This is a genomic window from Vibrio neptunius (assembly GCF_000967495.1).
In the GTDB taxonomy this organism is placed as follows: domain Bacteria; phylum Pseudomonadota; class Gammaproteobacteria; order Enterobacterales; family Vibrionaceae; genus Vibrio; species Vibrio neptunius.
This window is the reverse complement of sequence record NZ_JXXU01000048.1, coordinates 115,344-173,014: the sequence shown is the minus strand read 5'-3', so window position 1 is coordinate 173,014 and position 57,671 is coordinate 115,344. Positions and strand designations below refer to the sequence as shown.

At 43.4% G+C, this 57,671-nt stretch carries 54 protein-coding genes (3 of these 54 running past the window's edge); 24 read left to right on the top strand and 30 right to left on the bottom strand.

The window, feature by feature from the left end:
* A protein-coding gene (locus TW84_RS17815; protein ID WP_045976962.1) for a DUF3319 domain-containing protein crosses the window boundary here: on the bottom strand, positions 1 to 218 show its 5' portion. 154 nt of this gene lie to the left of the window's left edge; the window shows 218 of its 372 coding nt (coding positions 1-218); its start codon is at positions 216 to 218; its stop codon lies beyond the left edge, outside the window.
* Positions 219 to 316: 98 nt separating this feature from the next.
* Between TW84_RS17815 and TW84_RS17810 the strand changes: the two genes are divergently transcribed.
* Positions 317 to 1,273 carry a tyrosine-type recombinase/integrase gene (locus tag TW84_RS17810; RefSeq protein ID WP_045976961.1) on the top strand — a complete coding sequence of 319 codons (957 nt, stop codon included), beginning with the start codon at positions 317 to 319 and terminating at the stop codon, positions 1,271 to 1,273.
* Here the strand turns inward: TW84_RS17810 and TW84_RS17805 are convergent.
* Both TW84_RS17805 and TW84_RS17800 read right to left on the bottom strand, forming a co-directional pair.
* Positions 1,270 to 2,259 (bottom strand): D-alanine--D-alanine ligase, encoded by a 990-nt coding sequence (locus tag TW84_RS17805; RefSeq protein ID WP_045976960.1) that lies wholly within the window; start codon positions 2,257 to 2,259, stop codon positions 1,270 to 1,272. The genes TW84_RS17810 and TW84_RS17805 overlap by 4 nt on opposite strands.
* A gap of 157 nt (positions 2,260 to 2,416) precedes the next feature.
* Positions 2,417 to 2,986, bottom strand: a complete 570-nt coding sequence (locus tag TW84_RS17800; RefSeq protein WP_045976959.1) for an SPOR domain-containing protein — start codon at positions 2,984 to 2,986, stop codon at positions 2,417 to 2,419.
* Between the two features lie 219 nt (positions 2,987 to 3,205).
* Here TW84_RS17800 and TW84_RS17795 point away from each other — a divergent pair, with 219 nt between their 5' ends.
* Positions 3,206 to 5,887 (top strand): bifunctional acetate--CoA ligase family protein/GNAT family N-acetyltransferase, encoded by a 2,682-nt coding sequence (locus tag TW84_RS17795; RefSeq protein WP_045976958.1) that lies wholly within the window; start codon positions 3,206 to 3,208, stop codon positions 5,885 to 5,887.
* Positions 5,888 to 5,925: 38 nt separating this feature from the next.
* Here the strand turns inward: TW84_RS17795 and TW84_RS17790 are convergent, their stop codons facing one another.
* Positions 5,926 to 6,816 (bottom strand): LysR family transcriptional regulator, encoded by an 891-nt coding sequence (locus TW84_RS17790; protein ID WP_045976957.1) that lies wholly within the window; start codon positions 6,814 to 6,816, stop codon positions 5,926 to 5,928.
* Between the two features lie 257 nt (positions 6,817 to 7,073).
* Here TW84_RS17790 and TW84_RS17785 point away from each other — a divergent pair, with 257 nt between their 5' ends.
* Positions 7,074 to 9,206, top strand: a complete 2,133-nt coding sequence (locus tag TW84_RS17785; protein WP_045976956.1) for a TonB-dependent hemoglobin/transferrin/lactoferrin family receptor — start codon at positions 7,074 to 7,076, stop codon at positions 9,204 to 9,206.
* Positions 9,207 to 9,658: 452 nt separating this feature from the next.
* On the opposite strand, the gene TW84_RS17780 is transcribed toward TW84_RS17785, so the two are convergent.
* From TW84_RS17780 to TW84_RS17765, 4 genes are all read right to left on the bottom strand, one after another.
* Positions 9,659 to 9,910: a hypothetical protein gene (locus TW84_RS17780; protein ID WP_045976955.1), complete on the bottom strand. Its 252-nt coding sequence runs from the start codon at positions 9,908 to 9,910 to the stop codon at positions 9,659 to 9,661.
* Positions 9,894 to 11,621 (bottom strand): SgrR family transcriptional regulator, encoded by a 1,728-nt coding sequence (locus TW84_RS17775; RefSeq protein ID WP_045976954.1) that lies wholly within the window; start codon positions 11,619 to 11,621, stop codon positions 9,894 to 9,896. The genes TW84_RS17780 and TW84_RS17775 overlap by 17 nt, the downstream gene beginning before the upstream one ends.
* 75 nt (positions 11,622 to 11,696) lie before the next feature.
* A complete protein-coding gene (locus tag TW84_RS17770; RefSeq protein ID WP_045976953.1) occupies positions 11,697 to 11,930 on the bottom strand; it encodes a DUF3389 domain-containing protein in 234 nt (77 codons plus the stop codon).
* Positions 11,931 to 11,932: 2 nt separating this feature from the next.
* On the bottom strand, positions 11,933 to 12,382 hold the full coding sequence (locus tag TW84_RS17765; RefSeq protein WP_045976952.1) for a hotdog fold thioesterase: 450 nt from the start codon (positions 12,380 to 12,382) through the stop codon (positions 11,933 to 11,935).
* An 85-nt stretch (positions 12,383 to 12,467) separates the two neighbouring features.
* On the opposite strand from TW84_RS17765, the gene TW84_RS17760 reads away from it, so the two are divergent.
* On the top strand, positions 12,468 to 13,256 hold the full coding sequence (locus TW84_RS17760) for a M48 family metallopeptidase (RefSeq protein WP_045976951.1): 789 nt from the start codon (positions 12,468 to 12,470) through the stop codon (positions 13,254 to 13,256).
* A gap of 35 nt (positions 13,257 to 13,291) precedes the next feature.
* Here the strand turns inward: TW84_RS17760 and TW84_RS17755 are convergent, their stop codons facing one another.
* On the bottom strand, positions 13,292 to 14,374 hold the full coding sequence (locus tag TW84_RS17755; protein WP_045976950.1) for a site-2 protease family protein: 1,083 nt from the start codon (positions 14,372 to 14,374) through the stop codon (positions 13,292 to 13,294).
* 234 nt (positions 14,375 to 14,608) lie between these two features.
* Here TW84_RS17755 and TW84_RS17750 point away from each other — a divergent pair, with 234 nt between their 5' ends.
* The gene (locus tag TW84_RS17750) at positions 14,609 to 15,166 is read left to right on the top strand and encodes a PhnA domain-containing protein (protein WP_043010325.1); all 558 of its coding nucleotides are present in this window, start codon (positions 14,609 to 14,611) and stop codon (positions 15,164 to 15,166) included.
* A gap of 301 nt (positions 15,167 to 15,467) precedes the next feature.
* Here the strand turns inward: TW84_RS17750 and TW84_RS17745 are convergent, their stop codons facing one another.
* The 6 genes from TW84_RS17745 to TW84_RS17720 form a co-directional block, all read right to left on the bottom strand.
* Positions 15,468 to 17,945 (bottom strand): bifunctional diguanylate cyclase/phosphodiesterase, encoded by a 2,478-nt coding sequence (locus TW84_RS17745; RefSeq protein WP_045976949.1) that lies wholly within the window; start codon positions 17,943 to 17,945, stop codon positions 15,468 to 15,470.
* A 75-nt stretch (positions 17,946 to 18,020) separates the two neighbouring features.
* The gene (locus tag TW84_RS17740; RefSeq protein WP_084720257.1) at positions 18,021 to 18,815 is read right to left on the bottom strand and encodes a substrate-binding periplasmic protein; all 795 of its coding nucleotides are present in this window, start codon (positions 18,813 to 18,815) and stop codon (positions 18,021 to 18,023) included.
* A gap of 90 nt (positions 18,816 to 18,905) precedes the next feature.
* Entirely contained in the window at positions 18,906 to 19,604 is a 699-nt protein-coding gene (locus TW84_RS17735; RefSeq protein WP_045976948.1) for a DUF1223 domain-containing protein, read from the bottom strand.
* 124 nt (positions 19,605 to 19,728) lie between these two features.
* Positions 19,729 to 19,917 (bottom strand): hypothetical protein, encoded by a 189-nt coding sequence (locus TW84_RS17730; protein WP_006961027.1) that lies wholly within the window; start codon positions 19,915 to 19,917, stop codon positions 19,729 to 19,731.
* A 286-nt stretch (positions 19,918 to 20,203) separates the two neighbouring features.
* Positions 20,204 to 21,163 (bottom strand): TerC/Alx family metal homeostasis membrane protein, encoded by a 960-nt coding sequence (locus TW84_RS17725; protein ID WP_045976947.1) that lies wholly within the window; start codon positions 21,161 to 21,163, stop codon positions 20,204 to 20,206.
* A gap of 451 nt (positions 21,164 to 21,614) precedes the next feature.
* On the bottom strand, positions 21,615 to 23,360 hold the full coding sequence (locus TW84_RS17720) for a bifunctional metallophosphatase/5'-nucleotidase (RefSeq protein WP_045977046.1): 1,746 nt from the start codon (positions 23,358 to 23,360) through the stop codon (positions 21,615 to 21,617).
* Between the two features lie 233 nt (positions 23,361 to 23,593).
* On the opposite strand from TW84_RS17720, the gene TW84_RS17715 reads away from it, so the two are divergent.
* Positions 23,594 to 25,225, top strand: a complete 1,632-nt coding sequence (locus TW84_RS17715) for an ATP-dependent endonuclease (RefSeq protein ID WP_045976946.1) — start codon at positions 23,594 to 23,596, stop codon at positions 25,223 to 25,225.
* A gap of 79 nt (positions 25,226 to 25,304) precedes the next feature.
* Here TW84_RS17715 and TW84_RS17710 read toward each other — a convergent pair whose 3' ends face one another.
* Both TW84_RS17710 and TW84_RS17705 read right to left on the bottom strand, forming a co-directional pair.
* Positions 25,305 to 25,790, bottom strand: a complete 486-nt coding sequence (locus tag TW84_RS17710) for a DUF1097 domain-containing protein (RefSeq protein WP_045976945.1) — start codon at positions 25,788 to 25,790, stop codon at positions 25,305 to 25,307.
* Positions 25,791 to 25,954: 164 nt separating this feature from the next.
* On the bottom strand, positions 25,955 to 26,860 hold the full coding sequence (locus TW84_RS17705; RefSeq protein ID WP_045976944.1) for a LysR substrate-binding domain-containing protein: 906 nt from the start codon (positions 26,858 to 26,860) through the stop codon (positions 25,955 to 25,957).
* Between the two features lie 225 nt (positions 26,861 to 27,085).
* Here TW84_RS17705 and focA point away from each other — a divergent pair, with 225 nt between their 5' ends.
* The gene (gene focA / locus TW84_RS17700) at positions 27,086 to 28,540 is read left to right on the top strand and encodes a formate transporter FocA (protein WP_045976943.1); all 1,455 of its coding nucleotides are present in this window, start codon (positions 27,086 to 27,088) and stop codon (positions 28,538 to 28,540) included.
* An 85-nt stretch (positions 28,541 to 28,625) separates the two neighbouring features.
* On the opposite strand, the gene TW84_RS17695 is transcribed toward focA, so the two are convergent.
* From TW84_RS17695 to TW84_RS17685, 3 genes are all read right to left on the bottom strand, one after another.
* A complete protein-coding gene (locus TW84_RS17695; protein ID WP_045976942.1) occupies positions 28,626 to 29,195 on the bottom strand; it encodes a YceI family protein in 570 nt (189 codons plus the stop codon).
* Positions 29,192 to 29,731, bottom strand: a complete 540-nt coding sequence (locus TW84_RS17690) for a cytochrome b (protein ID WP_045976941.1) — start codon at positions 29,729 to 29,731, stop codon at positions 29,192 to 29,194. Before TW84_RS17690 ends, TW84_RS17695 begins: the two co-directional genes overlap by 4 nt.
* A 163-nt stretch (positions 29,732 to 29,894) precedes the next feature.
* Positions 29,895 to 30,143, bottom strand: a complete 249-nt coding sequence (locus tag TW84_RS17685; protein WP_045976940.1) for a DUF2164 domain-containing protein — start codon at positions 30,141 to 30,143, stop codon at positions 29,895 to 29,897.
* 102 nt (positions 30,144 to 30,245) lie between these two features.
* Between TW84_RS17685 and TW84_RS17680 the strand changes: the two genes are divergently transcribed.
* The gene (locus TW84_RS17680; protein ID WP_045976939.1) at positions 30,246 to 30,881 is read left to right on the top strand and encodes a hypothetical protein; all 636 of its coding nucleotides are present in this window, start codon (positions 30,246 to 30,248) and stop codon (positions 30,879 to 30,881) included.
* Here TW84_RS17680 and TW84_RS24610 read toward each other — a convergent pair.
* Positions 30,878 to 31,030, bottom strand: coding sequence for a hypothetical protein (locus TW84_RS24610; protein WP_162197127.1), 153 nt, complete (start codon positions 31,028 to 31,030; stop codon positions 30,878 to 30,880). The two genes, TW84_RS17680 and TW84_RS24610, sit on opposite strands and share 4 nt — an antisense overlap.
* On the opposite strand from TW84_RS24610, the gene TW84_RS17675 reads away from it, so the two are divergent.
* A complete protein-coding gene (locus tag TW84_RS17675) occupies positions 30,973 to 31,761 on the top strand; it encodes a lipase family protein (protein WP_045976938.1) in 789 nt (262 codons plus the stop codon). The genes TW84_RS24610 and TW84_RS17675 overlap by 58 nt on opposite strands.
* A gap of 481 nt (positions 31,762 to 32,242) precedes the next feature.
* Entirely contained in the window at positions 32,243 to 33,610 is a 1,368-nt protein-coding gene (gene dcuC / locus TW84_RS17670; RefSeq protein ID WP_045976937.1) for an anaerobic C4-dicarboxylate transporter DcuC, read from the top strand.
* A 60-nt stretch (positions 33,611 to 33,670) separates the two neighbouring features.
* On the opposite strand, the gene TW84_RS17665 is transcribed toward dcuC, so the two are convergent.
* Together TW84_RS17665 and narQ are read right to left on the bottom strand one after the other, a co-directional pair.
* Positions 33,671 to 34,303, bottom strand: a complete 633-nt coding sequence (locus tag TW84_RS17665; RefSeq protein ID WP_045976936.1) for a response regulator — start codon at positions 34,301 to 34,303, stop codon at positions 33,671 to 33,673.
* Positions 34,290 to 36,023: a nitrate/nitrite two-component system sensor histidine kinase NarQ gene (gene narQ, locus TW84_RS17660; RefSeq protein ID WP_045976935.1), complete on the bottom strand. Its 1,734-nt coding sequence runs from the start codon at positions 36,021 to 36,023 to the stop codon at positions 34,290 to 34,292. Before narQ ends, TW84_RS17665 begins: the two co-directional genes overlap by 14 nt.
* A 246-nt stretch (positions 36,024 to 36,269) precedes the next feature.
* On the opposite strand from narQ, the gene napF reads away from it, so the two are divergent.
* The 6 genes from napF (at position 36,270) to TW84_RS23880 (ending at position 40,852) form a co-directional block, all read left to right on the top strand.
* Positions 36,270 to 36,749, top strand: coding sequence for a ferredoxin-type protein NapF (gene napF / locus TW84_RS17655; RefSeq protein ID WP_006961043.1), 480 nt, complete (start codon positions 36,270 to 36,272; stop codon positions 36,747 to 36,749).
* An 18-nt stretch (positions 36,750 to 36,767) separates the two neighbouring features.
* Complete coding sequence (locus TW84_RS17650) at positions 36,768 to 37,082, top strand: chaperone NapD (protein WP_045976934.1); 315 nt, start codon at positions 36,768 to 36,770, stop codon at positions 37,080 to 37,082.
* Positions 37,079 to 39,568, top strand: a complete 2,490-nt coding sequence (gene napA / locus TW84_RS17645; protein ID WP_006961045.1) for a periplasmic nitrate reductase subunit alpha — start codon at positions 37,079 to 37,081, stop codon at positions 39,566 to 39,568. Before TW84_RS17650 ends, napA begins: the two co-directional genes overlap by 4 nt.
* 70 nt (positions 39,569 to 39,638) lie before the next feature.
* Positions 39,639 to 40,094 carry a nitrate reductase cytochrome c-type subunit gene (locus TW84_RS17640; protein WP_019276633.1) on the top strand — a complete coding sequence of 152 codons (456 nt, stop codon included), beginning with the start codon at positions 39,639 to 39,641 and terminating at the stop codon, positions 40,092 to 40,094.
* A 29-nt stretch (positions 40,095 to 40,123) separates the two neighbouring features.
* Positions 40,124 to 40,702 (top strand): NapC/NirT family cytochrome c, encoded by a 579-nt coding sequence (locus tag TW84_RS17635; protein ID WP_045976933.1) that lies wholly within the window; start codon positions 40,124 to 40,126, stop codon positions 40,700 to 40,702.
* A gap of 12 nt (positions 40,703 to 40,714) precedes the next feature.
* Positions 40,715 to 40,852, top strand: coding sequence for a TIGR02808 family protein (locus tag TW84_RS23880; RefSeq protein WP_006961048.1), 138 nt, complete (start codon positions 40,715 to 40,717; stop codon positions 40,850 to 40,852).
* A gap of 87 nt (positions 40,853 to 40,939) precedes the next feature.
* On the opposite strand, the gene galE is transcribed toward TW84_RS23880, so the two are convergent.
* Complete coding sequence (gene galE, locus TW84_RS17630) at positions 40,940 to 41,956, bottom strand: UDP-glucose 4-epimerase GalE (protein WP_045976932.1); 1,017 nt, start codon at positions 41,954 to 41,956, stop codon at positions 40,940 to 40,942.
* A gap of 243 nt (positions 41,957 to 42,199) precedes the next feature.
* On the opposite strand from galE, the gene TW84_RS17625 reads away from it, so the two are divergent.
* Genes TW84_RS17625 through TW84_RS17615 form a run of 3 tightly spaced genes read left to right on the top strand, consistent with a single transcriptional unit; the run spans position 42,200 to position 44,587 of the window.
* Positions 42,200 to 42,934, top strand: a complete 735-nt coding sequence (locus tag TW84_RS17625; RefSeq protein ID WP_045976931.1) for a 5-oxoprolinase subunit PxpA — start codon at positions 42,200 to 42,202, stop codon at positions 42,932 to 42,934.
* A 16-nt stretch (positions 42,935 to 42,950) separates the two neighbouring features.
* Positions 42,951 to 43,658, top strand: a complete 708-nt coding sequence (locus tag TW84_RS17620) for a 5-oxoprolinase subunit B family protein (RefSeq protein WP_045976930.1) — start codon at positions 42,951 to 42,953, stop codon at positions 43,656 to 43,658.
* Positions 43,658 to 44,587: a 5-oxoprolinase subunit C family protein gene (locus TW84_RS17615; protein ID WP_084720262.1), complete on the top strand. Its 930-nt coding sequence runs from the start codon at positions 43,658 to 43,660 to the stop codon at positions 44,585 to 44,587. The genes TW84_RS17620 and TW84_RS17615 overlap by 1 nt, the downstream gene beginning before the upstream one ends.
* Before the next feature lie 40 nt (positions 44,588 to 44,627).
* On the opposite strand, the gene TW84_RS17610 is transcribed toward TW84_RS17615, so the two are convergent.
* From TW84_RS17610 to TW84_RS17600, 3 genes are all read right to left on the bottom strand, one after another.
* A complete protein-coding gene (locus TW84_RS17610; RefSeq protein WP_045976928.1) occupies positions 44,628 to 46,067 on the bottom strand; it encodes an FAD-dependent oxidoreductase in 1,440 nt (479 codons plus the stop codon).
* 289 nt (positions 46,068 to 46,356) lie between these two features.
* Positions 46,357 to 48,798 (bottom strand): ABC transporter permease, encoded by a 2,442-nt coding sequence (locus TW84_RS17605; RefSeq protein WP_045976927.1) that lies wholly within the window; start codon positions 48,796 to 48,798, stop codon positions 46,357 to 46,359.
* Entirely contained in the window at positions 48,798 to 49,472 is a 675-nt protein-coding gene (locus TW84_RS17600) for an ABC transporter ATP-binding protein (protein WP_045976926.1), read from the bottom strand. The genes TW84_RS17605 and TW84_RS17600 overlap by 1 nt, the downstream gene beginning before the upstream one ends.
* Here TW84_RS17600 and tesA point away from each other — a divergent pair.
* The 4 genes from tesA to TW84_RS17580 all read left to right on the top strand — a co-directional run bounded on the left by tesA (position 49,471) and on the right by TW84_RS17580 (position 55,205).
* Positions 49,471 to 50,070: a multifunctional acyl-CoA thioesterase I/protease I/lysophospholipase L1 gene (gene tesA / locus TW84_RS17595; RefSeq protein ID WP_045976925.1), complete on the top strand. Its 600-nt coding sequence runs from the start codon at positions 49,471 to 49,473 to the stop codon at positions 50,068 to 50,070. The two genes, TW84_RS17600 and tesA, sit on opposite strands and share 2 nt — an antisense overlap.
* A gap of 73 nt (positions 50,071 to 50,143) precedes the next feature.
* Entirely contained in the window at positions 50,144 to 51,334 is a 1,191-nt protein-coding gene (gene fabV, locus TW84_RS17590; protein ID WP_045976924.1) for an enoyl-ACP reductase FabV, read from the top strand.
* A gap of 230 nt (positions 51,335 to 51,564) precedes the next feature.
* Entirely contained in the window at positions 51,565 to 53,478 is a 1,914-nt protein-coding gene (locus TW84_RS17585) for a sensor domain-containing phosphodiesterase (RefSeq protein WP_045976923.1), read from the top strand.
* 71 nt (positions 53,479 to 53,549) lie between these two features.
* A complete protein-coding gene (locus TW84_RS17580) occupies positions 53,550 to 55,205 on the top strand; it encodes an ABC-ATPase domain-containing protein (protein ID WP_045976922.1) in 1,656 nt (551 codons plus the stop codon).
* 34 nt (positions 55,206 to 55,239) lie between these two features.
* Here the strand turns inward: TW84_RS17580 and TW84_RS17575 are convergent, their stop codons facing one another.
* Both TW84_RS17575 and TW84_RS17570 read right to left on the bottom strand, forming a co-directional pair.
* A complete protein-coding gene (locus TW84_RS17575) occupies positions 55,240 to 55,857 on the bottom strand; it encodes a DNA-J related domain-containing protein (protein WP_045976921.1) in 618 nt (205 codons plus the stop codon).
* A 133-nt stretch (positions 55,858 to 55,990) separates the two neighbouring features.
* The gene (locus TW84_RS17570; RefSeq protein ID WP_045976920.1) at positions 55,991 to 56,830 is read right to left on the bottom strand and encodes an isopenicillin N synthase family dioxygenase; all 840 of its coding nucleotides are present in this window, start codon (positions 56,828 to 56,830) and stop codon (positions 55,991 to 55,993) included.
* Between the two features lie 231 nt (positions 56,831 to 57,061).
* On the opposite strand from TW84_RS17570, the gene TW84_RS17565 reads away from it, so the two are divergent.
* Positions 57,062 to 57,671 carry the 5' portion of a DUF2238 domain-containing protein gene (locus TW84_RS17565; protein WP_045976919.1) on the top strand. The gene runs 11 nt beyond the window's last position, so only the first 610 of its 621 coding nucleotides appear in the window; its start codon is at positions 57,062 to 57,064; its stop codon lies beyond the right edge, outside the window.
* Positions 57,646 to 57,671, bottom strand: the end of a protein-coding gene (gene cutA / locus TW84_RS17560; protein WP_045976918.1) for a divalent-cation tolerance protein CutA. The gene runs 295 nt beyond the window's last position; the window shows 26 of its 321 coding nt (coding positions 296-321); its start codon lies off the right edge, out of view; its stop codon occupies positions 57,646 to 57,648. The genes TW84_RS17565 and cutA overlap by 37 nt on opposite strands.

Sequence of the window (57,671 nt, the reverse complement as noted above, 5' to 3'; positions counted from 1 at the left end):
TTCTCTTGAGATGGATTGTTTTCTGCCTGCTTTTTATTTCCCAGCGAGCCAAACTCCTTGGGGTCTATTATTGTGGCAGTATCACAAAACCAATCAATACTCTTTTTTACTGCTGGCATGCTTCCAGATAAAACATGGTTTTTTATCTGTACTTGCCATACATCGGTAGAACTTCCAGCAGTCTTGAGGGTGAAACCTCGATATGTCGCAGCAGCCATAGTCATATTTATTTAGTAATGAGTTAAATTAATAATAATTGTATATCGCCCTTAATCAAGTATATTGGACAAGGATAATATTGTTATAGTGCGCTTAAATGAGAAAAAACATTAGGACAATCACAGATTTAGATACAAAAAATCGATTCATTCAACAGCTTACTCAAGCCGTAAACGTTGACAATATGAACTCACTCACAGATGGTCAGTATGCAGATAACTCACTGTTAGCATTAACAAAAGATTGGAATCTCTTTACCAGCTATTGCCACAAGAAATCGGTCACTGCTCTACCCGCTTCAGCGACCGCAGTCCGATTGTTTATAGAAAGAGAGTCTATACAAAGAAAGTATTCAACATTAAGGCGTTACATTGTAACAATATCTCTTATCCATAGAATATTGGCAATGAAAGACCCTACAAGCCACTCTAGTGTACAGCAATCATTATCTAAGTTACGAATTGACAAATCTGGTGATGCTCGCTCTGCTGTTCCCTTTGAAAGAAAGCATCTTGAGCAGCTGACACAGAAACTCGACAACAAATCCTCGATTAGAGTGGTACGTGATATAGCGATTTATCATCTCATGTTCGAGTGTATGCTAAAACGTTCCGAGTTAAAGAAATTGACCCGAAATGACCTTAAGCTAGATATGGCTGAGTGTACTGTTTTTGTGGCTGATTCTCATTATGTGCTTTCCGATCATGCTTACCAGTATTTAACCAGATGGCTGAGACACCTCCCACGACAAAACACGTATTTGTTCAGCGCGATTGATAAGCACAATAATATTAGTCTTGAGCCATTGAATGATTCGTCTATTTATAGAATTCTAAGAGCTGCAAGTGACAAACTTAAACTGAATGTGAAGTTTTCAGGACAATCATTGAGAGTTGGCGCGGTGAAAGAAATGTCCCGTAAAGGGGTGAAAACTATCGATATACAACATTATGGTCGATGGTTAAGTCCTGCGATGCCCTATCAGTACTTAGGAAGCAAGGTCACCGCAGAAGCAGAGATGATGATATTTAAACGTTTTAAACCCTGGGCTTAAAGCGAGCTTTTTACGCAATCAGCCAAGAATTCTGAGAACTTTAAGCCATGATTCTCAACCATTTTCGGAAACATTGAAATAGGTGTCATTCCAGGGAAGGTATTGATCTCATTTAAGTAAACGTCCCCTTCAGGAGTCAGGAAAAAGTCGATACGTGACAAGTGACGAAGTTTCATTTGTTTGAACACTTTTTCAGCCGCTTGTTGTATAACGATAAGTTGGTCCTTGGTTAAATCAGTTGCTTCCACGTCTGTTGTTGAATGGCTATCTGCACTGTATTTTTCCTCATACGAGTAAAATGAATCTTCAGGTGCTTTTATTTCACCTGGTGGCGTAACATGCAGTACACCTTGATATTCATATGCTGCGACTTCTAGTTCACGAGGCTTGACCGCTTTTTCAACCAACACTTGATCTGAATAACCAAAGGCATCGTCTATCGCTTGACTAAGTTGCTCTTTTTGCGTCACTTTGTAACAACCAACAGATGACCCCTGCCTTGCCGCTTTGACAAATACACTTCCCCATTCTTCGAATGCCGCTATGCTCTGATCATACGCTTGTTGGTTGTTTTCAGACAAAAAGATGTATGGCGTATTAGGTATATTGAGCGCATCATACCAAAGCTTTGACGTAATTTTATTGAAGCTGTTTGTGCTCGCTTCAGAACCGCAGCCCAGATAAGGAATGCCAGATAATTCAAGCATCGACTGGATATCCCCCGTTTCTCCCGGAAAACCGTGAATACAAGGCACCACAAAGTCGAGATTGGTTGCTTCCATTTCTGAGTTGAGTGTTCCGGCATTGGTATCCAAGTACACTAATTGGTCACCGTGATACCAACCTTCGGGTTTCATTTCCACTCGAATAACCTCAAATTCTGGGGTAAGTTCAAGTTGAGACTGAACGAAATCTGCTGATACGAGTGACACTTCATGCTCAGCAGCACCGCCACCACAAAGAAGTAAAATTGTTGTAATCGCCATTAAAGATCTTTCCGTGAAATAACAGAGGGATTGGTAAAGCAATCATAATCAAATCTCGGCTCGGATTCATCGTTTTAACCGAATTATGACTGTTTGACGGTTTGATTGGTCGTTAAATATGCATTAAAAAAGGGGCTAATGCCCCTTTTGAGTAGAATTAGTTAAGTTTGTTTAATGATGGGAACTCAGAGTTTTTAATCGCATCGATACTTTTAACAAAAGGTTTCATATCCTGTAGCTCACTAGGAAGCTTCGAAATCGCTTTTTTCGCATCAGCTCGAGTGGCGTAGTCTCCATAGAGAACAGTATACCACTTAGTGCCATTTACGACTTTATAGTTCTCCCAAACAGGTTCACCGTCACGCGGTAATTTGCGCGCAAATTGGTCAACCTTAGTTTGACTTCCCACAGCAACCACTTGGATTGTGAAGCCATAACGTGGGTTCGACGCTTTCTGTTTAGCGGTGGGTGGAATAATCGCCACTGCTGGCTTGGCATTCGTGTGAGATTGCATCTTAGTCATTTGCTTCTCAGCCATCGGCCTAACCGTCTTAACCGCTTCTTCCGTGACGCCGTTGGTAACGCCTTGCTCCGAAACAATCGGCTTTTCTATTGCCGCTGTTTTGTAATCTTCACGATAACTTTCAGACGATACGTCGGTGACGTAATCACTCGATACACAAGCTGAAAGCACCACTGATAAGCCAACTATTGCGATTTTTTTCATGAATTCTTCAAATGCCTTTTGTAGAAATTACTGTAAATCATGCCGTTAGATAGCGAGAGAATCAAGCCAACATTTTAATTATATATAAATACACTGTGACCCATGACACAAAGTCGAAGTCATGGCAGGTGATCTGATTAAAACAACACCTAATTATCTCTGAATTCGTTCAAGTGCTTGGTTAATATTAGTCTGAACGCTGAATATCGGAGTTTAAAAATGAACAGTCTGAGCCACTTATTTAAACCAACGTCAGTCGCTGTTGTTGGCGCTTCGATCAGAACGATGCAAGCCGGTAATATCGTGATGAAAAACCTTCTTCAAGGGGGATTTGAAGGCGCAATTATGCCAGTTACGCCTCGCTATAGTTCGGTATGCGGTGTGCTCGCCTACAAGACTATCGAATCACTGCCAATTACACCCGATGTCGCTATTTTATGTACCAACGCCAGCAGAAATCTAGACCTATTCAGACAACTAGCGAAGAAAAAGGTCAAAGCCGTCATTGTTCTTTCTGCCGATATGCATCGGGAAACCAGCGAAGGCTATAGTATCCAAGACGCTTGTCTCGACATTGCACAAAAGTCCAACATACGAATATTGGGGCCAAACAGCCTTGGAATCATGTTACCGTGGGTAAATTTCAACGCCTCATTCTCCCCAATCACGGCACAAAAAGGCAAAATTGCTTTTATTTCCCAGTCAGCGGCTATGTGTACCACCATCCTCGATTGGGCGAACGACAAAAATATTGGTTTTTCAGCCTTTATATCAATTGGAAATGCACATGATATAGATTTTGCAGATTTACTTGATCACTTAAGTAGGGACTCTCACACTGAAGCCATATTGCTTTACGTAGATACCATCAAAGAGGCAAGACGATTTATGTCGGCGGCGAGGGCGGCCTCTCGTAATCGTCGCATTCTCGTTTTGAAAGGTGGAAAAACGTCAGCGGGTAGACGGGCGGCTCAAGCTCATACGGGCGGAGATAACACTCTCGATATTATTTATGATTCCGCCATTCGCCGCACTGGGATGCTACGAGTAAACAACTCGCATGAACTCTTTGCCGCTGTAGAAACACTCACGCATTCGGTTCCACTTCGTGGCGAACGACTTGCCATCATCACCAACGGCGGTGGCCCGGCCATCATGGCGGTGGATACCTTATTGACTCGTGGCGGTAAACTTGCGGTTCTTCCAGATGACGTCATTGATAAAATAAGTCACATCTTGCCTTCTAGTTGGAGCTACAACAACCCCATTGATCTAGTGGGTGATGCAGGGCATCAGCGCTACATAGATACACTTAACATTTTAATGGATAGTGATTGTGCTGATGCCATTCTGATTATGTACAGCCCCTCCGCCATCGCCCACTCTGAACAAACGGCGCTCGCGATCGTCGAGGCAATCAAAGCCCACCCCAGACACAAACACTTCAACATATTGACTAACTGGTCTGGTGAAATGACAGCCAGACCCGCGCGACACATATTTACTCATGCAGGCATACCGACGTATAGAACTCCGGAAAGCGCTGTTGTCGCTTTCATGCATCTAGTGGAATACCGAAGAAACCAAAAGCAATTGATGGAAACACCAACGACAGCTGAACCCGTTCACGTTGGAGAATTGAAGGAAGCCAAGAAATGGATTGACAGCAAGCTACTGGATATAAATACAGTATCATTGGATACCCATCAAATTGGTCATTTTCTTAAATGTTTTAATTTTAATGTCTTACCAACTTGGATCGCTTCAGATGCCAGTGAGGCCGTTCATGTTGCCGAACAGATAGGGTATCCGGTTGCGGTTAAACTTCGCTCTCCCGATATTGTGCACAAGTCAGACGTACAGGGTGTCATGCTTAACTTACGCAATAGTCAGGAAGTCGCTAGTGCTGCGCAGGCAATACTTGATAGAACCAAATTTTCTTATCCTTCTGCACACGTACACGGCCTCTTGGTTCAAGGCATGGCAAAACTTGCCGGTGGTGAAGAGATCCGCATAAAAGTAAAAACGGATGAAATCTTTGGCCCTGTTATATTGGTCGGCCAAGGAGGCTCAGAATGGGATGAGTCAATCGATGCCGCTGCCGCTCTTCCCCCACTTAATATGACGCTCGCTCGCTATTTGATCGTTAGAGCAATTAAGAGTGGTAAAATACGTCCTCAAAAACTGCCGATGCCGATGGATATTAATGGGCTATCTGAACTATTAGTAAGGATTTCTCAGATGATTGTGGATTGCCCTCAGGTTCATGAGCTGGATATTCATCCAGTACTCGCGATTGGGGATAGTTTTACGATTCTCGACGCAGATTTGGTGCTTAAGACATATCAAGGAGATGCTCAGAAACGCTTAGCAATTCGCCCTTACCCCGTTGAATATGAGCAAAAAATAAAGTTAAGAGATGGTGATTCTATTTTATTACGCCCTATTCTTCCCGAAGATGAGCCTGGCCATGCAGACTTTATAAATAATGTATCGAAAGAAGATCTATATAAGCGCTTCTTTAGTGATGTCGGAGAGTTTAATCATGAGGCGTTGGCTAACCTGACACAAATTGATTACGACCGTGAAATGGCGTTTGTCGCGGTGGCTAATTATGATTCAAACCCCACTATTATCGGTGTATCGCGCGCCTTGATCAATTCAGAAAATACGGATGCTGAATTCGCTATATTGATTCGCTCTGATTTGAAAGGGAAAGGATTAGGTAAGATTTTGATGGATAAAATCATAGAATATTGTCGCCAGAAAGGAACCAAGCAAATATCTGGGATGACAATGCCCACCAACAGGGGAATGTTAATGCTCGCACAGAAGCTCGGCTTTAAGCTGGATGTCAATTTTGAAGATGGCATCGCCGATATGGTGTTACCACTTGGTTAGACGGGCGGATCGTGTTTGATCCACCCGAACAAACTCGATCACTCTTTTAGTGTCCAGTTTTTCTTGAGGTACTTAATGCACCAAGATTTGGCTTCGCCCATCTGGTTTCTTTTCCAAGCCATAATGATGTCCATCTCAAAAGTTTCACTGTCTGAGATTTTGGCTAGTGTTCCTTTATCAATAAGAGGCTGCGCCACGGATAATGGCATGGTGCCTATACCTAAACCGGATTGCAACGCATCAATTTTTGCAGACAAGTTACTAACTGTTAGTCTAGGTTGTTTTTGCAATATGTTGACACTGATAGCAGGTTGCTCTCTTGCGGTATCCGAAATCGCAATAACGCGATATTTAGCTCTAGCTTCTTCGTTAAATGGGCCATTTCGTTGGTGGACATAGTGGTTGGGGGCAGCAACCCAGATCATTTTCAAGGCCCCGATCGTCTCGGACTTTACGTCTAATGGTAAGGTGTCAGGTTTAGCACAAACTAGCAGATCTGCCCTGCCCTCATCGAGTGATTCCCAACAACCCGCTAGGATCTCTTCTTGCAATCGAATACGTGTGGAGCTCACATTCCCAAGGGCATCTACCAGAGAGAAAAAATTCTGAATAGACACAATACCATCATAAGCAAGTGTCATATCGAGTTCCCAACCGTTAGCAAGAACACTGGCATCGTTAACTAGTTTTTCGGTCGCAGACAAGATCACTCGCCCTCTTTCAAGAATAAGCTTCCCTGCTTGTGTAAAACTGGCTTTGTGACCTGAACGGTCAAAGATCATGATATCTAAATCCTGTTCAAGCTTTTGAATCTGATAGCTTAACGATGAAGGTGCACGATCAAGTTCATTAGCCGCTGCCGCGAAGCTTCCTCTGCGATCAATCGCATCTAGGATATGCATCGCTTCTAGTGTTATTGGACTTTGCAATATTATTATTCCTATTAATAAACACCATAAATAAAGTGATTTATATCACATTACAACCAGATAAATGGAACCTTTACAATTGTTAACTTACTGTTCATCTATCTGTATTTTAACGATTTTTTTATAATTAGAATGAAAATCGGTATAAAATCAAACAAACATCAATAATACGAACGATAGTAATTATCATTTAGATCCTATAGAGTGCTTGCCGTTCAAGCATAAGCCCGATTATGGATTTAAAGGTAATTACAACAATGTATAAAAAATCATTATTGTCAGCTTCTATTATACTCGCTCTACTACCAAGTGCGCATGCAGAAGAGTATGCATTATTTGATGAAGTCGTGGTATCCGCAACTCGTACAGAGCAAAATAAAAATGATGTATCTTCTTCCGTTGCGACAATTTCGGAAGACCAAATTGACAACTTGCTGGCCAAAGATGTTAAAGATGCACTTAAGTATGAACCTGGTGTTCAGGCTCAAGGGACTGGGCGATTTGGTATCTCCGGCTTTAACATCCGAGGCATGGAAGAGAGTCGAGTAAAGGTCATGGTTGACGATGTTCAGCAGCCCGTCCCTTATAACTCCGGTGGCGGCACTCAAGCTAAGCATCAAAATACATTTGAAGTCGATACGCTTAAAGCTATCGAAGTGAATAAAGGAGCTTCATCGTCGCTTTATGGTTCTGATGCATTAGGCGGTACCGTACTACTTAGAACGAAGAACCCAAATGATATTCTTACAACAGATGGCAATGAACATCGCTTTGGTATCAAGACTGGTTATACGTCAGCAGATGAGACATTCAAAACAACGGGTACTTGGGCCATGCGCAAAGATCAGTTGGAAACCCTTTTAATGCTTACCTATGCCGATGGAAAAGAAACTAAAAAGCATGGTGATGGTTCAGAAGTCGAAGGTGATGACCGAGGCGCAGCAAACCCTGCTGACAAAGAAATTCAGAACCTACTTGCTAAAGTATATTATCAATTAAGCGAAGAACATCGCGTAGGTTTGGCTCTTGAACACTATGATTTCACTTACAGAGAAACCGATCTAGAAAAGTTATCTTCTACTCCTCCATTCAACTACAGTAATGCATTTAACGACGACAATAATACACGTACACGTGTAACGTTTGAGCATAAGTGGTTGATGAATCATGCCATTGCTGATGAACTTGACTGGTCGGTCTCTTACCAAGATTCTCAGTCAGTTAATGACAATGGGGATACAACTGACAGATATAACCGACGCGTACGTAAACGTGACACACAAGATACGTCTATCCAGTTCAACAGCCAATTTGACAAAGTATTGTCTAGTGAGTCAGCAATTCATCAGCTAACTTACGGCCTAAGTTATATCCATAACGATTTTGAACTAGCTAACACCGACTTTTTCTTGGATTCTGGCACCTCATCTCCAAGTACTAGAGGTACGAGTCCAAACGCTAAATTGACTCAATGGGGAGCATTTCTGCAAGATCACGCCTTTTTCCTTGATGAAAAGTTAGTGATCACTGGCGGTGTTCGATTCGATTCATTTGAATCTGATCCAGAACAAACCGACAGCTATACCAATACTGTTTCTAAGAACAGTGACTCAGCGATGACAGGGAATCTCGGTGCCGTTTATCACCTTACTGACAAATTCTCAACTTTTGCAAAAATAAGTACTGGGTTTAAGGCACCGACTGTTTATGACCTTTATTATCTTTATGATCAAGGCGCAATTGTAGAGCCAAACCCAGATCTTAAAGCGGAAAGCAGTATTTCTTATGAGGTAGGTTTCAGAGGCAATAACGAATTTGCTCAGTTTGAACTTGCTACATTCTTCAACGAGTATGATAACTTTATTGAAACCATACAAACTGGTACCAGCGGTAGTAAAACGGTATATACCAACCAAAACTTAGACAAAGTTGAAATATACGGAGCTGAACTTTCTAGTACATTATTGTTGGATAAATCATTCGATTTACCTCAAGGTACCTACAGCAAGTTTTCGGTTGCGTATGCAGAAGGTGAAGACAAAAAGACTGGCAATGCTATTGATAGTGTAGCGCCATTATCAGCGGTATTTGGTGTGGGGTATGATCATCCTGAACGCCACTACGGTGGTTTACTGAATGTCACTATGATTGACGCCAAAACTGAATGGTCTTCAGAAGACAACGTAGATGCCAATGGTTATACTGTGGTTGATCTAACTGGTTACTACCGCCCTATTAAGGACCTTACATTGCGTGCAGGCTTATTCAATGCACTGGATAAGAAATATCATCTGTATGATGACCTGACAGGAAAAACTTCAGTTTCAAACATGGATTACTACAGTCAACCAGGTCGTAACTGGGGTGTGAGTGTAGATTACCAGTTCTAACAGAACGCAATACACAGCCTATCATTCAAAGCCAGTTTTATACTGGCTTTTTTTACATTCAAATCACGGATAAACCAAGGTAAAAACAAAAAAGCCCCCAAATTTGGGAGCTTTTATCGTTCATTCAAAAAAAGATAACCAAAATGTTATGAATGAAACGGTAATTATTTTGAGCTTGTCATCTCTTTCTTGACCATTACAGCTGACGTGACGATGAAAGCGATGATAAGACCTAGCTCCATTGATAACCCCTATTGTTTGCAAAGTTGATAGATTGGACTGATTTTTGAACAGCGACATTCTAACACTTTTAAAATTCAATGATAGCTCTTAACGATATTTTTACGATTTTTAGCGATTAAGATCAAAATCAGTGCGCCTCACCTCATTTTCAACAGAATTCTCAATCAATAGTACTGTTATTTTTGTTAAAAGATTATGCTAACTGTGCTCTACTTCATAGTGACTTTCCCGCCAATAATCTTGTATGCGGGAGCACCTCGAATCATTGCTTCTCTCGCAAACTCTCGGCCACATTCAGGACAATGACACGCCATTTTTGTGTAATCTTCGACAATACGCTCTTTAAAACACTTAACCAGTGCCCCTTTGCCACCCTTTCGGTATTTGAAGAGCTGAGATTTACACTTAGAACAATAAATATCGACGGTTTTACTGGGTTGTTTCTTATTCGGTTTTGCCATGAACCATCTCTAAATCTTCGCTTAGCTTCTCCGGTTTCAGCCAAACCTGACTAAAATCAAACCAACCAAGCGCATTACATTTTGCGTTTTGCAGCGAGCCACATTGGTCTTTACTGATCCCCAACCAACAATGAAACATAGGAATGATCTGCATTTTCTCTACCAGAGATTTTCCTAAGTCTTTTGCTGGGAAAAGGCTATTTTCTTCTGCTTGCCAGACCTCGACAAGGCTAGACCAATATTTAAAGTCTTCAGGCTTACTCAACTGCTCAATATCGCTATAGTTAAGTAGCCAGCCGGCTAAGCCATCCTCGCGATTGTTAGCAATGCCCATCGGTTTGACCCACACATCCACATCATCAATATCAGGTAGAGTGATGTCATACTTAATGAGTTCAACTTCTAAGTTATCTTGCTTCAATAGCGACTCAATACACTTTACCAATGTTGGGAACATTGGGTGTTGTCCGTGGTATGCAATGGTTACTTTTCGGTAGGCAGGCGGCGACGTATAGTGCCCCTGCCTAGTATGGTGATACCAGCCTGGCTTCAGCCCATGGGCAGGTAACACACCTAATTCCACTATCTTTTCCTGAGGAAGCTCCTGATATAAATTCAGGGATCCAAGACGGTGACTAAAGTAATTCGCCCATTCATCAGATTTCGCTAATCCGCTACGACGATTGAGCAACAAATAGGTACAGCCTGGGTCAAGTTCAACGTCATCACTATAGGTATCAGTTTCAGGCTTGATGGGATTGGTCATACTCGGAAATACCATTGATGAATGAATATCGTCAATGACCCATACTTCTACGCGGTCAATTAAAGGTCTGAAACCGAAGTAGCCATCAAAAGCTTGCAAAACAAGCCTTTTGTCATCATTTTGAATCACTTTGTATGGCCCTGTTCCAACAGGGTTTATGTCGTAATCTTCTGCTCTAGAATTCTCTGGCAATAGGACTTTAGCATCAGATTCGGACAATAAAAGCGGTAAGTGGTAGTTATTTTTTCTAAGCGTAACGTCGACAACGCAACGGCCTGGGCTAACCACGTCCTCTATGTGCGAGTACAGGTTTTTGTTCTTTAGTGCAAGTAATGAGTTAACGACCATATCCGTTGTAAGCAGGTCGCCGTTGTGAAAACGTACATTCGGTCTGAGATAGAACCGCCAATGCTTAGGAGAGAGCATTTCCCATGTGTGGGCAAGATCAGGACAGAGCTTCTCACTGTCATCAAGGCGAGTCAGCCCACTAAAGATTTGACGAGCAATATGCTGCTCTGAACGACGAACTGGCTTTTCAGGATTGAGCATGGATAGAGGGCGGTAGTATGGCAATCGTAAGACTTGTTGCCCTTCTAGCTGCTGCACGCCCAGATAACTTTCAACTACTTGCGCAAGTTTCGCAGAATCTTGGTCCAGTACTTTAAGCGCTTGGCCAATTTTCCCTTCTTCAAGATATCGCCTAGCGAGGTTTTCGCTGACATCAGTACGGCTGCGTTTGAAGTTCAGTTGAGAAAGCTTACCTCGCCCCGGAGAAGGATGCCATTCGATCCATCCCTCTTCTTCCATTTTATTGAGTACGATGCGTGCGTTACGTCGAGTACAAAACAGAATATCGGTAATCTCTTCAAGTTGAACACCACAATCTTTGCCATTGTAGTGTTCAAATAAGGTTTCAAATTGAACACGAAGTCTGGGGCTACTCATAAAGAGGAAATCTCACATATATATGACCAGACTAAGTTTCCTTATTTATATCGAAGAAGCAAGTAAGTTTTAGGGTTATTGAATATCGATCCCGATTTGGTTTGCGATTTTGAACAGTTGTTGTTCATTATCAAGCTTGATAGACCATTTGGTCTCCGAGCCATTGGCAGCAATAACGTTAGCACCTCGACCAATAAGCTGAACTGCATCCACTTGAGCCTGCAATGTAATCATGTGTTCTGTAGCTACTTTCACCACAACTTCATGCGCTGTAATAATGATTTTTCCGCTTTTAAATTCAACAACCATGATCAGTTAACCTTAAGAGACTGCTTTGCATTGCGTTTCTTCTTAATCGCAATCGTCAAACGACTGGTACATACAAGCCGTTCTCGTTCATCAGTAATATTGATTTGCCACACTTGCGTTGAGACACCAAGATGAATCGGTTCCGCCCGCCCAATCACATTACCTTCTCTCATCGAACGAATATGGTTGGCATTAATCTCTAGCCCAACGCAGTAAGCATCATCAGCGACGCAGAAATTGGCTGCAACTGAACCCAACGTTTCAGCGAGCACGACCGAAGCACCACCATGCAGCATACCCAAAGGCTGGTGTGTGAAATGACAGACTGGCATTTTGGCTTCAATGAAATCTTCGCCAACTTTGGTATAAATGATCTTTAGGTGGTCTATCAAAGTATTTTCAGAAGTCGCATTCAGGCGATCAAGGTCAATAGGTCGTTTCCAAATAGTCATACAATTACTCGTGATAATGCGTTACAACGCATTGTAACCTAATGGTATGATAAGCAACATTATTAAGATCGAAACGGAGCATTACATGCGTAACTGGTTGAAATACACAGCCTTAGCTACCGTTGTAGGATTAGCCGCCTGCACCTCATCACCCACAGGGCGAAACCAACTGCTGCTTTTTTCGGATCAAGACATGAGTGCACTCGGCGCCCAATCTTTTGAGCAAATGAAGCAGCAGCAAAAAATTAGTAAAGATAAAAAGATAAACGCCTACGTCCAGTGCGTCGCGAAAGCCGTCACTAAACAAGTCCCTCAGCAGTCTGAGTTTAAAGACTGGGAAGTTGTGGTTTTTGATAGTGAACAAGTCAATGCTTTTGCACTACCTGGCGGAAAAATTGGCGTTTATACTGGGTTACTCAACGTCGCAAAGAATGAAGATCAATTGGCCACTGTTATAGGCCATGAAATCGCTCACGTTCTGGCTGACCATAGTAATGAACGCCTCTCTCAGTCTCAATTAACTAGCGCCGGATTACAAATTACCAGCTCGGTTTTGGGGTCTTCCGAGTACGCTCAATACCAAAGTGCGACAATGGCTGCTTTAGGGTTGGGGCTGCAATACGGGGTGTTGCTGCCTTACGGACGAACTCAGGAATCTGAAGCCGATATTGTTGGTTTAGAGCTCATGGCGAAAGCTGGTTTTGACCCGAATCAAAGTATTAGCTTATGGCAGAACATGGCGAAGGCTTCAGGCGGAAGCCAACCCCCAGAATTGCTCTCTACACACCCTTCACACGGCACTCGCATAAAGGGTTTGTCAGCCAAGATAAAGACATTGCCCAACTACAATGTAAAGCGACCAAACTGTTCATGAATACAATGGGGAGTGAAATGCTCCCCAATCTATTTCTAAGTCCCTAAGATCATAAGTGGTAACTGTAAAAGCTGATCACCTGTCCCAGCAAAATACCAAATGATACCAATCAGACCTGCCACCAGCGCAACGTACCAAACCGCAGCAACAACCTGACCATATCTATCGAGCGGTAATAGATGACTATGGTGTCGTCCTCTCCACTCGATGACGATTTCCAATGTCCCCATGATAAGCAAGAAGCCAAACAGCGTTAATCCTAATGAATAGCTCAACGCAACTCCACCTAACGCAGCAGCGGTACACAGCACAATTCCCATCAAGCTGTTCATAGAGAAGCTGATGCTTTTGAGAACATGGCCTCCATCGAGCGGTAAAATTGGCAAAAGGTTAAATAAATTTAGGAAGGCATTAAAAACGGCCAACCCCGCAAAGAACATTTCACCCGTGATCCAATAGAGGCCAACCAAAATGAGTGACAACACAAAGCCAAACATCGGGCCCATGATGGAAATGACGACATCCTGCCAACGCGTATTGATCTTTTCATCGCTTAACGCCAGTCCACCGAGAAAAGGCACTAAGTAAATGCCTTTGGTTTTCATACCAAAGTACTTCATCGCCTTAACGTGACCATACTCATGGAAAACCAAACACGCGATCAATGCCAAAGCAAACTGAAAGGAAAACAGCCACGAATATGCCGCTAGGCTCGCTGATGCCAGAACGACTTTAATCAGCTTTGCACTTTTGAAAGCTTTCATGCCAAGTGACAACAAACCAATCAGGCTAAACCTTTTCTCTGGCTCTGGTGGCGTAAACGGTGTTTGCTGCTCTATATCTTTTGTATCGCGGCTACCTTGAGCAATTAACTGTTCATTGAGTATCGCTTTATATTCAATTAAAAAAGGTTGCCAATCGAGTGATGTTTCAAGTCGGCATATCAGCTCTTCTTCGCCGTTGAGGAGTTTGAATTCATGCGATGACTCTTTACCACGTTCAGAGTCCGCATCAAGCTGGGAAACTAATTGATTATCCCAGAAGAGTTGCTGCCAACCAGCCAAAGAGCCCTCTAGGCGCAAAGGCTTGCCCAAAAAATCGATAGAAAGCAGTTCCAATGTCAGTCCTACAAAATTGATATATAAACGCCACTCATTATGCCGATTGTTATAAAAATGGTAAAGAATTGGAATAAACTTAGTGACGGCGTCACAAATCTAAGTTAACTATTGCTGGAATAACCGCTAAATCAAGGCTGTTCGTACTCGCCAAAGACAATGCCCCTTTATTTTCGATGGATAAAGTGGATAATAGCGCTCTTGATTTAATACCTATTTATATGTGAGCCCATTATGTCTTCAGAAGCGACCATGCTAGAACGTTGCCAATCTAAGTGTGAATTGTGCAGTGCTGAATCTCAGCTAACTGCCTACGCCGTTCCACCACACAGCCACGTGACTGTGGATCACGCTATTATGGTTTGCGACACATGTCTGGGTGAAATTGACGAGCCTAAAGACATCAACCACTGGCGTTGTTTGAACGATAGTATGTGGAGCCAAGTTCCAGGTGTACAAGTCACAGCATGGCGCCAGTTAACGCGCTTAAATAGCGAAAGCTGGGCACAAGATGCGCTAGACATGATGTACATGGAAGAAGAACAAATGAACTGGGCCATGATTGGTATGTCTGCTGATGACAAACCACTTGATTGCAACGGTGTCGAACTGAAAAAAGGTGACGACGTAACGGTAATCAAAGACCTACCTGTTAAAGGCACAAACCAAGTCATCAAACAAGGTACCGTTATCCGTGGAATCAGCATTGGCGACGATCCTAAGCTTGTTTCTGGCAAAGCGAACGGCGGTCAATCTATGTACGTTATCGCTGAATACTGCCGTAAGAAGTAGTGATGAATGATGGTTTTCCTAAGGGCGCTATTTAGCGCCCTTTTTAATGCGCCAAAGCTTCTACTAGAGTCTAAATCATAATGATTCACGGTTAGCAAATTAATAAAAACCTCACTGAGCTTTTGAGCTTATCCGTACAGAAATAGCAGCACGCAAAGCAGCAAAAGTGTCGTCGCGGAGGTTGGTAGGAAAGGAGCGGCCGTACTAGCTTCGATTCCCTGACTAACGCCAGAAAACAAAGGGCAATGGGTTAAGCTATTTTTGTGCTGTTTAGACTTAACAACAATTTACAAGGACTCTGCTACGCTCGCTCTCGTTGAATATACTTGTCACATAGCTGTTTGAAGAGCAGCGGTTTATCAAAATAGTAGCCCTGAAGTACTTGGCAACCCATTTGATTGAGCAATTCTGCTTGACGCTTAGTCTCCACCCCTTCCGCCACTAAATTGAGCTGATTGGAGTGTCCAATTGCTATGATGGTATTCGCTAAACTATCCAAGTAGTTGTCATCATTGATATCAAGAATGAACTGTCGATCAATTTTGATTTCAGTGATTGGCAGATCATTGACATATCGAAGAGAACTGTAACCCGTGCCAAAATCATCAAGAGAAACGCCAAAACCTTCCAAGCTTAGCTTGGTCAATATATCTTTGACTCTGTGTGTATCTTCAATGACGACATTCTCTGTAATTTCAAAAGTAACAAGCTGATTGGCCAACTCATTCGAAGTGAGGATATTTTTGGTTTTCAATTCAAAATCTTTATGAAGAAGCTGCAGTGGCGAAATGTTTATCGCGACACTTATTTGGCTATGATTTAATCGATTAAACAAAACGATATCTTTACAGGCTTGTTTCATAACGAAATCCCCGATTTCGATAATTAATCCTTTTTTTTCAGCGACTTCAATAAACTCATCGGGAGGAACGTAGCCAAGTTCTGATGAGTGCCAGCGGCATAGGGCCTCAACTCCGATCAGCTCACCACTTGCCGCATTGATTTTAGGCTGGTATTCAACGCTTATTTCTTCTCTCGCCAAAGCAAGGCTCAGCTGCTCTTCTAGTGCAAACTGATACTCCAGTACCTCACTAATCCTTTTAGTGAATAGCTGTATCTGACCTTTTTTTTGTTCCTTGGAAGTGTAAAGCGCAACATCTGAGTGAGACAATAACTCCGAAGAATTAGCGCCATGATCGGGAAACATAGCGATACCAATACTGCAGTTGGTTGATAACTGAACACCATTAAACAGAATAGGGATAGCAATCGATTCTTGAATTCTTTCCGCTCTGAGCATTGCCTCTTCTTCTTCAATGACTGGAAAGCCAAAAACAAACTCATCTCCTCCGAAACGAACCAGTATTTCATCGTCACGTCTGAGCTTTGAAAATGTTGTACTGACGGCTTTAAGCAACTCATCACCAGCATGATGACCATATTTATCATTGATCCTTTTAAAATCATCTAAATCAACAAATAAGACCGCATACTTCGACTTCTCTATCCGGCATTGCTCAATGCAGCGTTCCAATTGCTCATCCAGTTGACTGCGATTGGGAATACCTGTCAATGAATCGATATGGGCCGACGTTTCCAGTTGTACGCGGCTTATCTCGAGTTGTTTAATATCATCTTCGATTCTTTGCTGGTAGTCATCAAAACGTCGTTTTACCAACTTACTGGCCCAAAACGACAAAGTGACAAGAAGCACCATTAATCCAGATAAGATAAGAATCACACGAAGGAGATCTTCTGAATGGGACTGTTTCAACTTGACGACTTGCGGGCTTAAGACACGTTCAACATGTTCAGTAAAAAAACCCGTCCCAATGATCCATCCCCATTCCGGCAATACCTGAACATAACTTACCTTGTTTGAATTGAATATCCCTTTAGGAACATAAGGGCTTTGATATTCGACAAACCCTGACAATTCACCATTTAATGCTGTTCTAATTATTTCAAGGAGATCAGGTTCTGGGTCTCCGATTCGGTCGGGATCTTTATGCGCTAGTGTTACGCCTTTCATATCCATCACAAATACGTAATTATCTTCTCCATATCTTAATGCTGTTAGCCACTCCAGAAGGTCTTGCTTTATTTCATCCTCAACATCAGAAACGTATTCCCCTGTACCAATAAACCAATCAAAAGGCTCAAATCTCTTACCAAAACCTATCTTTTCAAATTCGATATCACCTTGTCCTGGCTTCCGATACCACCACTGATAAAAGGCCTCACCGTTTGCTGATTGTCGAATGAGATCAATATGTTGTTTTAAAATTAATGTTCCTTTGCTGTCTTTTGCATCAATTTTGGACGTTCCCTCAATATGCGGGAGCAACCCATGCATGACGCTGATACCTTCCATCGAGAAAATAAAAAAGTAGCCTCGTCCTTCATTAAATCTTACTTCTCTCAATGCTTCAGAGATTAAGGATTGGAGTTCTGACTCTTCTCTATTGGGAAAAGCGCGATACAATCCACTGGCAATGCTATGCGCTTCATAAATGCGTTCTCGAATATCCGCTTTTAATACGCCGACGGCTTGAGAGGCTTCGAAGAGTAAATGTTGATGAATATTATCCAGTTGACGTTTCGCTTGCTCACGTTGGCTAGTCAAAAAGTCTTGCCTGAAGCCATCAATCAACTCATCAATTTTTCTCTGCTCTTCTCCAACAAAGATCAGAGTTATGGCAAGCATGACTGTCATAGTCAGTGTTACTGGCAACACTTTGATACATCTCAATAGCCATAATTCTGAATCATTTGCCATAAAATGATCTTCTCATCGTGATTACAATCTCTTAATTATAGTCATTGATTGTTAACCAATTTTCCGATTAAAAGATCACTTGGTGCTGGGGATCGCATATTTCAATTTTCCCTCATTGTTCAACATTTCATAATACTTCCCAGATTCAATCATACTTCGAAACCCTGATTCGCATAGAGCAAGAATTTCTTTAGCATTAGGGTATGAACGAGACACCATCAGATGAAGAGACGTGCCGGGAAAAGGTTCAGGTAAAACATCAAAATGATCAACAGAATCAGGAAAGAGTTTAGCAATCCATTTCCATCCAGATTCTGGGTCTGCAGGCAGGTAATCTATCCGGCCTTTTTGAAGCAATTTAAAGGCTTGCTCTTCTGTTTGTGCTAGAACGTACTCCTGACCCATCTCATCAAGCTTTTCTTTAATGTAATAGCCAAGATATGTACCTACTCGATAGGTCATGAGTTCTTGCAGGCTGATGGATTCAGCCTTAGGAACAAGAGGTAAATAATAAAATATACGCGGAGGATTCGCCGACTGAGTTAAAGCTTTCGAAAAATCAGCAAACTGTTTTCTGGTTTGTGTAACCGCGTAAGGAAAAGCGGCGAAAGCAGAACCATGCTTGACCATAGTTTCCGCTCTGAGCCATGGAACATAAGTAATCTCGACTTTAAGCCCTTCGCTCTCACACATTTCCACAACAAGATCAACAAAGAAGCCTTTGCCCTGATTGCTGGATGCATCGAGTACATAGGGGGGCCAAACATCAGTCACAAATGTTACTGTTTTCGCAGAAGCCTCTTGAAAAGGATAAGCCAGCAACATCAATGATAAAAGTGGTACACGTGCGAAGTAGCTAACAACACCCATATTGATGCCCTGAAAACAAATCCTCTAAATTTTCTTAGTACAAAAGTAACAGCACCTCAAGTGATACAATGTAACATATTGCAACATCACCTACTCTATCTTACCGCCAACCGTTTGAATTCTTTCAAAACTACCAGGCTTTGTGACCCAAGCGACAACGGCGTCAATATCTCTTAGCTCGTTAGTGAGCTCAAAATGCCACTGACCTGTATTTGAGCGGCTTTGCTGACGTTCCTTAGCGATAAAATCGTGTTCAAGTGACTTCCCTCTGTTTTCTCCGGCCTTCACTATGGTGGTTCGATTGTTAGCAAGAAACACAATCGTCGCGTCGAGATGTCCAGATTTGTCGAAGTTAAGAATGAATTTATTTCCTTTGCGACTAAGTGTCAGTCTCTCTGCGTTTCTTGGCTCTAAAGCTGGAAGCTCGCGGTTAACCCAATTGAAGAAGCCGCGCCATTCTTTACCATCTACAATGAATCCTGGCGTATAGACGCTACCCACGACATCATATGCACGATAAAGACGCTGAAGTTGGGAGTATTCAGGTTTAGCAAAGTCGTCTTGCCAACCAAGGTAATCCCAATAATCGACGTGATAAGCCACTGGGATAATATCCTTCCATAGCCGATCACTTTCTTCAAATGTTGATAAATACTTGTCCGCTGGTGGGCAACTGGAGCAACCTTCTGACGTAAATAACTCTATAACCTGAGCAGGTTGACCTTCGTGTGACCAGATTTGTCCACTAGAGAGGGTTGAGGCGACGGATATCGCTAATAATGTGTTCATAGACAGATCCTCTGATGTACTACTGACTATGACCGACCTAATGCTGACTCTATTTCATTAAAATAAAACAAAAAAAAGCGCCAGCATTTCTACTGGCGCTTAACAGTCTGTAAATGTACGTCTATTAACGATATAGACCGATATCCTTTTGGATGTGACCAGACATGTCACTTGCGTAGTAAGCGCGAGGTGTATTGTCTGTGAAAAGAATATCTAGTAGATGTGCAATCAATCCTTTGAAAGTAACCGAGTAGGTTTTTTTGTCCATAGAGATTGGAGCGTTGATAGTTCCGATGTGCATTGCCTGTGCCATGATTGCCTCTCTATAAATCGTGTAATTCGTTTCGTTGAGGGGATATTAAGCAATAAATTACTGTTCAAAAAATGACAAATTTTGCTTTTTGGCATTAGTTTTTCTAATAAAACAAACCATTAACATGGCAGTTTAAAAAAAATGCAACCAAAACTAGATATAGTGCTTATTTATCCACTTCGATTGCATTTACTATTTATTGACCACTCAAAAATACGCTTAAAGTCACAAATATTTTACAACCTTACACATATTCAAGCTGGTAATTTTTCTCGATTAAATTAGTTTATTTATCGATACTTACTTCAACTTCTGATGCCAATCTCTTTTGTTTGGCTACCGATGCCACAACTGCGATAGAGATAGTAATCAGCAATATAGCTAATGACAACGGAGTGGGAATCTCCCAACTTGATCCAACTAGCATCATCTTAACTCCGATGAAAATCATGATAAAAGCCAGCGCTGTTTTCAGGTAGATAAACTTATCCATCATGCCTTGTAAAACAAAATACAACGACCGAAGACCTAACAGGGCAAATACATTAGCTGCCAGAACAAGGAATGGTTCCTGCGTGACAGCAAAGATTGCCGGAATAGAATCGAGCGCAAACATGACGTCCATAAATGCAATTACACTAATCACGATCGCCATCGGTGTTAACATTCGTTTGCCCTGTTCGACAACGGTCAATGCGTTACCACGAAAGTCATCGGTGACTTGTGCCCACTTCCGTATTAACTTTTCAGGTAATGGGTTTACCTCATCTTCTCCTTTGTCTTTTGCCAGCTGTACACCCGTCCAAATGAGGAACAACGCAAAGACATAGAGAATCCAGTGGTACTGAGCGAGTAACTGAGCGCCAACCGCAATCATGATGGCACGCAGGACAAGCGCACCAATCACACCCCAGAGTAATGCTCGTGGACGTAAGTGTTCTGGTACTAAGTACTGATGGAAGATGATGGCAAACACAAACAGGTTATCAACACTCAGTGACTTTTCTAGCAGATAGCCGGTTATGAATGCTATGGTCGCTTTCTCAGCGTTGTAACTGCTGGCTGGAGCATAAACATCCCAAAAGAAATAGATGCTAGCAGCGAAGATGAACGCGATCAAAAACCAGAATAAGCTCCAAGCTGTCGCTTTCTTGATAGTGATGTTGCCGCCACGAGTTTGCCATATATCTAAAGCCACCATAGATAGCGTTAGCAAACCAAAACCGAGATAAATAGATAGGGTCATTATTCCTCCTGAGCGGAGGGATCAGAGCAGTGCTTTGACGATCCCCCCGCAAACAAACCAATCCAATGTTTTTTTACATTGGTTACTTGATTGCGTTGGTCTCGTCGAAATAGATGCCGTAAAAAGAAGGCAACATTTATACTTACCGGATAGAACAACGTCTAACGAGATGACGATAAGTAAACCAGAGGCGACTACTCCCCAAACAATTAAGATTGTATTCTGGCACTAACAATTCGTCTATAGCAAAGATCAAAAAAGGAGCCCAATGGGCTCCTTTTACATTAAACGTTGATTTACCGCTAAGCTATACTCCCCCAACAGGGATAAAGTATACTAATGCAGACCAAACGCCTATCCAGCTAATCACGACCGCAACGTCGATCCAGTCTCTACTCCACATAGATTCCTCCGAGTAATATTCACTTACCCAATTAACTCGAAGAATAAATTAGCAACCTTTGTGCCACCATATTTGAGCTCTTTCCCGAGGTCTGTTTAATGTTTCAGGAGCGTCAGTTAACAATTCAATAAAACAATCTGCCATAGAGGTAGCCGTCACTATACCTTCGCCAGACATATTTAGCATGGCTTCGTAGCCCTCTTTGCCTTTCATCGTATAGGCTGAAGACGTTCCAGTGTAGTACTTTTCGTTCGATACTTCCTGCCAACCTAACGCCAAGCTGTAGATCTTGAGACTCCGAATTCGACTTCCTTTTTCCGCTTCCGGAAGATATTCAAAGCTCAGGTTGTAGGTGTAAGGATAAGAACCATCACCAGTCCCTTCCACGCCGTTATTAGTGGCGTTATTTATTGCCCCCTCAAGCGCAGCGGCAATGTCCTTCCCTTTAAGCTGATAAACACCGATCGGAACGGCAAACGGTAGCAGCTTACCCGCGATATCGGCGACAGACACATTACCGACATTGAGCGAATTTCGAACACCACCGGCGTTGTGAATGGCAAACTCCGCATTGTGTCCCAGCTTATTCATTGAGTGCACAAAGGACTCAGCGACCAGCGGAGCCAACTCGCTGGCACCAACCTCATCAGGGACTCTGACATGACGTAGTGGCTTATCGGCGCAAGCAATCACCTGACGTTGTAGTTCTCTAACGCGTGATACGTACTTTTCATTCAATACGTCCTGTACTTGCTTATCTTTTTTACACACCAGCACGTTAGGGTGTTCATCAATAAACCGTCGGGCTAGGTTATAGGGTAATTCGTTAGTGCTTTGACTCATGCTTGCGTCAAGGAATAATCGACGACCCAGCAAAAGCTCATTTCTCCCATTGAAGACGACGATCTCACCTTCTGCATTGAAGTCAATATCACAGTGCCCCATGCTTAGAGCGTGATAACCCGCTTGGACAACATGTGTACCATTGATCTTAATCCCGTATTCATCATCCTTTTTCAGGCCCAACGCACTGAAATCACCTTGCAAGCGATGGCTATGGCCGCCAACAATAAGACTGATCCCTTCAACTTTCTCTGCCATATCCAAATCGGCATCATAGCCCATATGACTTAATAAAATGATCTTATTGATACCGTGATTTCTGATTTCCTCAACGGTATGTTTTGCCGTTGTAATCGAGTTAACAAATGGTGTGTCTGAATCAGGGTTAGAAATATCTGCCATTTTATCGAGCGCTAGGGAAAAGATAGCAATGGGCTCTCCATTTACTTCTTTCACTATCCATTGAGCACAATGGCTTGCAGGGACAAAAGAGTAAACCTGTAATTTATTTTTCAGCGTGCAGGCTTTCTGTTGATTTTCATTAGACAGATCCCAGTTGCCAGCAAGCAATGGGAACTCGATTTTCTCTACGAACTTAGCAACTGGTAAGTTGCCCATGTCTAATTCATGGTTACCTAAGGCCATCGCATCTATATTGAGGGCATTGAGCATGGTCGCATTCGCTTCCCCTTTAAACAGGGAGAAATACAAAGTGCCCTGAAAACAATCTCCTGCGTGGAGGAACATCATATGGCGATTGTCAGATATGGATTCTTCGAGCTGCTTTTTACGTGTCGCTATACGCGCAAAGCCCCCGGCACTCACATACGGAGTAAGGATTTCGCCTTCTACATTAATCGTAAGCTGTAGCGACGTTGGTTCAAAATAAGAATGGGTATCGTTAATGTGAGCAAGCCTAATCTTAGCCGCTTTATTGTTTTTATATTTCATATTTTCTTCTCTCATATTCGGCTACATCGTATCCCATCCTTTATGACAAATTCATTAACTTTCACACTTTTATTGTATACGCCGTTCCATATACATTAACTAAGTTGAGCAAGATCTCTTGTTGTTGATAGCAGATTACACCGAGCAAGCACAAACTTTGTGAGGTAAGCTTCTGCTTATTCGAGGTTTTTCTATTATGCTTTAGGTAACAATAGCTCAAACGGAGTCACTTCATGCTGCTAGAGCGGATTGAAATTTCCGGCTTTCGTGGGATCAAACGGCTATCCATCGCTTTTGACGAGCTCACGACCCTAATTGGTGAAAATACTTGGGGCAAATCTTCTCTGCTAGATGCCCTATCGGTCGCCTTACCTCCCGAAGGAATACCTTATCAATTTGAAATGACAGATTTTCATGTCGATTACTCAATTGCACATCCACAAACTCAGCACTTACAAATCGTCATCAGCTTAGTATCCAACGATAAGAACGAAATCAAATCTGGTCGTTACCGCAAAATAAGACCAGTCTGGATACAGGATCAGCAAGGCATCAACAAGATCATCTATCGCTTAAGTGCTAGCCGAGACGGCCACGATGTCTCTACTCGCTACGCTTTTCTTGATCGTGAAGGTAACCCATTACCACTGCATCACTCAGAAAAGTTAGCGCAGGAACTCATGACACTCCACCCTGCCATTCGTCTCAAAGATTCGCGTCGTTTCGAACGTCCGCTCGGTAACCTAGGAGATACCAATGACCGCATCGAGAAACGGATCAATAATACCTGTCGGCGCTTAATGGCGATTCCTGGCCATGTAAACAAAGGAGAAATGAAAAGTAGCCTGAATTCTATGAATGTATTAGTTGACCACTACTTTTCATTTAAATCCAATGCACGTAAAAACCTTCGTAAACAACGGGATGGTATCTTTTTCAGTGGCTCACCAAACAACAAAAGTATCTCTCAAGTTGTGGAGGAAACCAAAAGTAAACAGACACGTCTCTTGTTTATGGGCTTGCTCAATGCCTATCTTCAGGCGAAAGGTCCCAATAAACTCCGCCGTTGTGCTCGGCCTTTATTGATCCTAGAAGATCCAGAGGGTCGATTGCACCCTACTCATCTTGCAAGAGCCTGGAGCCTGCTCCAACTACTTCCTATGCAAAAAATCCTGACGACAAATAGTGGTGACTTGTTGGGGCAAGTACCGCTTAACAGTATTCGGCGTCTGGTGAGGCAATCCGATCGAACCATCACTACCTATCTTCCAGCACAAGGGTTCAGTAAAGACGAACTAAGACGAATTGGCTTTCATATCAGATTTCACCGCTCTGGAGCATTGTTTGCGAGATGTTGGCTACTGGTCGAAGGTGAAACCGAAGTCTGGTTATTTAATGAATTAGCGAATCAGTGCGGGTATAATTTGGCCGCTGAAGGCGTACAAATCATTGAGTTTGCTCAATCGGGACTCAAATCTTTAGTCAAAATCGCTAAGGCTTTCGGCATCGACTGGCACGTAGTGACAGATGGAGATGCAGCGGGTAAAAAGTACGCCGCTGCAGTTCGTGCTCAACTAGGAAACGATCAAGAACGTCATCGCCTCACTGAACTGCCCGATCGAGATATTGAACACTACCTTTACAACAATGGTTTTGAGCCTTTTTTTAAAGATATGGTACGAATTCCACTCGATCATCCTATTCCAGCTAAAAAAGTGGTGACTAGAGTACTCAAGAAATTTGCTAAGCCCGATCTTGCGCTAGCGATTGTTTCCTACTGTGAGGATAAAGGAACAGAGTGCATCCCATTACTGCTTAGGTGGACGTTAAAGCGCGTCGTAACAATGGCGAATGGCAACACATAAAAAAGCGGCCTTGGCTACCTATCGTTGCCAAGGCCGCGTATCAAATATCAAACGATACCAATTAATCAGGGGGTCACAATCATGAACGAGTTGGCAACTCACTAGTAGATTGTGTTTGAGAAGACTTTTGATGTAGCCACAAACCACTTGCTTTCATCAAGTAGCCAAAGATACCACCTAAGATCAACGAAGGAACAACGAGCTGCCAGTCACCGTCTGCTGCGAAAGTCGCGCAAGAGCCAATAAAAGTACCCGGTATGTATCCAAGCCAGTTTTGCTTTGCCTGAATACACATCATAAATGCCACGAGAGAAGTGATCACATAACCAAGGATTTCTAGGGAAGCAAATTGTGAAGCGTGAATAATTACCATCGCCCAAAATACTCCCGTCATGTTGGTAACTAAACTCTCCGCTAAGCCTTTCAGCCCGCTGGTTGGAGACGCAAAGTAGCTGGTACAACCTAAGAAACCAGCCCATGACAATAGGCCAAGTGAGATGGCAATCCAACCCCAAAGCCCTGAAAGTATACCCGTAGTTAATGAAATCGCGACAAGTGTGCTCATACCGCCTCGCTAAGTGTGCTTCTTCACACATCAAAAGTACAAGATGGCATGGTAAGGGGTAAGCCAGCAAAACAAAACGATACAGATCACATTAATTAAGCAACAAAATGAAATTGAAACCTATTATTGTGACGCAAACGCTATTTCAACAGATATCGGAAATATTATAGAACAGAAGGCCTGCCTTTCATCATTCGCAGTCCCTCGCGTTTAATGCACTCTATCAACGGATTTTCTACCATGTCTGCTCGCCATATAAAAGACAAGGTTCGTTCCATACTGAGCTCTGGGACGTTAAGCGCAACCAATTGGCCGTTTTCGATAAACCGCTCAACATCTAAATATGGTAGGCAGGTAAGATATTGACCGTTTTCAACCATGCTTCTAAGAACAGGCACATGTTCGTATTCACGCCAAACGTCAAGATCTTCGATTAAATGGTGAATAGAGCTATCAAAAATCTTACGAGTGCCGCTACCCTGCTCTCTCAATACCCATCTTGCTTGCTCCAGCTGCGCTAGGCTCACTGTGTCATGCTTTGCGAAAGGATGGTGCGCAGCGGCAACAACGGTTAAGTGATCACGACACCAAACCTCTTGGTGAAGTCGGTTATCGTCGCAACGGCCTTCCATGACCCCCAAATCGTATTTGTAGTCTAAAACGCCTTGTATGACACTATCGGTACTTTTGACTTTAAGAGAGATTCTCATCTCAGGAAATGAGTTATCAATAATACTGATAAGGTCTGGAACTAAATGTTCTGCAGGTGTTTGGCTTGCTCCAAGTTTGACATGACCACTCAACAAATGCTGCTCGTAAAAGCCCATCTCAATTTGTTGCGCATCCTGCAGCAACCGCTTAGCTTTTGGCCTTAGCCACATGCCCCAGTGCGTTAAGGCCATCTGTTTACCTTGACGTTCAAACAACGGTCGTCCTAGCATTTTTTCAAGTTGAGCCAGTGACATACTGGTTGCTGACTGCGTTAATGCCAGCTTATCTGCGGCCATACTAACACTTCCCATATCTGCGACGGCATCAAATACAGCAAGTTGTTTAAGAGAATATCTCATTAAGCTTCAATCCTTTGCCCAGAGAATAACAACGACTAAAATTGCTTACAAATAAGCAAGTTGTTTCATTTTACTTCTCTCTCAGGCCATATCAACAATTTTGATAAGGTTTTTAAACATTATCAATTTTACGTGTATGACTGAACACCATAACCTGAATGCGCGGTGAGGCTTTCTCACTGACATAACAGGAGGTAACCATGACTATTAGATTCGGGGGCAACGATGGCGCAACAAGCTCAGACGAATAATCTTTATTTCTCGCCCAGTGAAATGATGGCTGAGGCGGAAAAGTTTGCACTCAGTAAAGCCAATAAAACCAGCGGTACAACGTTGGGGCTCGCGATAATGGCTGGCGCGTTTATTGGACTGGCTTTTCTTTTTTACATTACCGTCACCACAGGTAATATCCAGTCTGGCTGGGGCCTAAGTCGACTAGCAGGAGGACTGGCGTTCAGTATGGGGTTGATCCTCATCGTACTTTGTGGAGGTGAACTATTTACTAGCTCTGTTCTGTCCAGTATTGCATGGGCTAACAAGCAAATCAGCTTAGGAAAAATGTTATCCATATGGGGAAAAGTGTATGTGGGTAATTTTTTAGGTGCCATGCTGTTACTGCTCATCGTTACTGCTGCTGGTCTCTATCAAATGGACAACGGTCAATGGGGCCTTAACGCACTCAATATCGCACAACACAAGCTTCATCACTCTTTGGTAGAAGCATTTGCTTTGGGTGTTTTGTGTAACTTATTGGTTTGTCTTGCTATTTGGTTAACATTTAGCAGCGCAAACGCTATGACTAAAGCGGTAATGACCATAATGCCAGTGGCAATGTTTGTGTCCAGTGGGTTCGAACACTGCGTCGCAAACATGTTCATGGTGCCACTTGGTATCGTCATTCAAAACTTCGCAACTGAAGCCTTTTGGAGTCAAGCAGGCGCGACATCTGCTCAATTCAGTGATCTCAATATCTATCAATTTGTTACTGCAAACCTCATCCCGGTGACATTAGGCAACATTGTCGGCGGAGCAGTATTAGTCGGCCTTGCCAATTGGATCATCTATCGTAGACCACAAATCAAAGCCGTATCGATTTCAAGTATTACTACAACCACTAACATTACGTCAGCCAAGGAAAACTCTATGAATAACTTACTCTTCGTCAATGACATTGTGAACCGTAATCCAGTCATCTTATCACCTGAAATGACGACACCCACTGCCATTGATATATTACTTGATAAACATGTTGTTAGTGCACCAGTTGTTAATGAAGAGGGTCGCCTAGTTGGTTTCTTTTCCGCTCATGACGTCATGGTCGATTTATGGTGCCAAGACTATATCCCGGTAGAGGGACAAAAAGTCGTAGATCTGATGTCTCGAGATGTCATCGCTATCAACGTAAATGACAAGTTAATTGACGTTGCCGAGTTTCTTTGTATCGATAAAGATCAATTGTATCCGACGACCAGTTTTGGAATAGCAACCACATTAACATCTCTCTCATTGGAGGAACGGGCCAAAAGCATCAAGGTCCACAAACCTCATGTCTTGCCAATCCTAGACAATGGAAAGTTCGTAGGGGTAGTAACAAGGGAGGATGTACTAAGGGCTTTGCGCACCATCTATGGTGACAGTGTAACCATTGTAGACAACAGCACACAGCTAGAATCTGCGTAATAGATTTTGGTCAGAAAATAAGTCGCTTGATCAAAAAGCCCCCGACGCAAGTTGGGGGCTATTTAATTGTTAAGCAGTATATGGATTATTTCTTGATACCTTCTACATGAAGTTCCATATCAACGTAGCTCGATGCACCCATCACTGGAATATTGAAGTCTGCAAGTTCCAAGCGAGTTGAGCCTAAGAAACCAGCACGCTCACCACCCCAAGGGTCTTGACCAGCACCAATAAACTCAGCGTCAATAGTAATTGGCTTTGTCACACCGTGTAGGTTTAAGTCACCATTGACTTCAAGCTTACCGTTACCTTTGTCGACAACACTGGTACTTGTGAATGTCGCAGTCGAAAACTTCGACGCGTCAATAAAATCTGAGCTGCGGATATGCTTATCACGCTCAGCATGGTTTGAGTCTAAACTTGTAGTATCAATTGTTACTTCTACTTTAGAGGCACTAATGTTTGCAGGGTCGTAAGAAAAGTCACCTTCAAATGTGTTAAAACGACCTTTGATAAAGCTGTAGCCTAGGTGACTTACTTTGAAGTTAACCGAGGCGTGAGCGCCTTTGTTGTCAATTACGTAGTCCGCTGCGCTTGCACCAAATGGCAATGCCATTGCCATAGCTAGTCCGGTAGCAAATAACGTTTTTTTCATTTTGAAGCTCCTATCATCTTGCGTAGCGTGTTGTCTTTGTTAATCACGTGATGTTTGATCGCAGCCAAAGCATGAACGGCTGCCATTAAAATAAGTGCCCAGGCGGCGTAAAAGTGAATTTCACCCGATAGATCGGCTTGGTTCTCAAACAAAGCACCAAGTCCTGGAACAGTAAACCAGTCGAAGACGTCAATACCTCTGCCATCTTCGGTAGAAATAAGGTAACCGGAAGCAAACAATACAACCAAAACAAGGTACATAGCTAAATGAACTAACTTTGCGCCGAGAATTTCATACGCTTTTCCTTCAACTTTTGGAGAAGGTGTTGCGTGCTTCCAAACAAAACGAAATAGCGTCAGAGCAGCAAGTAGGATCCCCACCGACTTGTGCCAGTGTGGGGCGGTTTTATACCATTCACTATAATATGTAAGGTCTACCATCCATAGGCCCACAGCAAACATGCCGATAATGACAATAGCTGATACCCAATGAACTCCCCGCGCTACAAGGTTGTAATTCTTAACTTCTGATTTCATTGCGCTAAATACCAATTGTTGAATACTTCTCTTTTTCAACGAGACTATCGTCTCTCCTATTTCCATAACAGATTATTTACCATTCTTTACATTCGAAAAACGGAGCAAATTTGATTAAGTCATTCAAAATTTTTGAAGGAACTTTCTCATCGTCTTTAGTAACTTAATATTCACTGACTTGTTCAATCTCATCAATCTCGTCAGCAATATCCATCACCTTTCGTTGCATGACCATCTGCGCATCGGTGAGCCCCTTGTTATAAAATGCAGGGCCGAAGGCCTCTATAATGAAATCCATCATAAATTCCGCATCAAACTGACCAATTTCAATGTTTAGCTCATCTTCCAAATATCGCAATAAAGCGGATGACATCGCTTGTTTTTGTTGTGATGTAAATTCAATCTTAGACATAAACCCTTAACCATACTCAATATTTCTCAGGCTAAGTGTAACTAAACAATACTTTCACATGCTAATCTTCATTGTGTAGATATTGACTTGTGGAGAGAAGTCTTGCTTTTAGATGTGCTAATTCAAAGCGTGAATGAATTTCAAGCAGACTGTATGAAGCTGTGTGAAAAACACTACCCAACAATTCACAATAAAGGAATGAGTGAACACCACCTGAGCTTGGCATTTTCTCGGCGTTTGTCCCGAACGTTAACCGAATTTGGACACCACTGCGAATATGTTGCGTTAGAGTCTCTCCCAACTAGGGAACAGCCTCACCACTATAGAGTGACATCTGACGCTGGCACGGTTTGGATTCTTTCTTCACATTTATTGAGTGCAGGCAGCAACTGCCGGCAAAAGTTATTTAAAACCGTAACCCACTGGCAACAAGAATACGCCTTCGCTATTCAGCCCAATGATCTTTTGTTATTAATCAGCGACCATTGGATTTCTCGAAATAAGCAGAGCCGAGAGTTACTGCACTGGTGGACAGGGCAATTACCCGATGAGATAGACCAATATAAGTTACAGGGAATTAGCTTGTATGAAAGTGAATCACAACTCGCTTGTTCGTTAGAGCATCATTTTGGCTTAAGCCCCTATTTTGTTAAGTTCACCCACCCTATTAAACGCTCAACGGATCAACAACTGGTACGTAAATATATTCAGCTTTACTCTGTCGTACAGTTAAGCTAATCACCTTCACTGACGGACACTGATTGTGGTGTCATCGCAATTTCACGTTCTTCGCCCATAATCATACAGTGATTCGATTTGTGAGCTACGCGTGAAGAAACTAAAACGATATCAATATGAACGCTACGCCGTTTTATGCAACCTGGCATATTCAAGAGTCTTTAAGCAGACAAGATATGGCTTTGCACCTAACGGACAGCGCGTTATTGCTAATCGCTTCGGAAAACCCATGATGCGCGTGCTCTGGTCTAAAGAAAGTGAAGAAGTCATTGTTGTTATCAAAGGTTCCCATAATCTTTGGGATTGGATACTCAATCTTGCATTGTGGCAACGAACGTGCAAACCTCTTGCTCTCAACTATGCCATTCATGCAGGCTACCACTACCTAATGTTTCAAGAGAGTTTACCGCTGCACAAGAATGACAAACTCGGTGCGAGCGTATACGAGCAACTCTCTTCTGTCCTAGTCCCTCTTATTGAGCAGGGAAAACGCCTCACCTTTACCGGTCATTCTTCGGGAGGAGCGATAGGATGTGTATTAGCCGACGCGTTTGAGGAAAAATTTCCCAAATCAATCAAACGTGTTGTCACCTTTGGTCAACCGTCTATTGGAGGGTACGGATTCAGAACTCATTACAAGCTCGGCCATAAGACGTATCGAATTTGCTGCGATCTCGATATCGTGACATTCCTTCCTCCAATACCATTGCTTTACTGGCATGTAGGCAAAGTACTTTGGCTGTACAATGGTCGTATTTATGAGAACACGCCCACTTTTATAAGACTAGGCCGTTCGCTCGGATCTTGGCTTATCCGCCCATTTTCATACCACTTGATGGCAAAATATATTCGTAACAAAGACTTCTTTGACGAAAGATAACACTTATCACTTACTGCTTTTGCATGATATTGACGGTTAGGGACGCATTGGTTTCTCAAATTGAGCAACACGAACGAGTCACAGCAGAAGGATTGGAGACACAAAATCAACGAAAGATATAGGGCTCGACAGGCATCAAGCTCTTTTCTAGTCAAATCAGAAGCAATTTGCCTTACATCAATTGAACAGACTCACCTGATAACAAATAGAAATGAATGTCGTTCTTTAAGTAGTATTGAGGCCACAAGATGCATTACTTCTGTCATATTGAACCATCCAAATATGGCTTTCAAACTATTAATAACATCTAAAACACCAATCTTTTACAACATTAATCGCCACTATAATTAAGACTATCCATTTATTGCTCTAGATCATCAGAAGTTTAACTAGCACTCGTGCTACAGCATAGTTTTATGTACATTCCTTGTCATAGTTTGAAACAGTTTTTATATAATTTTCATATCTTAGGGTGATATCTATGCTGGAGCTCTTCATTGGGTTAGTCGTTACTGTGGCGGTCGGCTATTTCATTGTTAAAGGTTACAAACCTGCGGGTGTACTTTTAACAGCAGGTGTTTTACTACTTATTGTTACTGGCCTCATTGGCCACACGGTTCTACCATCAAAAATAACGTCGACTGGCAATATGTTTACAGATGCTCTGGAGTACGTGAAATATATGCTCCAATACCGCGGTGGCGGCTTAGGGATGCAAATCATGTTGCTTTGTGGTTTTGCTTCTTACATGACACATATTGGTGCTAATAACGTCGTTGTTAAACAGTTTTCTAGGCCTCTTTCTGTCATCAAATCCCCTTACGTTCTACTTGTCGCCGCTTATATCGTTGCGTGTCTAATGTCACTAGCAGTAAGTTCTGCCACTGGTTTGGGCGTCCTGTTAATGGCAACCCTCTTTCCAATGATGACAGCAATGGGGATCTCACGACCAGCAGCGGTAGCGGTATGTGCGTCGCCAGCAGCGATCATTCTTTCCCCGACTTCGGGCGATGTCGTCATCGCTGCAGAAAAGTCAGGATTGGATTTGGATGTGTTTGCCGTTCAAACCGTTCTACCAGTGTCTATTTGTGCCATTATCGTTATGGCGACTGCGGCATTCTTTTGGAACAAATATCTAGATAAGAAAGATAACTCACCAATGGAACGCGTTGACGTTTCTGAAATCGAAGTTAATTCCCCAGCGTATTACGCAGTGCTGCCGTTCCTGCCTATCATCGGTGTTTTTCTGTTCAACGGACGAACCATTCCGGGCCTAAAACTGGACATCTATACCATTGTTGTTTTATCGATTTTCATTGGTGCAATGGTCGACTTTGTCACCAAACGATTTAAAGGCAAAGAGACGCTAGAGGACTTAGAGTCTTGCTATCAAGGTATGGCAGATGCATTTAAGGGCGTGGTAATGCTATTAGTTGCCGCTGGTGTATTCGCCCAAGGTCTGATGTCTATTGGAGCAATTGATAACCTGCTTCATCTTGCTGAAACAGCGGGGGCAGGTGGTATTGCGCTCATGCTTATACTGACAAGTTTAACCGTTGCGGCAGCGATCGCGACCGGTTCGGGTAACGCGCCTTTCTATGCGTTTGTAGAGCTGGCACCTGCTCTAGCGGCAAAAATGGGGTTAAACCCGGCCTTTTTGATCATTCCGATGCTTCAGGCTTCAAACTTGGGCCGCACTGTTTCACCTGTGTCTGGTGTGGTAGTTGCGACATCAGGTATGGGTAAGATAAGCCCATTTGAAGTGGTAAAACGTACGTCAGTACCCGTTCTATGTGGCTTAATCACAGTTATTTTAGGAACGTTAGTCTTAGTTCCAATGTCAGCATAACCTAGACAAAAATAGTAAGGGCGCTCGTTGAGCGCCCTTTTTGATACTTTCTAAAACCAATTATTTTATTTCGCCGTAACGCTCAAGATACAAAACGGTTGCCGCGGTGCGCGATGGAACCTTAAGCTTTTTTAGCAAGCTCTTCATGTGAACCTTCACTGTAGACTCAGAAATGAACAAGCTATCCGCGATTTGTTTGTTGCGATAGCCCTTTGCGACCTCTCTCAAAATCTGCATTTCGCGATCAGTAAGGTCGTCAAACACATCACTTATGTTTTCTCTTTCAGCCAAATATTTAGCAACTTCTTTGCTATACGCTTTGTTACCTCGTAATGAAAATTTCAACAGCTCGACCAACTCATCAGGCTCAGTATCTTTGAGCAGGTAACCGTCCGCGCCCGCCTTGACGATAGCTTCAATATCGCCGGGACTATCGGAAACCGTAAGAATGACAATAGCGGCGTCGCATTCGTCGGCACGCAGAGCCTTAAGGGTATCTAGCCCAGACATGCCTTTCATATTAAGATCAAGCAAAATTAAGTCAGGCTTATACTCATGATTTTGTGCGACTGCATCCGTGCCATTGCTGGATTCAGCGACTACAGTGAACTCATCTTCAAAGCTTAATAGCTGGTTAATACCTCTTCTCATTAGTGGATGGTCATCCACTAGCAGCACTCTACACTCTGTCAATGTTATGCTCCTTAACCTTTGGATACTCTAATAAAATTTCACAGCCAGAGTGTGGTGCAGTTCTCACTTCCAGTTTTCCATTCAGACGCGAAGCTCTCTCCTGCATAATGTTTAAACCATAGTGGTGCACTTTTTCTACACTCTTATCAAATCCGACACCATTATCTTTCACGGAAACGGTAATGGTAATATCATTCTCACTGCACCGAATTTCTATCATTGAAGCTTGAGCATGTTTGATCGCATTAATGGTGGCTTCACGAATTAATTGCAGCAAGTGCACTTGCTGGTTTGCCTCCAATTCAATTGACGAAAGTTCATTGATCAAGACAATGTTTGATTCAGCTTGTTCCCCCAGCTGCGCCGCCATCTGTTGTAAAGCATGACCGAAGCTTCCCTCTCGGATAGTCAGTCGGAACGTCGTCAGTAACTCTCTGAGCTGTGTATACGCCGAAGAAAGACCTTTATCTAGCTCTAGAAGGATCGGTTGCGTTTTTTCCAATTGAGCAGAATCTGGCAGTTTGCTTACACTACGCTTTAATAGAGCAACCTGAATTTTGAGATAAGAAAGTGCTTGTGCCAGTGAGTCATGCAGTTCACGCGCGATCGTCGCTCTCTCTTCCATCAGTAATAATTGTTCAGCTTGCCTCTGGGCTTGATTATAGTAAATAGCACGGGAAATTATTTGGGCAAAACTGTCAATTAATACGGGGTCTGGACAAGGCAGAACAACTTGCCAATACAAGGTACCCAACTCCTCATCATCCAGCGTCAATGTTTTTCGATGATAAACTTCGTCATGGTCCAAACACTCTTCCCCCTGAGTGAGAATCATAGCTTTCTCGCTTTTTTCTCTGATTTCTAATCTCACGGACCGTATTCCTTCAAGACTGGCTAGGTGCTGAAGTATTGCTTCGAAGTTTTCTTGCGTAATTCTAGACGCAGTGAGTTCCTGAGAAGAGAGATACAACACTTTTAGTGAATCGTTTGCATGCTGCAGTTTTTGAGTTTTCTCGTTAACCGCCTCCTCTAGGCCACGATACAGTTTACCCAATTCTGAGGCCATATTATTAAAGGTTCGGGTCAGAATACCCATTTCGTTATCGCTTGAGACATTGAGAGAGACATTAAACGAACGTGACTTTATCTGCTCACTCGCAGTCACTAAGGCATTAAGAGGTCGAACAATTTGCTTGCGGATGTAATGAACGACAAAAATGCTGACAATCAGTATCCCACCTAAGCCCATACCGCCAGCCCAAGCCAGCTTGATCAACTTTTGTTCAGAGAAGCTTTGCAGTTTAAACACAAAGGCGTCTATTTGATTAACAAAACCTGCTACAAGAATGAGATAGCGTTCTCTGTCATGACTACCGAGTACTTCCTTGAGTTCATGCCATCGGATGATCAAACGGTAATAGTCATGCGTTATGTCTTCAGGAACTGTCCAGCTTTGAAGCGCTTTCATGGAAGGTGAGTAGATCGAGCGCTCAAACATCTCTATATGCGCCGCATAGTCGACTGACATGATCTGAATGTCGTGCGCTAGCCGGTAACTTTGCATGCGCATTGAACCTGCAACGTTCACTGCTTCCGCATCATTTAAACTCGACGCTAAGGTAATGATCGCAAAGCTAGTTGTTGCTATCGATAACGACAAAATGAGCACCATCGCTTTCGCAATCGTACTCGTCACCGATTTCTTCACACTTTTAAACACTCACTCTCCTGCACACGCCTTTTGGCGCCATATCACTATTTATAGTTTTATATATTGACGAAGACAATATCTGATCAAATGTTCCGGAATTTATTGATCTAAAACAAGAAGCACCTCTATTTAACCCCTAAGGGGTATTTATACAAATATGTCAAAAACTACAATTTGTGTGAGGTTAAATGACAAATTATTAATAAGAAATGTGAGCTATGGTTAGTTTAGGTTTCATCAACTTTAGGTAGCGTAGTGGTCGACCTTTCAAAAAGACGTTTTTTCTCAAGAAAGAAGCTGGAAGATAACGAACTGTATCTGCCTTGGCTATCGCAGCCTGCTTTTTTCACTGACCAGTGCACTAGATGTGGCAAGTGCGTAGACGCTTGCGAAACTCAAATCATAGTCAAAGGGGATGGCGGCTTTCCTCAAGTCGATTTTTCTGTCGATGAATGCACCTTTTGTTATCAATGTGCAGACGCTTGTCCTGAACCCTTGTTTAACCCAAAAACTGAGCAACCTTGGGGAGCGAAAGCTACTATTAACGAGGGCTGTTTAGCAAAACAAAACGTTGATTGCCGTACTTGTGGCGATATGTGCGAGCCCATGGCAATCACATTCAAATTAGAAGTTGGCAAAGTAGCACAACCCATTTTAAACCTTGATGAGTGTAACGGCTGTGGCGCATGTGTCTCTGTGTGCCCTACTTCATCCATCAATGTGAGCAATTTTTAATAAGAACGGAAGATATCTATGTCACTTAACGAAGTGCATATTTCTAGCTTAGTGGTACACGTGTCACCTGTGCACCTGACTGAGATTAAGTCTCAGATTGAAGCATTCAGCAATGCCGAGATCTACGGTGATAGTCCGGAAGGCAAAATTGTCGTGGTTCTGGAAACCGAAAACCAGGGATTCATTACTGACACTATCGAAGCTATTAACAACTTACCGAACGTTTTGAGCACAGTACTGGTTTATCACCAAATCGAGACTGAGCTGGAAGAAGACGAATCAAAAAATAAAAACACTGGAACTCAATATTCCCAAACCGAGGGTGAAGTATGAAGATGACAAGACGTGCGTTTGTGAAAGCAAACGCAGCAGCATCAGCAGCAGCGGTCGCAGGTATCACTCTACCAGCTTCTGCTACCAACCTGATTGCTAGCTCAGACCAAACAAAAATCACATGGGACAAAGCACCTTGTCGTTTCTGTGGTACTGGCTGTTCCGTTCTTGTAGGTACACAAAACGGCAAAGTGGTAGCCACTCAAGGTGACCCAGAAGCGCCTGTTAACAAAGGCCTTAACTGTATCAAGGGTTACTTCCTATCGAAGATCATGTACGGACAAGACCGTCTGACTCAGCCGTTACTTCGTATGAAAGATGGTAAGTTCCATAAGGATGGTGACTTCGCTCCGGTTTCGTGGGATGTAGCATTCGATGTCATGGCCGAAAAATGGAAAGAAGCACTGAAAAAACAAGGCCCTTCTGGTGTTGGCATGTTCGGTTCCGGTCAGTGGACTGTAATGGAAGGCTACGCTGCCGCTAAGATGATGAAAGCCGGTTTCCGTTCAAACAATATCGATCCAAACGCGCGTCACTGTATGGCTTCTGCTGTTGGTGCGTTTATGCGTACATTTGGTATTGATGAGCCTATGGGCTGTTACGATGACTTCGAGAACGCAGACTCTTTCGTTCTTTGGGGTTCAAACATGGCAGAAATGCACCCTGTTTTATGGACTCGTATCACTGACCGTCGTCTAAGCCACCCACATGTTAAAGTGAATGTACTGTCTACGTACTATCACCGTTCTTTTGAGCTAGCAGACAAAGGTTACATTTTCGAACCACAATCTGATCTCGCTATTGCTAACTTTATCGCAAACTACATCATTGAAACTGATGCGGTTAACTGGGATTTTGTTAACAAGCACACCAATTTCAAACAGGCTGCGACCGACATTGGCTACGGTCTGCGTGATGATGATCCACTGCAGATGGCGGCTGCTAATCCGAACTCAGGCAAAATGTCTTCTATTTCATTTGAAGAGTACAAAAAGTCTGTAGCGCCATATACGGTAGAAAAAGCTTCTGAAATGTCAGGTGTTTCTGAAGAGAAACTGATTGAGTTAGCGAAACAATATGCGGATCCAGACACTAAAGTAATGTCTTTGTGGACTATGGGTATGAACCAACATACTCGTGGTGTTTGGATGAACAGTCTGATTTACAATATTCACCTTCTAACTGGTAAGATCGCAACACCAGGTAATAGCCCATTCTCTCTAACAGGCCAACCTTCAGCGTGTGGTACAGCACGTGAAGTGGGTACTTTTGCACACCGTCTACCTGCAGACATGGTGGTTGCAAATCCTAAGCACCGTAAGATTGCAGAAGGTATCTGGAACATTCCAGATGGCGTAATTCCCCCTAAACCGGGCTATCACGCAGTCGTTCAAGACCGCATGCTTCGCGACGGCAAACTTAATGCTTACTGGGTAATGTGTAACAACAACATGCAAGCAGGTCCGAACATCAACGGTGAGCGTTTACCGGGCTACCGTAACCCAGAAAACTTCATCGTTTGCTCTGACCCATACCCAACAGCAACAGCACAAGCAGCAGACCTTGTTCTTCCAACAGCAATGTGGATTGAAAAAGAAGGTGCTTATGGTAACGCAGAGCGTCGTACACAAGCTTGGTACCAGCAAGTGGATACCGTCGGCGAAGCGAAGTCTGACCTTTGGCAGGTGATGGAATTCTCAAAACGCTTCAAGATGGAAGAAGTGTGGACGGAAGAGCAACTAGCAAAAGCACCGCAGTACCGTGGAAAAACCATGTACGACATGCTGTTTGCTAACGGCGTAATCAATAAATTCCCTATTGAAGAAGCTCGTGAGTTGAATGACGATGCTCACCACTTCGGCTATTACGTACAAAAAGGCCTATTCGAAGAGTACGCGGCCTTTGGTCGAGGACACGGACACGATTTAGCACCGTATGATGTTTATCACCAAGTTCGCGGTTTACGCTGGCCTGTTGTTGATGGCAAAGAGACACTTTGGCGCTACAAAGAAGGTTCAGATCCTTATGCGAAAGCAGGAAGTGGTTGGGACTTCTATGGTAAACCCGATGGTAAAGCACTGATCATTTCTGCTCCATATGAAGCGCCACCAGAAGTGCCAGATTCAGAGTTCGACCTCTGGCTATGTACGGGCCGTGTACTTGAGCACTGGCACACAGGAACGATGACACGCCGCGTTCCAGAGCTTTACAAAGCTGTTCCAGATGCCGTGTGCTACATGCACCCTGAAGATGCAAAAGCTCGCGGTGTACGTCGAGGCGAAGAGGTGCTTATCGCCAACAAACGCGGTGAAGTACGTGTTCGTGTTGAAACACGTGGTCGTAACCGCCCACCTAAAGGCTTGGTATTTGTACCATTCTTTGATGCACGCATCCTGATCAACAAGTTGATCCTTGACGCGACGGACCCTCTGTCTAAACAGACCGACTTCAAGAAGTGTCCTGTCAAGATCACCAAAGTTGCATAAACCAGAAAGCGTCGGTCGCTCTTACGGGCGACCGCAGATAAGAATTTAGCCATAAGGCGGAGAATGTAAGATGAAAAAATTACTTATTGCACTGTTATCAGTTGGTGCTTTAGTCAGCGGTTTTGCAGTAGCTGAACTTGAAAACCCAGGTGGTATTGGTGGTCTTGAATCACTACGCGGTGTTAGTGAACTAGAAGCAACTCGCCCTGCTGATGATTTCAAGAAATACCCTCGCGAACAGGCGCTTGATAGCAGCTATGTTTATCAACCACCTTTGATTCCTCATAACATTCGTGGTTACGAAGTCTCATTGAACGCAAATAAATGTCTTTCATGCCACAGCTGGAAGAATGCCAAAGAGATGGGTGCAACGAAGATTAGTGTAACTCACTACGTAAACCGTGAAGATGCAGTTCTGGCGGATATGTCTCCTCGTCGTTACTTCTGTCTTCAATGTCATGTTCCTCAAGCAAATGCTCAGCCTTTAATTGAGAACGATTTCAAGAGTGTTGATTCACTTAAGTAAGTACTACGTGAGTAAGTAAGAGGCTATCTATGAAATTATTGAAAGCGTTTTGGAAGAGACTAGCATCCCCAAGTAAAACAGCCGTTGGTGTGGTTTTATTTATGGGCTTTGCTGGTGGCCTTCTGTTTTGGGGCGCATTTAACACGGGTATGGAAGCAACCAACACAGAGGAATTTTGTTCTGGTTGTCATGCCCCTATTGTCGCAGAAATTCAAGAAACGATTCACTACTCTAACCGCTCTGGTGTGCGTGCTATTTGTTCAGACTGTCACGTTCCACATGAGTGGACAGACAAGATCGTTCGTAAAGTACAGGCATCTAAAGAGCTGTTTGCACATTATGTGCTGAGAACTATTGATACTCCAGAAAAATTCCAAGAACGCCGAGCTCACTTGGCCGAACGGGAATGGGCTCGATTCAAAAAGAATGACTCTTTAGAGTGTAGAAACTGCCACGAGTTCGAATATATGGATTTTTCAGAACAAGGGGCACGTAGTGCGAAACAACACTCAACGGCTTTGGCTTCAGGCGAAAAAACTTGTGTAGACTGTCATAAAGGCATTGCTCACAAACTTCCTGACATGCATGGCGTTGAAGGCTGGCAATAGGAGCACTAATACATGAGTACTTTAGAATCAGTTATCTGGCATATCTTGGGCTACGGCGCGATGCCTTTCATTATCTTGTCTGGCTTTGCCGTTGTCGCCGCAATCTCTGTCTGGCTACTGTCGCTGGGCAAAGATAAAGAGGTGGATTAACCTCATCCGCATTGTCAATTTTGCCTATTTTGTATAATGCGTAAAAAAGCCACCGCTTGCGGTGGCTATCTTCTTTGTAACGATAAGTTATGCGTCTGGGTACCCTTGAGGATTATTGGACTGCCAACGCCACGTATCAGTGGTCATTTCTTCCAATGTACGACCCGCTTTCCAGTCCAAATCACGCATTGCTTTAGAAGGGTCTGCCCAACATTCAGCGATGTCACCAGGACGACGTTTGACGATTTGATAAGGCACCTGCTTACCAGACGCCAATTCAAAAGCTTTTACCATATCTAGGACACTGTAGCCGTTGCCAGTACCCAAGTTGTAGACATGCAAACCGCCTTTCTGGCCGACTTTCTTAAGCGCTGCGATATGTCCATCGGCAAGGTCCATCACGTGAATGTAATCACGCACCCCCGTCCCATCTTTGGTTGGGTAATCATCACCAAATACAGACAAACATTCACGTCGACCAACCGCTACCTGAGAAACAAAAGGCATTAGGTTATTTGGTATACCCTGGGGATCTTCACCTAAATGACCTGATGGGTGTGAGCCTACTGGGTTGAAATATCGAAGTAGCGTGACGCTCCAATCTGGGTTCGCTTTCTGAAAATCCGTCAGGCACTCTTCCACCATTAACTTACTGCGGCCATATGGATTCGTCGCGCTGGTTGGGAAATCTTCAGTAATTGGCACACTTGCAGGGTCACCATAAACCGTGGCAGAAGAAGAAAAAACAATAGACTTAACGCCAACTTCACGCATAGCATCGACGAGTACCAAGGTACCATTAACGTTGTTATCGTAATATTCGAGCGGCTTCTCTACTGACTCACCGACAGCTTTCAAACCAGCAAAATGGATAACAGCGGTGATCTGATGCGCTTTCATTACCCCCACAAGCGCCTGTTTGTCACGAATATCCCCTTCGATGAAGGATGGCGCCACACCAGTGACTTGTTCTACTCTTTTGAGAACACTCTTTTTACTGTTGTATAGGTTGTCGAAAATTACAGGTGTCATGCCTGCTTCGATCATTTGTATACATGTGTGGCTGCCTATGTAGCCCATACCGCCTGTAACCAATACGTTCATATCCCTAACCTTCTGATAAATTTGGTGCAAATACTAACGAATCTTCATGTTAAAACATAGCTTATTAATGAGAATCAAACCGCTAAATCCGCTCGTAGATGCCTTAAGCAAACCATAAGGACAAGATGCTTACAATAAAAGCAATAAATGGGCTTAGTGTTGGCAAAATAATGAAATAGATCATTGATTGTTTGTTATTTTTATAACATGTTGACTCGATAGATGAATGTTGGAAGGGATTCAATGACAAAGCGTTCTATTACACTGAATTGCGATATGGGTGAAAGCTTTGGCTCTTGGCGTATGGGCAACGATGAAGCGGTCATGCCTTGGATAGACATGGCTAACATTGCTTGCGGTTTTCACGCCTCCGATCCTCAGATTATGTCCAATACCATTAAACTGGCCATTGAACATGACACTCAAATAGGTGCTCATCCGAGCTACCCAGATTTACAGGGCTTTGGTCGCCGTTCTATTCCGATGGCGACAGAAGAAATCACCAACATGCTTATCTATCAGGTAGGCGCACTTAAATCTTTGGCAGAAAGCCATAACGCGCAAGTTGGCTACGTTAAGCCACATGGCGCTCTATATAATGACATGATGCGAGATATCTCAATATTTGATGCGGTTGCAGATGCTGTATCGTGTTTTGATGTACCGCTAATGATGTTAGCCATTAATGATAGCGAAAAACATTTGGATATTGCTGACAAGTATGAACTTCCTGTTCTATTCGAAGCATTTGCCGATCGCGCCTATCTATCAAATGGTTCATTGTCTCCGCGTTCAATGCCTGGTGCCGTATTGCATAAAGAAGAAGATATACTCGATCAAATCAAACAGATTGCGCACTACGGAAAAGTGAGGACCATTGACGGCTTTTTAATCCCTATTGAAGCTGACACGATTTGTGTTCACGGCGACAACGAGCACGCGATTAGAATGATTCAGAAAATACGAAACGTCCTTTAGCATAAGGAGAGCATTAGTGAATATCGAAACATCTGTAGATCCCGTTGCTGAATGTTCAATACTCATCCATTTTGAGGCAGAACCAAGCCACAAGCTATCTCTCTTGATTGGAGAGATAAGTCAGTATCTGAGTAATCAACTTGGAGCCATGATAATGAACGTGACCCCTTCGTTTGATTCCATCCTAATTGATTACCTTCCTCACCGAGTCTCAATATTCGAATTTGTGCCTTATTTGGAAAAACTGGTCACAGAAGCCATTAAAGCGCTTCCAGATGATACTGACTCACAGCATATCGAATTGCCTGTTTACTATCATGACGATGTCGGCCCAGATTTATCCAGCTACTACAACAAAGGGCTAAAACTCGATGATGTGATTGAATTACATTGTGCACAGGAATACACGGTAGGAGCCATCGGCTTTGCACCTGGGTTTGCGTTTTTAACTTCAGTAAATGAATCACTGCAATTACCTAGGAAACCTTCACCAAGAGTTAAGTTGCCAAAGGGCAGTGTCGGCATTGCCAATTCGAACACAGCAATCTACCCCGCAGAGTCTCCTGGCGGCTGGAATATTATTGGTAATTGCCCGATAAATCTTTATACACCGAACAGCTCGCCAATATTGCCTTTCTCTATTGGCACCAAAGTTCGTTTTAAACCAATTTCCGGTGATGAGTTTCTTCGTTTAGGCGGGCGTATCGCCAAGGGGTGGCAATGATGAATAACAATGCAATGACTGTAATTAAACCCGGTCAGCAAACGCTCATCCAAGATTTTGGTCGATTCGGGTTAGCTCATTTCGGTATTACTCAAGGTGGCCCTGTCGATGACTATGCCTATAGCTGGGCGAATCACCTTTTGGGTAATACTACCAATTGCCCTTCCTTAGAGATTACTCTTGGTCAGGCCGAATTTCTCATTCACTCAAAATGCGAAATGGCCATCACTGGTGGAGACCTTAATGCCCGCCTTGACGGAGTAGCGATTGAAAACTGGTCTACGTTTGTTGCACGTCAGGGACAAACTCTGACCTTTTCTTTGCCAAAGAACGGGTTAAGAAGTTATCTCGCCGTAAAAGGCGGTTTTAAGGTTAAAACTCAACTTGGTAGCTGCGCCACCGTCACGAGAGATCAACTCGGGGGTACTCAGTCCGGCCAGCCAGTACAAGCAGGTGAAATCATTAGTTTCGAGCCTCATGAGGTGAGGGAAAAATCACTGCAAATGACTTTCCGCTATAAGCCAGACTACAACTTACCGCTTGAGCTGCGTGTAATCGAAGGCTATCAGGTGGATGACTTTTCACAAGATGCAATAAACGCCCTCTACAAACAAGAATTTACCGTCAGTCAGCTGGTTGATCGAATGGGCTATCGACTCTGTGAAGCAAAAATCACCCCACCCAACCAAGAATATCTCAGCGAAGGTATTGCACTTGGCGCGATTCAGGTCCCCCCTAATGGGGAACCCATCGTACTACTTAATGACAGGCAAACGATTGGTGGTTACCCCAAGATTGGTTGCGTTGCGCGCATTGACCTACCTAGACTCGCTCAAGCCAAACCAGGGCAAAAAGTTCGCTTTGTTAGAGGGGATTTACTGGGATTGCAAGATGTTTGGTGTCAGTGGGCAAGGTTCTTTGGCTACTAGCCGGTACAAAGAAAAAGCGCCAATTTAGAGCGCTTTTTCATTATTGCCCATAAACACTGGCGAGCTCTGGCGGGTAATCTCGCAGTGTCGCCAATTCTTCCGCTTTGGATTCAATCACCTTCGGGTCCAATGCCATACTAACAGGGTGAAGAGATTCAATGGACTCACCCTTGTAGTCAAATAGCGACCACTCATCAACTAGCTTGATAGCAGCTTCTAGAGCAGAGGAACCTTTGACTACTTCAATCCTTGCATAATGACGTCCTTCGAAGGTGACATCTGCCGCTCGAAGCGTCTCATCTGAGCCAGGGATCTGCTGAGCGCCAAATAAAGGCGTACCAAACTCATAGGCGTTCTTGTAGCCAGGTACAAAATTAGCCATGTGTTCAATGGCGCGTCTCGTGCGTTCCAAAACCACTGATTCATCCCAACCTTGTTGAATTTTACGTTTCAACCTAAGTGGAAGCGTAGGCTGAGAAGATTGCTCACCAGAAGCAACCAAACCGTCATCAAACAACGTGATATCTTTCGTCATACCATGCAATTGGAATACGCCGTTAGGGTAAGGCGTTAACTGGGCCATACCTTTGGGTGTTCCTCTTGGACCATGGAAAATAACTTCTGGCCAGAGTTCGTCGCTTTCATCCCAACGCGTTACATAAGCTGCTTTGAACTCGACTAGGCGATCACGCGGCTTCTGCGCTAAATCATCAATACTTCCAGTCTCGTAACCACAAGCATTGACCAAGTAGTCCACTTTTAAAACACTGACCTCGCCGTTCGTGTTTCTGTATTCCACATTCCAACCTTGAGTAGTACTTTCAAGACCAATCACTTGTGTTTCGGTAAGCAACTGACAGTTTGGAATCGAGTCAAGAGCCAGTGTAGCCGATGCTGCAATACGAAATACGCTCCAGCCATGTTCCTGAACGGCGACCACTGGAAACTTCAAAGATTCCAAGTCCGCTGATTTCGCGAATGGTATCACCCAGTCGTCAACATGTTTTGGTTGTTCAGGTTGACTGCGATTGGCTAATTCTTCCAATTCGTCACGACCATAGAACTTGTAATAATCGCAAGGTTTGCCCAACACTTGGTTCGCTGGATCTGAATCCACCAGATCCTGGTAGCATCGTTGTATAGTGATCAATCGCTCATACAACTCATCGGGACTACCACCGTCGCTATAAGGCACAGCAATGACGGTTGGACGTCGATTGATGGTATGCGGGTATAGGCGAACCGTTTCAATGGATTGTTTTAATAGTTCGATACATTGAGAAGTCGAGATCTCTCTGTACAAATTCCCACCAGCGTGCAAATGGCAAATCGGAGGTCCGCTGATTAAAGTTTTGCTTTTTTCAAGCAACACAACATTTATACCTATTTCCGCCAAGTGCAAGGCCGCGGTCGAACCAGCAATGCCTCCACCGATCACAGCGACAGTAGGCGTATCAAATTTTGTATTATCAGGCTGCATTTATGTTGCTAATTTATTCATTCTCAGGACATTTTACTGTGTTTGCACACCCAAAAAAATCACATTTTTTGAAGGGGATAAATATGACAATTTCAAGTAAAAAAAATTAAAAAAAAGTCTTGACTCATATCCTGTGACAACACAAAAAATCGTCACTGTGAATAACAAAAATCCTCTAAACATTACGCTTATTGGCTTCGCACCAAATGACGAGTTATCTACAGGCTAAGTTATCCAAAACTTTATCCACCGTTTTTGTGGATAACTGGATAACTTAACCACTGAGGCGCTAATTAAAGTCTTTGTTTATAGGGACTAGCAGTCGTTTTAACAGACTGTTCACAACCAGCGCAAGTGTGCAAAACGCCACTAATGGCAATGCAAACCAAAGTGAAAAATGAAGGCTGGGAGAAAGATCAAATCCAAATGACATAATACCCCCAACAACGGCTTCTGCACCAATGGTAGCTATCAATCCTGCCACCAGAGCCATCAATCCATATTCTGCCCAAATAGTTCTCGTTACTCGCTTTTTACTGGCTCCTAACGTCCGATATAACTGTAATTCAGATTGCCTCTGCCCCAAACTCAAACGCAACAAAGTAAATATCAACAGTAAACCAGCAATAACGCCCAGCGCAGCAAGTACCGTGATAGACCAGACAATCTGAGTGAGTAATTGCTGAATTTTTTCGCCCATACTTCGAATATCCATCAGACTCACTGTTGGATGATTTCTGGATAGCTCATTAAGCACACCGTTATGCTGCTCTTCCACTCTAAAACTCACCAAATAAGTGGCTGGAATGCTCTTTAGGACATCGGGAGTGAAGATAAAGTAAAAGTTAGGTTTCATGTCACGCCACTCAACTTGGCGAATACTGTTCACGTTCGCTTTCACCACTTGGCTGTTGATCACAAACGTAAGTTCATCACCTAAATTGAGGTTGAAGTCCTCAGCAACATCCGATTCAACAGATACACCGTTACTCTCAGACCACTGTCCTTGGAGAACAGTGTTATGTTGGGGAATGCCTGTACCAAAGGTAAAGTTAATTTCTCGCCGTAGTACATCGCTACCCTCTTCCCCTTGAACCTGATCTTTGGCATCAATACCATTGATTTCAGTCAAACGGCCACGAATAATTGGGTAGTCTATTGAACGCTCAATCTTATGCTCATCTAGCACACCCAGATAGCCGTCTTTTTCATAGGGCGCGATATTGAGAGCAAATGCGTTCGGCGCATTTTCAGGAATCGTTTTTTGCCAATCAGACAACAAGTCGGTGCGCACCAGCCACATAACGGCCAGCAACATCAATGACAGAGCCAAAGCACCAAACTGGATACCAGTGGCTAGTGAAGAGCGGTTAATTCGACTCAGTGCAAGTTTGAATGAAGTCGATAATGGGAGGCGTCCCAACATTCTGGTGACAAATAAACTCACTACCGCAAGCGCAGCAAATAAAGCAATCATGCCCCCTAAAACAATCCAAACCAGCGTGTTTTCGCGATAAACAAACAGCATCGGCACAATGGGCACTAATACCAACAAGCTTGTTTTACGATCTTTATTGGTTGTCGCCTGAGGTTGCATGACATCTACTGCACTCACATTTAAAAGGCTTAGCAGAGGAATACCCAATGCTGGTACCGCAATTAAGATGCTGGTGAAAATTGACACAAAAGCAGGTTGTAACCCATAACTCGGTAGAGGGTTGGGTAGCAAATCGACAAGCGGTATGCGAAGCAAGTATTCAAGCACGATACCAATGATGACTCCGATGACCGATGCACTGGTGAGTAAAATCATAACCTGCATACCGAGCCAACGACCAATCCATCGCTTACTGGCGCCAAGGCTTTTCAGCATTGAGATAGTTTTCCGGCGCGTTGCGACGTAATGCTGGCAGGTCAAAACTAAGGTGGTTGCAGCCATGATGACAACAATTGCCACCGTTAAGGACAGGTATTGCTCAGTGCGCTGAAAGACTTCATTGGTTCGGCTCGCGCTATTTTGATCACGCCAGCGGTCACTTGGAGTGAGCTCAATTGACTGTTTAACCTGTTCAACATCGGATTCTTCACCATTGATAAACAAGCTAAAACGAACTCGACTTCCTAGCTGGACTGCACCAGTCTTGTCTAAATCAGAATTATGGATAAATGCTGAAGGCATCTGCTGGAAAGGATTAAAACTTAAGCCGGGTTCTTCAACAATACGACCAGTAACGGTAAAATCAGCATCACCAACCGTGACACTGTCACCAATAGAAACCTCTAATTGGGAGAAAAGTCGTTCATCAAGCCATAACTCGCCGGGCTTAACAGTGTTGAACTCTTGTTTGTCATCTGACAGCACCATCTCACCACGCAATGGGTAAGCACTATCAACTGACTTCACCCTAATCAGTTTCATACTCTGATCGCTGAACGCCATGGTTGCAAAACGAGTTTGAGTTGACGTTAAAAGCCCAGCATCATTGGTTGCTTTGTAGAGCATTTCGGGGATTGGATTTGCTGTCGCAAAAACAGTGTCAGCCGTCAACGCCTCTTTTCCCTGTTTAACGATAACTTGTTCCATTCGTTCAGCAAGGGCAGTTAAAGCGAAAATGCAGGCAATAATGAGTGTAAGAGCAATCGACACAGGCCAAAGCTGACCATATCGGATTTCACTCAAACTCCATGAAAAGAGTCGACGATTTAGCGCTGGAGGATTAGTCGTTCCCATTACGATTCCTCCAGATGTCCCGCCTGAATATGAACGCGACGATCACACAGCTCTGCTAGCTTCATATCATGTGTAACAAGTACCAAAGTCGTCCCGTGCTGTTTATTCAGTTCGAAAAGCAGTTCTACCACTCTAGCTGCCGTTTGCTGATCTAAATTACCGGTTGGTTCGTCGGCGAACAGTACTTGAGGCTGGACCATAAACGCACGAGCAAGAGCTACACGCTGTTGTTCGCCACCAGACAATTGGGATGGTGAGTGATGAATTCGATGTTCTAGACCCACCGAGGTCAATAAGGCTTTGGCACGTTCAACATCTTCATTTTCACCTTTTAGTAAACAAGGTAAGGTGACGTTTTCCAATGCACTGAGGCTGGGTATCAACATAAAGCTCTGAAATACAAAACCCACGGATTCACTGCGAATGGCCGCCCGTTCTTCATCATTTAATAGATTCAGTGTTTTACCCAGTAAACACACCTCACCCGAAGTGGGGGTATCGAGCCCAGCTAACAAGGTCATTAACGTCGATTTACCTGCTCCAGAAGTACCCACGATGGCAACACTCTCGCCTTCCTTGATGTCAAGATTTACATTTTCCAGGATTGTTAATTGTTCCTGATTAGTAGAGACTACTTTGGATAGTGATTCAGCTTTAATTACGGATGCATGCATGTTTCGATTACTTTCCTTTGTATTTGTTCTTTTTTTCGTTAACCCAGCAAGTGCCACCAAGCTCTTGATTTTAGGTGACAGCCTAAGTGCAGGCTATCAGATGCCAATTGAAAAAGCATGGCCTACATTGTTGCCTGATGTTATGACCCAAAAAGGTAAAAATCTGACTGTCATTAACGGCAGTATTTCAGGTGATACGACAGGTAACGGCTTAGCACGTTTGCCTAAATTGTTAAAAGAGCATCAACCTGATTCGGTACTGATTGAGCTTGGTGCCAACGATGGCTTACGAGGTTTTCCCCCCAAACTAATTCAGAGCAACCTCACTCAACTGATCAGTATGATACGCGACGCAGGCTCAGCACCATTATTGATGCAGATACACGTGCTGCCAAACTATGGGAAACGCTACACTCAGGCATTTTCCGCAGTGTACCCAGCAACAGCAAAGCAGCTTAACGTTCCGTTACTGCCATTTTTCCTTGAAGGTGTCATTACCAGGCCCGAATGGATGATGGACGATGGTCTCCATCCAAAAGCAGAAGCTCAACCTTGGATAGCAGAATTTGTTGCCAATGAACTAACTAATCATCTCTAATTGGTCTAGCTCAATAAAATTTACCCAGCTTTACGTTAATGTTGCGAAACTCCGTATTGAAAAGGATGTTTCCATGATCATTCAACCAGTCATCGAAGGCGTGATTGCTCGCTCTGCCCACCCATTAGGATGCGAGCTATCTGTTCTCCAACAAATTGAATACGCACGCCAAGCCAAGCCGATCAAAAACGCCCCTAAACGCATATTAATAATAGGTGGTTCGTCAGGCCTCGGACTCGCGTCACGTATTGCTTTGACGTTTGGGGGTGCCGAGGCCGATACCATTTCTGTTTCATTTGAACGTGAACCATCTGAAAAATCGGTGGGCTCTGCAGGCTATTTCAATAACACCTTTTTCAAAAAGCACGCACAAAAAGAAGGCCGCGTAGCGATCAACATTCAAGGTGACGCATTTTCCCCGCAAACAAAATCAACAGTCATAGAAGCGATTGAAACCTATTTTGAAGGCGAAGTGGATTTGGTTGTCTATAGTGTTGCCAGCGGCATTAGACCTGTACCAAATAGCCAAGATGTCTGGCGTTCAACAATTAAACCAATAGGTCAAAGCGTGTCTGGTGTCTCCATTTCCCTTGAACGCGACCAATGGATTGAAACCACACTTACGCCCGCTTCGGAAGAAGAAGCAGAGTCAACACGGAGAGTAATGGGAGGCGAAGATTGGGAATCTTGGATAGATACGCTCATTAACTCTGAGTCTATCGCTCAAGGTTGTCAAACCATCGCTTTTTCATACGTGGGCCCAGAAGCAACTCATCCTATCTATCTTGATGGTACGCTCGGGCGGGCCAAAATCGACTTACATCAAACTAGTCACGCCTTAAACCTCAAAATGGCAAACTTTAGTGGTGGTGCTTACGCTACTGTATGCAAAGCATTGGTGACTAAAGCGAGCGTTTTTATTCCCGGACTCTCTCCCTACATCCTAGCGCTTTATCAGGTGATGAAAAAAGAGGGCTTACACGAAGGATGTATTCAGCAGATGCAACGCTTATTCTGCGAAAAACTGTATAACGGAAACGTTATTCCCGTTGACAATGAACGCTTGATAAGAATGGATGACTGGGAGCTAGACACAAACATTCAGGCGAAAGTCAGTCTCCTACTTGAAAATATGAATCACAACAATTTCAAAGAGATCGGTGACTATGAAGGTTTCAAGACAGAGTTTCTCAACATTAACGGGTTTGGATTTAGTGACATTGATTATACCAAACCCGTTGAACTGAGTGAGTTTATCTCGTAGCGTTTTTGCCTACAGTGATCGTCTTACAAGTAAGACAGACAGACAACAAACGCCCTACTTTACTGACAGGGCTTTTTTTTATCCGTAGCATTTGCCCTTCTTAATAATAAGAACAAAGGTTGTCTCCCTATCATGCTTCCTTCTAGGGCTCCTGACTAATTAGCGACTATTATTACCATAAGGGCTAGGATTGCCCAAATAGAAGGCTAAGCGGCCAGGGATAAAAATGTATGTCAAAAATCAATACCACAAACTTGGTCATTCCTGATGAAATGACCAGTGGTTGGCAAAATATTGTCGACCTGCTTGCTGAGATTGTGTCGGTGCCTGCTGCATTAGTTATGCGTATTTACCCTAAACATATCGAAGTTTACTCATCAAACAACAACGGGCAACACCCTTATCGCGTCGGTGACTCAGAAACCTTGGGACAAGGCTTGTATTGTGAAACCGTGGTTAATAAACAGAGCCAACTCATTGTTCCGAACGCCGAAATTGACCTTCAATGGCAAAATAATCCAGATATTAAATTTGGTATGTTGGCTTATTGTGGCGTACCGGTCAACTGGCCAAATGGAGATACTTTCGGCACAATCTGTGTGCTTGATAACAAGGAAAATCATTTTTCCGAAACTTATCAACAGCTGATTGAGAGCTTTCGTGACTCCATCGAATCACAACTAAAAACTCTATATCAAAATGAAAAGCTCAAACACCTCAACTTAGAGCTCAAATCCAGAGTCCACACTCGCACGCAGGATCTTGTCGATCTCAACTATTCTTTGAACCAAGAAATAGACAAACGACGTGCCGCTGAACAAAAAATCCGCTATCAGCAAAGACACGATTTAGGTACTGGATTTTTAAATCGCTCCGCCCTTGAACACGAAGCGGATCACTTCATCAGAGACGTAGGCATCAGCCCTTCACTGCAAGCGGCGGCCATTCATATTGGCTTTACAAATGGCCGAAGGATCCAATCAAAATACGGCTACAGCTCGTGGGAAACCGTGTTGGTCCAATTCAGCAAAAGACTGGGCGACTTAAGTAAGTATCAACTCCTAACTTCCCGTCCGACATCGACCGATTTAGTCTTACTGCTAGAATCCTCTGAGCTCGACAACGATTTAGGCTCACTATGCCATCAGCTGGTTGAAATAAGTCAATCCGAATTTGATATCGATGGTGATAAACTACATCTCAATGCTTATATTGGCATAAGCACCACTAAGGATACACTGTGCCCAAAGAGCCTACTCAAATACGCCTCTGAAGCGATGCAATCGTGCAAAGACTCGGGACACAAATTTAGCTATTACTCACAAGCCATCGCCGATATTCAGAAACATATCAATCAGATGGAAAGCTATTTACTCCAAGCGGTTCGTAACGATGATTTGTTGCTCTACTTCCAACCGAAAGTATCACCAATGACACATAAGTGGACAGGCGCTGAAGCTCTGCTTCGATGGCGACATCCAATTTTAGGCGATATCTCCAATGAGACTCTCATTCATATGGCTGAGCAAAATGGTCTCATTTTTGAGGTAGGAAGCTTCGTACTTAGAGCGGCCATTCAGAAAGCTGCGGACTGGATGACACTGGTAGAAGACTTTAAGATTGCTGTCAACGTATCCGCTATCCAACTAAAGAATCCGAATTTTATAGATCAAATCGAAGATCTACTCAATGCCTACCAACTACCAGCAAAATTCCTCGAGCTTGAAATTACGGAAAGCGGCTTGATCGCTGATGAAGCCATAGCACTCAATACCTTAACCGGTTTAAATCGCCTAGGAGTGACCCTGTCACTTGATGACTTTGGCACAGGATACTCATCCTTTAATTACCTGAAGAAGTTTCCATTTGATGCCATTAAAGTAGATAAAAGTTTCGTCCAACAATTAGACGAAAGCGAAGAAGATAAAGAGATCGTCAGATCAATCATCCATGTTGCTAAAAAGCTAAACCTCGCCGTTACGGTTGAAGGCATAGAAAGCGCAACTCAAGAAAACTTTATCATTAGCGAAGGTTGTGAATATGGGCAAGGTTACTTCTACGGCAAACCTATGCCATGCGATGAATTTGAAACCAGTCTATTGAGCCAAAACTATCCAGGAAGTACAAACATTACCTATCAGTAGCTTAATCCTTTACTCTGTGGCGAGCGATTCTTATAATCCTCGCCTTTGTTTATCTCGCTTGAGAACGTCTTATGGACCAGCTAACCGCTACGTTAAAAAAAATCGAAAAACAGAATTATCGCGCTTATCAGCAGATAAAAGGTCAATATGATTTCGGCGATTACGCCTTTTTCATCGACCATGTTCAGGCAGACCCTTACGCTTCAGCGTCGCGAGTGAGAGCGGTTAGACCATGGTCACTGACAGGCTTGCAGTGGCTACACGAAACGTCCTGTGCCTATCAAGTAGCAGCACGTGATTTCATTGCACGTAGTTTTGCTGAGTTCGCCAAGCAAGAGAACAGCGTAAGTATCGCCCTTACTGGTCAAACCGTTATGGATAGCACTTCCGTGTTATTCACAGACGAAGGTATCGAACTTCGATTCCGCGTTAATCTGCCAGCCGAAGGCCGCTCGGTATTGGGTAAAAAGGCGAACAACATCCTGACCTTCCACTTACCTAAGTTTATCCGTCGTGCCACACTAGAGCGTGAATTGGATAAAGATGCACTGGTTCACCACTGTCAAATCGTTGAAGACCAAGAATTCATTCGCAGTAAGTTAGATGAGTATAACTTGGTTGCGTTCGTTGGTAATGGTTCTGTTCTACCTCGAGTTGCTGGTAACTGTGATTTACCCATGAAAGACGCAGTCGCGCTAACTGCACCAGAGTCTTTGCAGGTGACTATCGAAACACCAAACCAAGGCGAAATCACTGGTTTAGGCATCCACAAAGGCATTACTTTAATCGTGGGTGGTGGATTCCACGGTAAATCTACTCTTCTGAATGCCATAGAGCGTTCCATTTACAACCATATTCCGGGTGATGGCCGCGAGCGTATTGTAACGAATCTAAATGCAATGAAAATTCGAGCAGAAGACGGTCGATGCGTACATGGTCTCAATCTTTCTAACTATATCAATCATCTTCCAATGCAACGTGATACCGAAGATTTCACGACACAAGATGCATCAGGTTCAACATCTCAGGCGGCTTGGCTACAGGAATCAATTGAGGCTGGCGTTCAAGGTATTCTCATTGACGAAGACACGTCCGCAACAAACTTCATGATCCGAGATGAACGCATGCAAGCGTTAGTTAGTAAGGGTGACGAGCCAATCACGCCTTTGGTTGACCGCATTGGTCAGTTGCGTGACGAACTTGACGTGTCAACGGTTATTGTTATGGGGGGGTCTGGCGATTACCTAGACGTAGCTGATACTGTGATTCAAATGCATGATTATCAAGCCGTCGATGTAACAGAAAAAGCACGCCAAGTTGTAAAACAACACCCTACAGAGCGAAACAACGAGTGTGAGAACGAGCTCAGGACATTCCGACCAAGATCTTTGAATCGAGTTGCTCTACAAAAAATTCTCGCCGATGGTAAATTTCGCGTTTCAGCAAAAGGCGTCGACTCTTTACGATTTGGTAAAGAGTTTACCGACCTGTCTGCGCTGGAGCAGCTGGAATCCAGCTCTGAAATTAACGCCATCGGTTGGTTGTGGTTTCAGCTAGCGCAATTGCCAGGCTGGTCGAACAATCCAGCTAAGGAAATACAGAAAATGCTTGAAGGTGATTGGTCTAAGAACATGCCGAATCAGGGTGACTTGGCCAAACCACGCACCGTAGATACGATGGCAGCATTGAACCGAATGAGAAAATCGCAGTTCAAATCAGCAAATTAACGAAAAAGCGCCTTATTCAATAAGGCGCTTTTTTTCAATGCCTTAATACATGCCAAGCTTCACAAAGTACGCGGAAGCGATCACTATTTCCGTTTTCTCTATCGGGGTGCCATTTCAGCGCAAGTTTACGCCAAGTTTTGCGGATTTCCGTTGGGCTCGCGTCGTGTGGAAGTTTAAACAACGACAACGCTTTCGCTCGATCCATGTCACCGCCGTTAGTACTGCCGACAAATTCACGATAACGAGTCCAGAACTCATTCAGCAGCCTCTTGACTTCCCCCTCTTCTGCTTCGTAATTATGCCAATCGAGATAATAATCACGCAAAGGATCTTCATGATCAACTTCATGTCCAAAGACTCTAGATTGAGGCATCAGTACGATATCCATCGCTTGCACCTGTAGCCAATTGTCTGGGTACAAGGTTTCTTGCAATTGATACAATGCATTCATAATAAGAAAATTGCGTTTGAAGAGGTCTTTCTCGGGCGAACCGTCTAGCACTGGCAGTAGCTCTAGCTCGCTGAGATGGGAAGATAATGTATGAACTTTCCATCCTGAGGGCTGTTTTCTGAGAATTTCCATAATAGGCCACAGTAGAGGGTTTTCCATATACTGCTGGAACTGGGCCGCAACTTCATGATGCTCGTTCATATGTACTCTGATCGGGGTTTATTTCTAATGAAAATCCAAAATGCACCGTTTGTCGAGTGAATAACTCAGATTTGAGGATCGCGACCCAAAAAAAAGAGCCAGCTATTGCTGGCCCTTTCTCAGTAACGAGGGATTAGATTACCCCCAGTTCACGTAGTCTTTCCATTAAGTAGCTGTCGGCGGTATGGCGCTCTGACAACACAACTTCTGGTTTAGGGTGGAGAAACAGTGGCAGCGAAATGCGTGACGTTTCCTGACGTGCACCGGTTGGGTTGATCACTCGGTGCGTTGTCGATGGGAAGTAACCACCCGATGCTTCTTGAAGCATGTCGCCAATATTAATGATCAGGCTACCAAAATCACATGGCACATCGATCCAGCTACCCTCTTTACTCTTCACCTGCAAACCTGGTTCGTTCGCTGCTGGAAGAACCGTTAGAAGGTTAATGTCTTCATGCGCCGCTGCACGGATTGCACCTGGTTCTTCTTCACCAGTCATTGGTGGGTAATGAAGAACACGCAGCAGCGTTTTGTCGCTCCCATCAATCATGTCAGACAAGGCAACAGAGAATTTCTCCTGCACATCTTTTGGTGCATAAGCTTCAACCCAACCTAATAGCTCTTGAGCAAACTTGTTGGCACGATCATAGTAATCCATGATCTGTTCTTTAAGCTCTTCTGGCATTTGACCCCAAGGATATACATGGAAGTATTCTTTAATATCCTTAACTGTATGCCCTTTTGCTACTTCAGAAACTGAAGGTGGGAAGTAACCGTCTTGAGTTTCAACATTATAAGTAAACTCGTTCTTGCGCTCAGTCATAAAGAACTGATACCAGTTCTCATAGATAGACTCGACAAGCTCTTTAGGAATCGGGTGGTTTTTCAATACACCGAATCCAGTCTCACGCAGTGAGGTAACAAATTGCTGAGCAGCATCTTCAGCGAGGTAATCGACAGTTTCCAGTTTCATGGCTTTACTTTGAGTAGTTATTTAATAGTTTGAGCGGAGATTTTAAGTGTGACATATAGGTAAATCAAACTTTGATGAAATGAAACAGACAGTTTGAGTATTAAATGTGCGATGTTTAAGCGTTTCAACATAAATAGTTAATTATCAGTTGACGAAAACGTTCAAATGAGCAATTGAACACCGTTTTATTAAATGGCATGATATAGAGAAATGTATTCAGGAAATCTTTCAATGAACTCTAACAACAGGTCATCATTTTCGCTTTTAAGTGGTTTAACTGCTGCCTACGTTCTGGTCTTTTTGTTTTCCGCTTTCGAGCCATCTTCGCGCGCAGTTTGGATAGCTGAAATCATTCCCGCAATTGCTATTCTGGTACTTATCTGGCTTGTATCGCGCCAATTTCAGTTTTCTAAAACCGCATACTGTCTGATGTTTATCTGGCTGACATTGCACACCATTGGCGCCAAATACACATTTGCTGAAGTACCATTTGATTGGTTTAGCAACTTAATCGGTTCAGAAAGAAACCATTTTGATCGGGTGGCGCACTTTTCTATTGGGTTATACGCGTACCCTATTGCCGAATACTTAATCAAAAAACAATTAATGAACACAAAGCTAGCAACCGCTTTTGCTCTATTTGCAATCATGTCTCTGGCTGCAGGCTATGAAATAGTGGAATGGTGGTACGCAGCGATCGCAGGAGGCGACGAAGGCATCGCGTTTTTAGGTTCTCAGGGTGATATTTGGGATGCGCAAAAAGACATGCTTATGGATACGCTCGGGGCGCTCACTGCTCTATGCTTGCTGGTTTCTCAGCAGCGGGTGCTTTCTTCAATCC

Excerpts from the sequence above, each read along its gene's own strand:
- TW84_RS17605 (WP_045976927.1), bottom strand. The coding sequence starts at position 48,798 with ATGGGAACGACTAATCCTCCAGCGCTAAATCGTCGACTCTTTTCATGG.
- TW84_RS17615 (WP_084720262.1), top strand. The coding sequence starts at position 43,658 with ATGAATAACAATGCAATGACTGTAATTAAACCCGGTCAGCAAACGCTC.
- TW84_RS17720 (WP_045977046.1), bottom strand. The coding sequence starts at position 23,360 with ATGAAATATAAAAACAATAAAGCGGCTAAGATTAGGCTTGCTCACATT.
- TW84_RS17780 (WP_045976955.1), bottom strand. The coding sequence starts at position 9,910 with ATGGCAAAACCGAATAAGAAACAACCCAGTAAAACCGTCGATATTTAT.
- TW84_RS17695 (WP_045976942.1), bottom strand. The coding sequence starts at position 29,195 with ATGAAAAAAACGTTATTTGCTACCGGACTAGCTATGGCAATGGCATTG.
- TW84_RS17690 (WP_045976941.1), bottom strand. The coding sequence starts at position 29,731 with ATGAAATCAGAAGTTAAGAATTACAACCTTGTAGCGCGGGGAGTTCAT.
- fabV (WP_045976924.1), top strand. The coding sequence starts at position 50,144 with ATGATCATTCAACCAGTCATCGAAGGCGTGATTGCTCGCTCTGCCCAC.
- TW84_RS17750 (WP_043010325.1), top strand. The coding sequence starts at position 14,609 with ATGTCTTCAGAAGCGACCATGCTAGAACGTTGCCAATCTAAGTGTGAA.
- TW84_RS17740 (WP_084720257.1), bottom strand. The coding sequence starts at position 18,815 with ATGGGTGTTGTTAGCTACTTCGCACGTGTACCACTTTTATCATTGATG.
- TW84_RS17580 (WP_045976922.1), top strand. The coding sequence starts at position 53,550 with ATGGACCAGCTAACCGCTACGTTAAAAAAAATCGAAAAACAGAATTAT.
- TW84_RS17715 (WP_045976946.1), top strand. The coding sequence starts at position 23,594 with ATGCTGCTAGAGCGGATTGAAATTTCCGGCTTTCGTGGGATCAAACGG.
- TW84_RS23880 (WP_006961048.1), top strand. The coding sequence starts at position 40,715 with ATGAGTACTTTAGAATCAGTTATCTGGCATATCTTGGGCTACGGCGCG.
- napA (WP_006961045.1), top strand. The coding sequence starts at position 37,079 with ATGAAGATGACAAGACGTGCGTTTGTGAAAGCAAACGCAGCAGCATCA.
- TW84_RS17625 (WP_045976931.1), top strand. The coding sequence starts at position 42,200 with ATGACAAAGCGTTCTATTACACTGAATTGCGATATGGGTGAAAGCTTT.
- TW84_RS17635 (WP_045976933.1), top strand. The coding sequence starts at position 40,124 with ATGAAATTATTGAAAGCGTTTTGGAAGAGACTAGCATCCCCAAGTAAA.
- TW84_RS17725 (WP_045976947.1), bottom strand. The coding sequence starts at position 21,163 with ATGACCCTATCTATTTATCTCGGTTTTGGTTTGCTAACGCTATCTATG.
- TW84_RS17570 (WP_045976920.1), bottom strand. The coding sequence starts at position 56,830 with ATGAAACTGGAAACTGTCGATTACCTCGCTGAAGATGCTGCTCAGCAA.
- galE (WP_045976932.1), bottom strand. The coding sequence starts at position 41,956 with ATGAACGTATTGGTTACAGGCGGTATGGGCTACATAGGCAGCCACACA.
- TW84_RS17795 (WP_045976958.1), top strand. The coding sequence starts at position 3,206 with ATGAACAGTCTGAGCCACTTATTTAAACCAACGTCAGTCGCTGTTGTT.
- dcuC (WP_045976937.1), top strand. The coding sequence starts at position 32,243 with ATGCTGGAGCTCTTCATTGGGTTAGTCGTTACTGTGGCGGTCGGCTAT.
- TW84_RS17610 (WP_045976928.1), bottom strand. The coding sequence starts at position 46,067 with ATGCAGCCTGATAATACAAAATTTGATACGCCTACTGTCGCTGTGATC.
- TW84_RS17810 (WP_045976961.1), top strand. The coding sequence starts at position 317 with ATGAGAAAAAACATTAGGACAATCACAGATTTAGATACAAAAAATCGA.
- TW84_RS17745 (WP_045976949.1), bottom strand. The coding sequence starts at position 17,945 with ATGGCAAATGATTCAGAATTATGGCTATTGAGATGTATCAAAGTGTTG.
- TW84_RS17575 (WP_045976921.1), bottom strand. The coding sequence starts at position 55,857 with ATGAACGAGCATCATGAAGTTGCGGCCCAGTTCCAGCAGTATATGGAA.
- tesA (WP_045976925.1), top strand. The coding sequence starts at position 49,471 with ATGTTTCGATTACTTTCCTTTGTATTTGTTCTTTTTTTCGTTAACCCA.
- TW84_RS17585 (WP_045976923.1), top strand. The coding sequence starts at position 51,565 with ATGTCAAAAATCAATACCACAAACTTGGTCATTCCTGATGAAATGACC.
- TW84_RS17770 (WP_045976953.1), bottom strand. The coding sequence starts at position 11,930 with ATGGTTGTTGAATTTAAAAGCGGAAAAATCATTATTACAGCGCATGAA.
- TW84_RS17730 (WP_006961027.1), bottom strand. The coding sequence starts at position 19,917 with ATGGCACAGGCAATGCACATCGGAACTATCAACGCTCCAATCTCTATG.
- TW84_RS17760 (WP_045976951.1), top strand. The coding sequence starts at position 12,468 with ATGCGTAACTGGTTGAAATACACAGCCTTAGCTACCGTTGTAGGATTA.
- TW84_RS17685 (WP_045976940.1), bottom strand. The coding sequence starts at position 30,143 with ATGTCTAAGATTGAATTTACATCACAACAAAAACAAGCGATGTCATCC.
- TW84_RS24610 (WP_162197127.1), bottom strand. The coding sequence starts at position 31,030 with ATGCCAGGTTGCATAAAACGGCGTAGCGTTCATATTGATATCGTTTTA.
- TW84_RS17735 (WP_045976948.1), bottom strand. The coding sequence starts at position 19,604 with ATGAACACATTATTAGCGATATCCGTCGCCTCAACCCTCTCTAGTGGA.
- TW84_RS17765 (WP_045976952.1), bottom strand. The coding sequence starts at position 12,382 with ATGACTATTTGGAAACGACCTATTGACCTTGATCGCCTGAATGCGACT.
- TW84_RS17650 (WP_045976934.1), top strand. The coding sequence starts at position 36,768 with ATGTCACTTAACGAAGTGCATATTTCTAGCTTAGTGGTACACGTGTCA.
- TW84_RS17710 (WP_045976945.1), bottom strand. The coding sequence starts at position 25,790 with ATGAGCACACTTGTCGCGATTTCATTAACTACGGGTATACTTTCAGGG.
- TW84_RS17805 (WP_045976960.1), bottom strand. The coding sequence starts at position 2,259 with ATGGCGATTACAACAATTTTACTTCTTTGTGGTGGCGGTGCTGCTGAG.
- TW84_RS17775 (WP_045976954.1), bottom strand. The coding sequence starts at position 11,621 with ATGAGTAGCCCCAGACTTCGTGTTCAATTTGAAACCTTATTTGAACAC.
- TW84_RS17800 (WP_045976959.1), bottom strand. The coding sequence starts at position 2,986 with ATGAAAAAAATCGCAATAGTTGGCTTATCAGTGGTGCTTTCAGCTTGT.
- TW84_RS17705 (WP_045976944.1), bottom strand. The coding sequence starts at position 26,860 with ATGAGATATTCTCTTAAACAACTTGCTGTATTTGATGCCGTCGCAGAT.
- TW84_RS17785 (WP_045976956.1), top strand. The coding sequence starts at position 7,074 with ATGTATAAAAAATCATTATTGTCAGCTTCTATTATACTCGCTCTACTA.
- focA (WP_045976943.1), top strand. The coding sequence starts at position 27,086 with ATGGCGCAACAAGCTCAGACGAATAATCTTTATTTCTCGCCCAGTGAA.
- TW84_RS17600 (WP_045976926.1), bottom strand. The coding sequence starts at position 49,472 with ATGCATGCATCCGTAATTAAAGCTGAATCACTATCCAAAGTAGTCTCT.
- TW84_RS17640 (WP_019276633.1), top strand. The coding sequence starts at position 39,639 with ATGAAAAAATTACTTATTGCACTGTTATCAGTTGGTGCTTTAGTCAGC.